The organism is Alicyclobacillus shizuokensis NBRC 103103 (assembly GCF_001552255.1).
Classification (GTDB): domain Bacteria; phylum Bacillota; class Bacilli; order Alicyclobacillales; family Alicyclobacillaceae; genus Alicyclobacillus_G; species Alicyclobacillus_G shizuokensis.
Window position 1 is genome coordinate 1 of the sequence record NZ_BCQV01000014.1, and the last position, 55,705, is coordinate 55,705.

At 57.1% G+C, this 55,705-nt stretch carries 68 protein-coding genes and 2 tRNA genes (1 of these 70 cut by a window edge); 8 read left to right on the forward strand and 62 right to left on the reverse strand.

Going from position 1 to position 55,705, the window contains the following annotated elements; translation table 11 throughout:
* Positions 1 to 1,103: 1,103 nt before the first annotated feature.
* The 4 genes from csaA to ASH01S_RS07165 form a co-directional block, all read right to left on the reverse strand.
* Positions 1,104 to 1,433 (reverse strand): chaperone CsaA, encoded by a 330-nt coding sequence (gene csaA / locus ASH01S_RS07150; RefSeq protein WP_067925771.1) that lies wholly within the window; start codon positions 1,431 to 1,433, stop codon positions 1,104 to 1,106.
* 109 nt (positions 1,434 to 1,542) lie between these two features.
* Positions 1,543 to 2,391 carry a sugar phosphate isomerase/epimerase family protein gene (locus tag ASH01S_RS07155; RefSeq protein WP_067925773.1) on the reverse strand — a complete coding sequence of 283 codons (849 nt, stop codon included), beginning with the start codon at positions 2,389 to 2,391 and terminating at the stop codon, positions 1,543 to 1,545.
* 70 nt (positions 2,392 to 2,461) lie between these two features.
* A complete protein-coding gene (locus tag ASH01S_RS07160; RefSeq protein WP_067925776.1) occupies positions 2,462 to 3,580 on the reverse strand; it encodes a Gfo/Idh/MocA family protein in 1,119 nt (372 codons plus the stop codon).
* On the reverse strand, positions 3,580 to 4,713 hold the full coding sequence (locus ASH01S_RS07165) for a Gfo/Idh/MocA family protein (protein WP_067926032.1): 1,134 nt from the start codon (positions 4,711 to 4,713) through the stop codon (positions 3,580 to 3,582). Before ASH01S_RS07165 ends, ASH01S_RS07160 begins: the two co-directional genes overlap by 1 nt.
* 278 nt (positions 4,714 to 4,991) lie before the next feature.
* On the opposite strand from ASH01S_RS07165, the gene ASH01S_RS07170 reads away from it, so the two are divergent.
* Positions 4,992 to 5,738 (forward strand): M48 family metallopeptidase, encoded by a 747-nt coding sequence (locus ASH01S_RS07170; protein ID WP_067925779.1) that lies wholly within the window; start codon positions 4,992 to 4,994, stop codon positions 5,736 to 5,738.
* 9 nt (positions 5,739 to 5,747) lie between these two features.
* Here the strand turns inward: ASH01S_RS07170 and ASH01S_RS07175 are convergent, their stop codons facing one another.
* The 4 genes from ASH01S_RS07175 to ASH01S_RS07185 form a co-directional block, all read right to left on the reverse strand.
* Positions 5,748 to 6,644: a DMT family transporter gene (locus ASH01S_RS07175; protein ID WP_067925782.1), complete on the reverse strand. Its 897-nt coding sequence runs from the start codon at positions 6,642 to 6,644 to the stop codon at positions 5,748 to 5,750.
* A 493-nt stretch (positions 6,645 to 7,137) separates the two neighbouring features.
* On the reverse strand, positions 7,138 to 7,494 hold the full coding sequence (locus tag ASH01S_RS07180) for a hypothetical protein (RefSeq protein WP_067925785.1): 357 nt from the start codon (positions 7,492 to 7,494) through the stop codon (positions 7,138 to 7,140).
* A gap of 87 nt (positions 7,495 to 7,581) precedes the next feature.
* A complete protein-coding gene (locus ASH01S_RS18480) occupies positions 7,582 to 7,809 on the reverse strand; it encodes a hypothetical protein (protein ID WP_157067042.1) in 228 nt (75 codons plus the stop codon).
* Between the two features lie 38 nt (positions 7,810 to 7,847).
* Entirely contained in the window at positions 7,848 to 8,618 is a 771-nt protein-coding gene (locus ASH01S_RS07185; protein WP_067925788.1) for a CheR family methyltransferase, read from the reverse strand.
* Positions 8,619 to 8,651: 33 nt separating this feature from the next.
* Between ASH01S_RS07185 and ASH01S_RS07190 the strand changes: the two genes are divergently transcribed.
* Positions 8,652 to 9,647, forward strand: a complete 996-nt coding sequence (locus ASH01S_RS07190; protein ID WP_067925791.1) for a patatin-like phospholipase family protein — start codon at positions 8,652 to 8,654, stop codon at positions 9,645 to 9,647.
* Positions 9,648 to 9,708: 61 nt separating this feature from the next.
* Here the strand turns inward: ASH01S_RS07190 and ndk are convergent, their stop codons facing one another.
* The 28 genes from ndk to ASH01S_RS07330 form a co-directional block, all read right to left on the reverse strand.
* Complete coding sequence (gene ndk, locus ASH01S_RS07195; RefSeq protein ID WP_067925794.1) at positions 9,709 to 10,158, reverse strand: nucleoside-diphosphate kinase; 450 nt, start codon at positions 10,156 to 10,158, stop codon at positions 9,709 to 9,711.
* A gap of 78 nt (positions 10,159 to 10,236) precedes the next feature.
* Entirely contained in the window at positions 10,237 to 11,205 is a 969-nt protein-coding gene (locus ASH01S_RS07200; RefSeq protein WP_067925797.1) for a polyprenyl synthetase family protein, read from the reverse strand.
* Between the two features lie 2 nt (positions 11,206 to 11,207).
* Positions 11,208 to 11,930 (reverse strand): demethylmenaquinone methyltransferase, encoded by a 723-nt coding sequence (locus tag ASH01S_RS07205; protein ID WP_067925800.1) that lies wholly within the window; start codon positions 11,928 to 11,930, stop codon positions 11,208 to 11,210.
* Positions 11,930 to 12,694 (reverse strand): heptaprenyl diphosphate synthase component 1, encoded by a 765-nt coding sequence (locus tag ASH01S_RS07210; RefSeq protein ID WP_067925802.1) that lies wholly within the window; start codon positions 12,692 to 12,694, stop codon positions 11,930 to 11,932. The genes ASH01S_RS07205 and ASH01S_RS07210 overlap by 1 nt, the downstream gene beginning before the upstream one ends.
* 150 nt (positions 12,695 to 12,844) lie before the next feature.
* Complete coding sequence (mtrB, locus tag ASH01S_RS07215) at positions 12,845 to 13,084, reverse strand: trp RNA-binding attenuation protein MtrB (RefSeq protein WP_067925805.1); 240 nt, start codon at positions 13,082 to 13,084, stop codon at positions 12,845 to 12,847.
* A 251-nt stretch (positions 13,085 to 13,335) separates the two neighbouring features.
* A tRNA-Pro gene (locus ASH01S_RS07220) sits at positions 13,336 to 13,412 on the reverse strand.
* 121 nt (positions 13,413 to 13,533) lie between these two features.
* Complete coding sequence (gene hbs / locus ASH01S_RS07225) at positions 13,534 to 13,806, reverse strand: non-specific DNA-binding protein Hbs (RefSeq protein ID WP_067925808.1); 273 nt, start codon at positions 13,804 to 13,806, stop codon at positions 13,534 to 13,536.
* Positions 13,807 to 13,915: 109 nt separating this feature from the next.
* A complete protein-coding gene (spoIVA, locus tag ASH01S_RS07230) occupies positions 13,916 to 15,394 on the reverse strand; it encodes a stage IV sporulation protein A (protein WP_067925811.1) in 1,479 nt (492 codons plus the stop codon).
* 313 nt (positions 15,395 to 15,707) lie between these two features.
* A complete protein-coding gene (gene gcvH, locus ASH01S_RS07235) occupies positions 15,708 to 16,094 on the reverse strand; it encodes a glycine cleavage system protein GcvH (protein WP_067925814.1) in 387 nt (128 codons plus the stop codon).
* Positions 16,095 to 16,199: 105 nt separating this feature from the next.
* Entirely contained in the window at positions 16,200 to 17,237 is a 1,038-nt protein-coding gene (locus tag ASH01S_RS07240) for an NAD(P)H-dependent glycerol-3-phosphate dehydrogenase (protein WP_067925816.1), read from the reverse strand.
* A gap of 54 nt (positions 17,238 to 17,291) precedes the next feature.
* Positions 17,292 to 17,885 carry a glycerol-3-phosphate 1-O-acyltransferase PlsY gene (gene plsY, locus ASH01S_RS07245; protein ID WP_067925819.1) on the reverse strand — a complete coding sequence of 198 codons (594 nt, stop codon included), beginning with the start codon at positions 17,883 to 17,885 and terminating at the stop codon, positions 17,292 to 17,294.
* A 116-nt stretch (positions 17,886 to 18,001) separates the two neighbouring features.
* Positions 18,002 to 19,315: a ribosome biogenesis GTPase Der gene (gene der, locus ASH01S_RS07250; RefSeq protein WP_067925822.1), complete on the reverse strand. Its 1,314-nt coding sequence runs from the start codon at positions 19,313 to 19,315 to the stop codon at positions 18,002 to 18,004.
* A gap of 37 nt (positions 19,316 to 19,352) precedes the next feature.
* Entirely contained in the window at positions 19,353 to 20,753 is a 1,401-nt protein-coding gene (locus ASH01S_RS07255; protein ID WP_067925825.1) for a DUF512 domain-containing protein, read from the reverse strand.
* Between the two features lie 61 nt (positions 20,754 to 20,814).
* Positions 20,815 to 21,453, reverse strand: a complete 639-nt coding sequence (locus ASH01S_RS07260) for a hypothetical protein (RefSeq protein ID WP_157067044.1) — start codon at positions 21,451 to 21,453, stop codon at positions 20,815 to 20,817.
* A 129-nt stretch (positions 21,454 to 21,582) separates the two neighbouring features.
* A complete protein-coding gene (gene rpsA, locus ASH01S_RS07265) occupies positions 21,583 to 22,743 on the reverse strand; it encodes a 30S ribosomal protein S1 (protein WP_067925831.1) in 1,161 nt (386 codons plus the stop codon).
* Positions 22,744 to 22,897: 154 nt separating this feature from the next.
* Positions 22,898 to 23,497 (reverse strand): lysophospholipid acyltransferase family protein, encoded by a 600-nt coding sequence (locus ASH01S_RS07270; RefSeq protein ID WP_067925834.1) that lies wholly within the window; start codon positions 23,495 to 23,497, stop codon positions 22,898 to 22,900.
* Positions 23,490 to 24,167, reverse strand: coding sequence for a (d)CMP kinase (cmk, locus tag ASH01S_RS07275; RefSeq protein ID WP_067925837.1), 678 nt, complete (start codon positions 24,165 to 24,167; stop codon positions 23,490 to 23,492). The genes ASH01S_RS07270 and cmk overlap by 8 nt, the downstream gene beginning before the upstream one ends.
* A gap of 232 nt (positions 24,168 to 24,399) precedes the next feature.
* Positions 24,400 to 24,894 (reverse strand): hypothetical protein, encoded by a 495-nt coding sequence (locus tag ASH01S_RS07280; protein ID WP_067925840.1) that lies wholly within the window; start codon positions 24,892 to 24,894, stop codon positions 24,400 to 24,402.
* Positions 24,895 to 24,964: 70 nt separating this feature from the next.
* Positions 24,965 to 25,603 (reverse strand): flagellar brake protein, encoded by a 639-nt coding sequence (locus tag ASH01S_RS07285; protein WP_067925843.1) that lies wholly within the window; start codon positions 25,601 to 25,603, stop codon positions 24,965 to 24,967.
* Between the two features lie 122 nt (positions 25,604 to 25,725).
* Positions 25,726 to 27,048, reverse strand: a complete 1,323-nt coding sequence (locus ASH01S_RS07290) for a PepSY1/2 domain-containing protein (RefSeq protein WP_067925846.1) — start codon at positions 27,046 to 27,048, stop codon at positions 25,726 to 25,728.
* A gap of 40 nt (positions 27,049 to 27,088) precedes the next feature.
* Complete coding sequence (gene sleB / locus ASH01S_RS07295) at positions 27,089 to 27,814, reverse strand: spore cortex-lytic enzyme (protein WP_067926035.1); 726 nt, start codon at positions 27,812 to 27,814, stop codon at positions 27,089 to 27,091.
* Between the two features lie 151 nt (positions 27,815 to 27,965).
* The gene (locus ASH01S_RS07300; protein ID WP_026961973.1) at positions 27,966 to 28,172 is read right to left on the reverse strand and encodes a hypothetical protein; all 207 of its coding nucleotides are present in this window, start codon (positions 28,170 to 28,172) and stop codon (positions 27,966 to 27,968) included.
* A gap of 126 nt (positions 28,173 to 28,298) precedes the next feature.
* Positions 28,299 to 29,540, reverse strand: coding sequence for a Glu/Leu/Phe/Val family dehydrogenase (locus ASH01S_RS07305; protein ID WP_281178205.1), 1,242 nt, complete (start codon positions 29,538 to 29,540; stop codon positions 28,299 to 28,301).
* Between the two features lie 226 nt (positions 29,541 to 29,766).
* Positions 29,767 to 30,360, reverse strand: coding sequence for an adaptor protein MecA (locus ASH01S_RS07310; protein ID WP_067925852.1), 594 nt, complete (start codon positions 30,358 to 30,360; stop codon positions 29,767 to 29,769).
* An 82-nt stretch (positions 30,361 to 30,442) separates the two neighbouring features.
* The gene (gene pepV, locus ASH01S_RS07315) at positions 30,443 to 31,822 is read right to left on the reverse strand and encodes a dipeptidase PepV (RefSeq protein ID WP_067925855.1); all 1,380 of its coding nucleotides are present in this window, start codon (positions 31,820 to 31,822) and stop codon (positions 30,443 to 30,445) included.
* 69 nt (positions 31,823 to 31,891) lie between these two features.
* Positions 31,892 to 32,872, reverse strand: coding sequence for a substrate-binding domain-containing protein (locus ASH01S_RS07320; protein ID WP_067925858.1), 981 nt, complete (start codon positions 32,870 to 32,872; stop codon positions 31,892 to 31,894).
* 121 nt (positions 32,873 to 32,993) lie between these two features.
* A tRNA-Leu gene (locus ASH01S_RS07325) sits at positions 32,994 to 33,076 on the reverse strand.
* 58 nt (positions 33,077 to 33,134) lie between these two features.
* Positions 33,135 to 34,475, reverse strand: coding sequence for a UvrD-helicase domain-containing protein (locus ASH01S_RS07330; protein ID WP_067925861.1), 1,341 nt, complete (start codon positions 34,473 to 34,475; stop codon positions 33,135 to 33,137).
* Between the two features lie 106 nt (positions 34,476 to 34,581).
* Here ASH01S_RS07330 and ASH01S_RS07335 point away from each other — a divergent pair, with 106 nt between their 5' ends.
* A complete protein-coding gene (locus ASH01S_RS07335; RefSeq protein WP_245628971.1) occupies positions 34,582 to 35,328 on the forward strand; it encodes a metallophosphoesterase in 747 nt (248 codons plus the stop codon).
* Positions 35,329 to 35,388: 60 nt separating this feature from the next.
* Here ASH01S_RS07335 and ASH01S_RS07340 read toward each other — a convergent pair whose 3' ends face one another.
* Together ASH01S_RS07340 and ASH01S_RS07345 are read right to left on the reverse strand one after the other, a co-directional pair.
* Positions 35,389 to 35,658, reverse strand: a complete 270-nt coding sequence (locus ASH01S_RS07340; RefSeq protein ID WP_067925865.1) for a hypothetical protein — start codon at positions 35,656 to 35,658, stop codon at positions 35,389 to 35,391.
* A gap of 105 nt (positions 35,659 to 35,763) precedes the next feature.
* Positions 35,764 to 36,519 carry a class I SAM-dependent methyltransferase gene (locus tag ASH01S_RS07345; RefSeq protein ID WP_067925869.1) on the reverse strand — a complete coding sequence of 252 codons (756 nt, stop codon included), beginning with the start codon at positions 36,517 to 36,519 and terminating at the stop codon, positions 35,764 to 35,766.
* Positions 36,520 to 36,665: 146 nt separating this feature from the next.
* Between ASH01S_RS07345 and ASH01S_RS07350 the strand changes: the two genes are divergently transcribed.
* Positions 36,666 to 37,031: a hypothetical protein gene (locus tag ASH01S_RS07350; protein WP_157067045.1), complete on the forward strand. Its 366-nt coding sequence runs from the start codon at positions 36,666 to 36,668 to the stop codon at positions 37,029 to 37,031.
* On the opposite strand, the gene ASH01S_RS07355 is transcribed toward ASH01S_RS07350, so the two are convergent.
* From ASH01S_RS07355 to ASH01S_RS18820, 5 genes are all read right to left on the reverse strand, one after another.
* Positions 37,009 to 37,341: a rhodanese-like domain-containing protein gene (locus ASH01S_RS07355; protein WP_067925875.1), complete on the reverse strand. Its 333-nt coding sequence runs from the start codon at positions 37,339 to 37,341 to the stop codon at positions 37,009 to 37,011. The two genes, ASH01S_RS07350 and ASH01S_RS07355, sit on opposite strands and share 23 nt — an antisense overlap.
* Positions 37,342 to 37,417: 76 nt before the next feature.
* Positions 37,418 to 38,269 (reverse strand): C40 family peptidase, encoded by an 852-nt coding sequence (locus tag ASH01S_RS07360; protein ID WP_067925879.1) that lies wholly within the window; start codon positions 38,267 to 38,269, stop codon positions 37,418 to 37,420.
* Positions 38,270 to 38,366: 97 nt separating this feature from the next.
* Positions 38,367 to 39,065: a S1C family serine protease gene (locus tag ASH01S_RS07365; protein WP_067925882.1), complete on the reverse strand. Its 699-nt coding sequence runs from the start codon at positions 39,063 to 39,065 to the stop codon at positions 38,367 to 38,369.
* Positions 39,066 to 39,164: 99 nt separating this feature from the next.
* Entirely contained in the window at positions 39,165 to 39,467 is a 303-nt protein-coding gene (locus tag ASH01S_RS07370) for a DUF1450 domain-containing protein (protein WP_067925885.1), read from the reverse strand.
* A 154-nt stretch (positions 39,468 to 39,621) separates the two neighbouring features.
* Positions 39,622 to 39,795, reverse strand: coding sequence for a hypothetical protein (locus tag ASH01S_RS18820; protein WP_169794197.1), 174 nt, complete (start codon positions 39,793 to 39,795; stop codon positions 39,622 to 39,624).
* A gap of 124 nt (positions 39,796 to 39,919) precedes the next feature.
* Here ASH01S_RS18820 and ASH01S_RS07375 point away from each other — a divergent pair, with 124 nt between their 5' ends.
* The gene (locus tag ASH01S_RS07375) at positions 39,920 to 40,174 is read left to right on the forward strand and encodes a YuzB family protein (RefSeq protein WP_067925888.1); all 255 of its coding nucleotides are present in this window, start codon (positions 39,920 to 39,922) and stop codon (positions 40,172 to 40,174) included.
* Here ASH01S_RS07375 and ASH01S_RS07380 read toward each other — a convergent pair.
* Positions 40,156 to 40,956 carry a DUF2797 domain-containing protein gene (locus ASH01S_RS07380; RefSeq protein WP_067925891.1) on the reverse strand — a complete coding sequence of 267 codons (801 nt, stop codon included), beginning with the start codon at positions 40,954 to 40,956 and terminating at the stop codon, positions 40,156 to 40,158. The genes ASH01S_RS07375 and ASH01S_RS07380 overlap by 19 nt on opposite strands.
* A 150-nt stretch (positions 40,957 to 41,106) precedes the next feature.
* Here ASH01S_RS07380 and ASH01S_RS07385 point away from each other — a divergent pair, with 150 nt between their 5' ends.
* Positions 41,107 to 41,769 (forward strand): PrsW family intramembrane metalloprotease, encoded by a 663-nt coding sequence (locus ASH01S_RS07385; protein WP_245628972.1) that lies wholly within the window; start codon positions 41,107 to 41,109, stop codon positions 41,767 to 41,769.
* On the opposite strand, the gene ASH01S_RS07390 is transcribed toward ASH01S_RS07385, so the two are convergent.
* Entirely contained in the window at positions 41,754 to 42,119 is a 366-nt protein-coding gene (locus ASH01S_RS07390) for a hypothetical protein (protein WP_067925893.1), read from the reverse strand. The two genes, ASH01S_RS07385 and ASH01S_RS07390, sit on opposite strands and share 16 nt — an antisense overlap.
* 182 nt (positions 42,120 to 42,301) lie before the next feature.
* Between ASH01S_RS07390 and ASH01S_RS18825 the strand changes: the two genes are divergently transcribed.
* Positions 42,302 to 42,466: a hypothetical protein gene (locus tag ASH01S_RS18825; RefSeq protein WP_169794198.1), complete on the forward strand. Its 165-nt coding sequence runs from the start codon at positions 42,302 to 42,304 to the stop codon at positions 42,464 to 42,466.
* A gap of 67 nt (positions 42,467 to 42,533) precedes the next feature.
* On the opposite strand, the gene ASH01S_RS07395 is transcribed toward ASH01S_RS18825, so the two are convergent.
* Positions 42,534 to 43,214, reverse strand: coding sequence for an SIR2 family NAD-dependent protein deacylase (locus ASH01S_RS07395; protein ID WP_083516913.1), 681 nt, complete (start codon positions 43,212 to 43,214; stop codon positions 42,534 to 42,536).
* A 193-nt stretch (positions 43,215 to 43,407) separates the two neighbouring features.
* On the opposite strand from ASH01S_RS07395, the gene ASH01S_RS07400 reads away from it, so the two are divergent.
* On the forward strand, positions 43,408 to 43,809 hold the full coding sequence (locus ASH01S_RS07400; RefSeq protein WP_067925895.1) for a helix-turn-helix domain-containing protein: 402 nt from the start codon (positions 43,408 to 43,410) through the stop codon (positions 43,807 to 43,809).
* Positions 43,810 to 44,343: 534 nt separating this feature from the next.
* Here ASH01S_RS07400 and ASH01S_RS18830 read toward each other — a convergent pair.
* The 16 genes from ASH01S_RS18830 to spoVAC all read right to left on the reverse strand — a co-directional run.
* A complete protein-coding gene (locus ASH01S_RS18830) occupies positions 44,344 to 44,505 on the reverse strand; it encodes a hypothetical protein (protein ID WP_169794199.1) in 162 nt (53 codons plus the stop codon).
* Between the two features lie 17 nt (positions 44,506 to 44,522).
* Entirely contained in the window at positions 44,523 to 46,274 is a 1,752-nt protein-coding gene (locus ASH01S_RS07405; RefSeq protein WP_067925896.1) for a HAMP domain-containing sensor histidine kinase, read from the reverse strand.
* Positions 46,271 to 46,984: a response regulator transcription factor gene (locus ASH01S_RS07410; protein ID WP_067925898.1), complete on the reverse strand. Its 714-nt coding sequence runs from the start codon at positions 46,982 to 46,984 to the stop codon at positions 46,271 to 46,273. Before ASH01S_RS07410 ends, ASH01S_RS07405 begins: the two co-directional genes overlap by 4 nt.
* Before the next feature lie 193 nt (positions 46,985 to 47,177).
* Positions 47,178 to 47,681, reverse strand: a complete 504-nt coding sequence (locus ASH01S_RS07415) for a YhcN/YlaJ family sporulation lipoprotein (RefSeq protein ID WP_067925901.1) — start codon at positions 47,679 to 47,681, stop codon at positions 47,178 to 47,180.
* Between the two features lie 68 nt (positions 47,682 to 47,749).
* Positions 47,750 to 48,553: a pseudouridine synthase gene (locus ASH01S_RS07420; RefSeq protein ID WP_083516914.1), complete on the reverse strand. Its 804-nt coding sequence runs from the start codon at positions 48,551 to 48,553 to the stop codon at positions 47,750 to 47,752.
* 83 nt (positions 48,554 to 48,636) lie between these two features.
* Complete coding sequence (locus ASH01S_RS07425; RefSeq protein WP_067925902.1) at positions 48,637 to 49,185, reverse strand: spore maturation protein; 549 nt, start codon at positions 49,183 to 49,185, stop codon at positions 48,637 to 48,639.
* Positions 49,185 to 49,778 (reverse strand): nucleoside recognition domain-containing protein, encoded by a 594-nt coding sequence (locus ASH01S_RS07430; RefSeq protein WP_067925903.1) that lies wholly within the window; start codon positions 49,776 to 49,778, stop codon positions 49,185 to 49,187. Before ASH01S_RS07430 ends, ASH01S_RS07425 begins: the two co-directional genes overlap by 1 nt.
* Positions 49,779 to 49,833: 55 nt before the next feature.
* Entirely contained in the window at positions 49,834 to 50,268 is a 435-nt protein-coding gene (gene ytfJ / locus ASH01S_RS07435) for a GerW family sporulation protein (RefSeq protein WP_067925907.1), read from the reverse strand.
* Positions 50,207 to 50,626: a DUF2953 domain-containing protein gene (locus tag ASH01S_RS18835; RefSeq protein WP_169794200.1), complete on the reverse strand. Its 420-nt coding sequence runs from the start codon at positions 50,624 to 50,626 to the stop codon at positions 50,207 to 50,209. The genes ytfJ and ASH01S_RS18835 overlap by 62 nt, the downstream gene beginning before the upstream one ends.
* A 380-nt stretch (positions 50,627 to 51,006) precedes the next feature.
* Complete coding sequence (gene scpB, locus ASH01S_RS07445; protein ID WP_245628973.1) at positions 51,007 to 51,576, reverse strand: SMC-Scp complex subunit ScpB; 570 nt, start codon at positions 51,574 to 51,576, stop codon at positions 51,007 to 51,009.
* Between the two features lie 20 nt (positions 51,577 to 51,596).
* Positions 51,597 to 52,334 (reverse strand): segregation and condensation protein A, encoded by a 738-nt coding sequence (locus ASH01S_RS07450; RefSeq protein ID WP_067925913.1) that lies wholly within the window; start codon positions 52,332 to 52,334, stop codon positions 51,597 to 51,599.
* Between the two features lies 1 nt (position 52,335).
* Complete coding sequence (locus tag ASH01S_RS07455; protein WP_067925918.1) at positions 52,336 to 52,986, reverse strand: site-2 protease family protein; 651 nt, start codon at positions 52,984 to 52,986, stop codon at positions 52,336 to 52,338.
* A gap of 57 nt (positions 52,987 to 53,043) precedes the next feature.
* Positions 53,044 to 53,817, reverse strand: a complete 774-nt coding sequence (locus ASH01S_RS07460) for a spermidine synthase (RefSeq protein ID WP_067925920.1) — start codon at positions 53,815 to 53,817, stop codon at positions 53,044 to 53,046.
* Between the two features lie 291 nt (positions 53,818 to 54,108).
* A complete protein-coding gene (gene spoVAE, locus ASH01S_RS07465; protein ID WP_067925922.1) occupies positions 54,109 to 54,474 on the reverse strand; it encodes a stage V sporulation protein AE in 366 nt (121 codons plus the stop codon).
* Positions 54,475 to 54,477: 3 nt separating this feature from the next.
* A complete protein-coding gene (gene spoVAD / locus ASH01S_RS07470) occupies positions 54,478 to 55,482 on the reverse strand; it encodes a stage V sporulation protein AD (protein WP_067926046.1) in 1,005 nt (334 codons plus the stop codon).
* A 41-nt stretch (positions 55,483 to 55,523) separates the two neighbouring features.
* Positions 55,524 to 55,705 carry the end of a stage V sporulation protein AC gene (gene spoVAC, locus ASH01S_RS07475; protein WP_067925924.1) on the reverse strand. It continues 277 nt past the right edge of the window, so 182 of the gene's 459 nt are visible here — the last part of the coding sequence; the start codon falls outside the window, past its right edge — the gene reads right to left on this strand; it ends in the stop codon at positions 55,524 to 55,526.

Sequence of the window (55,705 nt, forward strand, 5' to 3'; positions counted from 1 at the left end):
AAACATTCTATGGACATCGAGAGGTGAAGACCGATGAGAGGGGGGAGTCTGATGTACGGGGTCTTTGGTGGATATACCCGTTGGGCCGTGGTATTCCTGATCATCTTCGTTCTTTTCTTCTTGTTGGTTCCTGGATACGGATGCGGCGGAGCAGAGACAACAACTACGACTGTGTGTTAGCATGGGCGAGAAAAAGGTGTCCATTTAAGGACATCTTTTTCTCTTATGAGAAAATGATTCCTTATTGGACGCCGACATGATCCTTAAAATGGATGAAATGGCCCAATTGCAAAGGAGGAGGAAAAGAAAAGTGTATCATCCACTTTATCCTGTCGCGAGGCGTCTGGTCGGCCGACCAGTCAATGCCCACCATGTCAACGGCAGAATTTACAGTGGTTATCTCCATTCTGTGACAACGAGCGGGATTTATATGATTCCCTACAGTACGACTGGAATGAACATGACGGGTTCAAACTTAGGGATCAACCACGCCATTCAAACGTGTGATTCAAGCGAAAGGGATGAATTGGTTTACTCACCATTGGCGTATTTCGGATTCGGGGCTTTGACTGGGCTTACATTGGGAGCACTGGCAAGTCCGTTATATTGGTGACAGATTGGTTTCCCATGGGGGGCGACTCATGGCCGTGATGCCCGCCACGATGCTGCCGCGACTGCGAGGCGCGTGCACCGCACCGTTTCGACGTCCGGATCATAAACGGCAGGGGCGATGGTTCCCGCATTCAGGCATTCACGATAAACGGCTCCGTGAAAACGCGGGAGAAACGCGCGAAACACCTTGCCTGTCACAGTATGGAGCGGCATGTCTCGCGAGGTCCATGCCTTCACACGCTGCACCGCCGAGCGCAATCAACTCCCGTCCGAGCGACCAGCGCGGCACCCCGTCTTCATGGCGAATCAACACGCCGCCAGAAACGGCTCGTTGTCCGCGCTCCCGTTGTCGGGCGCGGACATGACCGCAGCCATCCGCGATGGGCGACAGCAGATGGAAACCCCGGAGCCGGAGCCGCTTCCGCCTCCACCTTCCGCCCCGATGCAGGACCGTTCCAAATAGGTCACAAGTGCAAACACCGCCGCCCTGGCTATGCAATGGGGGTGCCGTTTTCAACTGTCGCATCTGGTGCAAGCAGCACCACGTCTCCTTTTTCGGGTATGGCGCCCAGCACCAAGACCTCCGAGACAAAACCCGCGATGCGTTTGGGCGGGAAATTGACCACCGCGACCACCTGGCGCCCTTTCAGGTTGTCCGGCGCATACCGTTTCGTGATCTGAGCGCTGGAACGCTTGACGCCGAGCGGCCCGAAATCGATGATAAGTTTAATGGCAGGTACCCGCGCTTCCGGAAAGGCCTCTGCTTCGATAACAGTCCCTACCCGCAAATCCAACTTCGTAAAATCTTCTATCGTAGCCATGGTTAACAGCCTCCCGTACACGTGTTGCTCGTCAGGTGAAACACGCTCGTACAGGGGCTTCGCCCCTTTCCCGAGCGTATCTTTGTGGATAGCAGAGGAAAGTAACAGCCTAGAGACGCGCCGCACTCACTGGAATGCCCAAGCGTTGCTCGACAAAGTCGCGGCACACGGTCAAGCTTTGGCGCGGTGTGCTGGTGGACTGGTCGATCTCGACTGTGAGCCAACCATCGTAGTCGATATCCTGCAAGCACTGGATGATGGGCGTGAAGTTCAATGTGCCCAGACCGAGCTCGCAGAAGATGGGCAACGCTTCGTTTCCGGACAAGATGGGAAACGCCTCGACATCCACTGCATCGGGCGTCACATCTTTGAGATGGACGTACGCGATGCGGTCGCGATAGCGCCGCAGGATAACCTCCGGATTCATACCGGCCTTAGCCAAGTGCGCTGTGTCTGGGCAAAAATGCACATATTTTGGATCTGTGAGTTCCATGATGACATCCAGTTCCCGCTCATCCTGAATCTCCGTGCCCAAGTGGGGATGCACACACGCCTTGACACCCAGGTCCGCGCAGCGCTTCGCCGCTTCGTTGATGGTCTGCGCCGCTGTCTTCAGGTCTTCCAAGGGAGTACCGCCGGCTGCACGCGGGCCCTTGGGGCCAAACACAATGCGGTCGCTCCCGTTTTTCGCGAGGAACTCGGCGACACGAGTGTTGTATTCGATGACATCCGACTGCTGGGCTTTGTCACTGAATCGGCCGCCGCCATACAGGGCGGAGAGGACAAATCCGTACCGGTGCAGGAGTTCCTGAAACTCTTCCACTCGCTGCTCGTATTGAAGCGCCATGTGGGTAAACGTTTCACAGGCTCGAAACCCGAGCGAAGACGCCTCCTGTAAGCCGGTGATGAAGTCTTCCCCCCAGGTGATGAGATGACATGAAACCTTAGGGCTGGACATGGCCGTTCCCTCCTATGCCTTACGACGAGTCGGGCATTGCCCGACTCGTCTCCGGTTGAATGCCCCGGGCCTACAGGACTCCCAAAACATCCTGGGCAATGAATGGTGCAGGACGTTCGCAAGTGCTTTGCAACTCGTAGTGCTTCCCCTCATCGGATGCGATGTGAAACCCGTGCATGGCTTCGAGCACATGGTAGCCGAGATCGCCATGCGCGCGGTGCCGCTGTCCCATGTGCAAAGACGCAGCCATTTCCGCGACGCCCAGCCCGCGGCTGTTTTCGACGAAGTCAAACAGGACCGGGATGTCGCTCCACTGGTCAGCCCCGCGTCGGCGAATCCGCACCGGACCCGAGAAATGGTTCGGATCTGGCACGCTCATGGAGCCCTCGCTGCCATAAATCTCGATGCGCGGCACCTCACCGTACCACACATCGAAACTGGTCACCAAGGTGGCGATGGCACCACATTCAAAGTCGATGACCCCAGCAATGTGTGTGGGCGTAGAGACCGGTATCCTCTCCCCGCGCCGTGCGGGGCTGGTGACGATGCGCTCAGGAAAGGTGATTCTCGCGGACCCGGTGACCCGGCGCATGGGTCCCAGCAAGTGAACCAACGCGGTCAGATAGTAGGGGCCCATGTCGAACATCGGGCCGCCCCCCGTTTGATAGTAAAAGGCGGGATCCGGATGCCAATGCTCATGCCCGTGGCTCAACATGAACGCCGTCGCCGCCACCGGCTCACCAATCCATCCCTCGTCGAGCAACTTGCGGCAAGTCTGCAGGCCGCCCCCGAGGAACGTGTCCGGCGCACAACCTACGTGAAGGCCGCGCGTGTGAGCGGTTTCCAGCACTCGCCGAGCGGCCGCCAAATCCACCGCCAAGGGCTTCTCCACATACACGTGTTTCCCGTGCTCCAGGGCCGCCAGAGAGACCTCGGCGTGCGCTTTCGGCACCGTCAGATTGAGGACGCAATCAATTTCCTCCCGGGCCAACAGCTCCGGCACTGTGCAGGCGTGCGGAATGGAAAATTCTTGTGCTTTCTCTTGGGCGCGCGTCATGTCCAAGTCTGCAACCGCCACAACCTCAACCGTAGGCAGCGCCTGGAGGTTGGTTAGGTAGACGCGGCTGATGTTCCCACAACCCACCACGCCTACTTTCATCGGACGCAATCCCTGGGATACCTGTGGCATCAGTTGCCCACCTTTTCCCACTGGCCACTCGCAACGGATCGTTCCACAGCTTCCAACACCTGCTGATTGCGCAGCCCATCCATAAAATCAGGTTTTACGCCTGTGCCGCGCGCCACGCTTTGCAAGGCTTCGTAGAACAGATTGAGGAATGTGTGCTCATAGCCAATGATGTGCCCAGCCGGCCAATAGGCGCCAGCGTACGGATGGACATCCTCCGTGCAGTTGATGGTGCGAAAGCCCTGCATCCCGGGTTCATCGTCCGTCAGGTACACCTGCAGGTTGTTCATGTTCTCCAAGTCCCAACGAATGGAGCCCTTTTCCCCATTGATTTCAAACCGGTTTCCGTTGCGGTTGCCGGCGGCAAACCGTGTCGCTTCAAAAACGCCGATGGCCCCGCTTTCGAAACGAGCCAGAAAAGCGGACGCATCGTCGACATCGACCTCTCCCAAGGCTCCCTGAGTGGTTTGGGCGTGCAGACCGCCCGTCATCTCGCCCAAGGGACGCTGCTTGATGAATGTCTCCATCATGCCCACAACCTCGCGGAATTCTCCGACCAAAAAGCGAGCCAAGTCGATGATGTGGGCCGCGATGTCCCCGTGCGCGCCGGATCCGGTCACTTCCTTGCGCAAGCGCCAGACGAGGGGAAACTGCGGGTCCATAATCCAATCCTGCAAGTAGGTGGCGCGGATATGATATATCCGGCCGAGGCGCCCTTCGTCAATCAGCTTCTTCGCAAATTGAACGGCCGGGGCAAATCGATAGTTGTGGCAAATGACGTTGACCACGCCGGTTTCTTGGACCGCCTGCAGCATACGCTCTGCCTCGGCGACACTCATGCCGAGAGGCTTTTCACATATCACGTGTTTGCCGGCTCGGGCGGCCGCGATGGCCATTTCCGCGTGCGTGTTGTTGGGCGTGACAATGTCGATGACATCAATGTCGTCACGCTCTATCAGACGGCGCCAATCGGTTTCATAGGATTGCCAGCCCATCTGCTGTGCTGCTGCCTTGACCGCAACCTCGTCGCGACCCGCGATGGCCTGCATCACGGGTAAAGCCTCCATATTGAAGAAAAACGGAAGATCCCGATACGCGTGACTGTGGGCCTTGCCCATAAATTTATAACCAATCATGCCAATACGAATCTGTCGTTTTGCCGTGCTGTGCACAGAACACCCCGTCCTTTCAGGAAAGAAAATCGCCACCTTCTTTCTTATTGGCAATCGACCGCGCAAATTCCTGCAAGCGCATTCGAGTTTTGAGGCCAGGTAAAGCCGGTCGTCACTTCAGTCGACTGAAGCCCATCACGCACCTCCAGAACGGGGATGGGAACTGGGGAGTGTCGTGACAACTTGCCATGTTTCCTTGGGGGCGTGTAACCTGAAGACAGCCCTCAGGAAGGAGACACAGAATGCCAGAATTTCAGTTTAACGACCGCATCGTCCCGTATGTCATTGAGCACCGGGCACGCAAGACAAGAATAACTCTGCATGTGGATGGTGAGCGCGGGGTGTACGTCCGTGCTCCGTTGACCGTTCCGGACGCTCAAATTGAATCGATTGTGGCCGACAAGGCGGAGTGGATTGTCCGGAAAATGGACGAGATTGAAGACAAGCTCAAGTCCGTGGAGCCACACCGTTTCGAACCGGGAGAGACGTTCTGGTTTCTGGGCAAAAGCTATCCTTTACACATCCTTCACAATCGCGACGAGGAGCCACCGCAGCTTCACTGGAACGCCCAAGGCTTCTTCTTGCATACGCCTGTTCCCGGTCGCACAGGGATCCATGATCCAGACCCGGCGACGGATACTGCCGCGTTGCGGCGCCTGTTTCGCGACTGGTACATGCAAGCGGGCAGGCCTGTGATTGAAGAGCGTGTGCAAGCCTTCGCCCCTCTCTATGGATGGCCTAGACGAATCATCTTGAAGGAGCAAAAATCCCGTTGGGGCAGTTGTTCTGTGGATGGAACCATTCGCTTGAATTGGCATATCTTGATGGCGCCGATGGCCATCCTAGACTACCTTATCGTGCACGAACTGGCACACCTTCGACACCGCAATCACTCGCAGCCATTTTGGGACGCTGTCGCGCGCACCATCCCCGATTACCCGAGGCGGCGCAAATGGTTGAAAGACAACGGTCATAGATGCAGCCTGTAACCACTTGCATCAGCCTCCGCGGACGACCATCCAAACTCCCAGTACGGTCAGAGGGGTATACACAAACGTCAGCCACGTTCTGTCTTCCAAGCTGCCAAACCACAGCGACGACAAGATGGCGAGGACGACAGGCTGAATACCGACAATCGTGGCCACCACGCTCACCGGCGCAAAATCCACGGCTGTGTAAAAGGTGAGGACTGCGGCGGCCGAGGTGATGGACGACACCAAGGTGTAGGGACTGCGTACAGATACATAAAAGCGCGTATACGCCCGAAGCCTTCCTTTCGCCGCCAAGTAGGTCATATAGGCCACCGCCGCCACGGTCATGTCGACGGCGGCGGCCCACAGAGCATCTCCCGCATGCATACCGAGCTTGCGCCAGGTGTGACCCACCCCTTCAAATACAGCGGCAGCCAATCCGAGGACGACACCCTCCAGCACACGGGTCCGGAAGACCGCCCGGGTGTCCCGCTGGCTCCGCTCCACGAGCAGCAATCCGACGCCGGACAACATCATGAAGATGCCCAACCACTCGTCAATCTTGAGCGGCTCGCGCAAGAAGACCACCGCGGTCATGATGGTGACGATGGGAGAGAGCGATTTAACCACCACACTACGCGTGGCCCCTAAGCGCACCATCGACGCAAACAGAGCCGTCCGACCCAAAAATGTTCCGCACAACCCAGACAGAGCTATGAAACCGATTTGCGGCCAAAGCCATGCCCAAGCGGAAGGCTCCAGCGAGAGACGGACACCGGAGGCCACGAGCAACAGAGCAGAGGAAAGACAGAGAACGGGCAAGACTCCGTTATCACAGGTCTCGCCGCGGCGCTGAGCAACATGCAGCAACAGGTAAGACAGGGAATACAACACGCTCGACAGAAAAGCTGACCATTGGCCCACTACAGTGCCCCCTCCCCTCCTCGCAACCACCCAGTGTCCTGGGACAACTACGAACAACCGTATGGGAGGCAGCACAAAAATATGACTCATACGCCGCAGGCATCGGCTTGGAGCCGGTCTCGCTCCGTACCGAAGAGGAGCCCGGAGATGCCCTCATCGGCGGCCGACATTCATCCAAACTCCCCAGAGCACAAACACCACTAGCAGAACCACTGTGGGCAGCCAAACGTAGATCGGGGCCACGGTATGTATCCTCCTCAATCGGGATTGAACGCCGTGAAATAAAGGGCTCAAACAGAGACGGACAGAGCAGACACAATTCCTTGAAAGTTCTATCTTCAAGTCTATAGTAACGTGCTCTCCCTAGGAACTCAATCCCGTCGCGTGAAAAGCGCATAAAGCGCCCCCCTCGATGGAGGCGCTGTCCTTGTTCCCCAATGCCCGATTGGTGGCATGGCGATGGTTCGCATGGATGGAAGGAAGGGGACGTTCACTACCAGAGGAAGGCCAGCCACCATATCCAGGCAAACGCTAACCACCACAGCCACCAGCCGGCCCACCAACCAGCCCAACCAGGGTAACCCCAGCGAGCACCGTATGTGTAGGGGCGCCGGTAACCCCACTGGGCAAGTGCGATATCCAGCTTCTGCTCATCGGTTGCACGGGCATCTGCCTGTGCGGCCTTCTGAATTGACGCGGTGGCATAACTAGCCGGGGCATATTGCTTCGGCACACGCATGAGGACAGCATGAGGTGTAACCCGCTCCACAATGCCTCTGTGATAGCCCCAAGGCGTTCGGAACTCAACCCATCCGCCCACATACTTTTGAACCTGACACCGGGTGCACACAAGTATTCACCTCCTGGTATGGCGAGGTTGTCACCGATTGCCCGCGGCGTGATGTGGCTGTCGCGGCCGCTGCACGACAGCAACTCGTCAGCACACAGGAGTTGTCGTGCAGGTGCGGACGAAACCGCTGGGGATCAGCAAGAAGAACAGAACAAAGATGATCAGAAATACGACGGCCCAGCGAGTGTAGCCGCCAAACACCCCACCATCATACATGTCGCTTTTCCTCCCTTTGTTGGTCAAATGCGCGTTTATAACACCCGAAAGTCCCATCGGCGTACAATCGCATCCCCCCTCATGAATGGCATGCTTCACGGTATGTCTTCCCTGTCCCGCGGGACCGTGCGATTGACCTAGTGGGACGACTTCTGGTACAGAAATGGAGCGACGTTGACGAGTCCATATCGATGGCTCTGCAGAAACTGCTCGGTCGATCCGACAAACAGAATGCCTCCGGGCGACAGCGCGCCCGCAAGCTTTGCGATAACCCGGTCCTTTCCTTCCTCGGTAAAATAAATCAACACATTTCGACATACGATGAGGTGAAAAGGCGCCCCCGGCGGCAGTACATCGCTGAACAGGTCGTGCTGCAGAAACCTGATGTGCCTCTGCAAGTGCGGCTGGATTCGCCAGCCGCCTCCAGTTTGAGGTACAAAATATCGATCCCGTTCGAAGTCCGGCAATGACCGCAGTTGATGAAGGCGATAGACGCCGTCCTGGGCAGCGGAAAGAGCGGACTCATCAATGTCGGTGGCGAGGATGCGGTAGGAAACCCCGTGCTGCTCAAACAGGATAGCCAGCGTATACGGCTCTTCACCCGTCGCACATGCGGCGCTCCAAACGCGCACAGGCGCCACCTGCAGCCGCTCAATCCATGGCCACAAGGCCCGCCAGCGCTCCGGATTGCGAAAAAATTCGGATACATTGATCGTGATCTTGTCCAAAAATTCCTGACGCAGTCTTGGATTTTGTGCCACCGCCTCGGCCAACGCGTTCAGATTGGGATAGTGATGACGGGTTTGGAAGGAGCGAATTCGCCGCTCCAGTTGAGGCCGTTTATAGAAGGTTAAATCGAGGCCAAATCGTTGGCGAAACGCATACATGAATGTGTCGAAATCGTCCATAGACGTCCCCTTGCTTCTGGAGGTGAGATCCTCGTGATCCCCACATCGGAACGACCCTTCCGAATTGGTGTAGCCCTGAGCGGAGGAACTCTCAAAGCTGCCGCTCATGCTGGCGCCCTGGAGGCGCTGCGCGACTTGGGCGTGAATCCCGCTATGGCGGCCGGAACCAGCGCCGGGGCCGTTGTCGCCGCCTTGTTCGCCCACGGCTACGCCCGCACGGACTACCTCGACCTTATTCGACACTTTCCGGGAACTTCCCTGCTTGATTATGGACTGCCGTGGTCCCTGCGCGTCTCTCGGTTCTTGCGCCTGCCCATCCACCTATCGCATCGGCCGCAGCGGATACGATTTCCCGGGGGGCTGGTCCGCGGGCAAACCCTGCAGCGTTATTTCCGCAAGACTCTGGCTGGACGCAAGCCTATCGCCCCCTTTTTCGTCCTGGCCACCGATTTGGTCACTGGCGATCCGGTCGTGTTCTCCAACTATCCGCCCGCCGTGGCTTCGGGACGGGCCCTGCCCGCGTCGCCGATTGAACAGTGCCTGCTCGCCAGCTGCGCACTGCCTGGCATATTTCGCCCCGTATGCCGAGAGAATCAGGTGCTGGTCGACGGGGCGCTGCGCCACTATGTGCCTGTGTACGTGCTGCGAGAGATGGGGTGTCAAAAAATCATCGTGGTCAACCTGCATACATTGGACAGAGACTGGCGGCCCCGCCACCTGGTGGATGTCTTGATCCGCTCGTTCGATGTGCTTTTGCGGGAAACCATAGAGGATGATATGGGCGGAGATGATGTTTACGTCGTGGAGCCAAGTGTACAGGGCATGAATTGGACCTCTCTGCAACGATTGGAGGACAGTTTTTACGCCGGATATGAAGCCGTCATATCAATCAGGCAGCGTCTGCTCACGTGGATTCACGATGGTCCTCCCATCCACCGACGACCGCCGCTGCAGATGCGCCGGTCTGCGGAGATTCCGCCGAGAACCACCGGCAAGCGGCCGGACAATCGAAAGACCTCTGCCCCATGAGGGGACAGAGGTCATGTACCGAGGCCGCGATGGGCGATGGGCGGTCAAACTCAACCGCCGACTAGGCCAACCAAACGTCCACGGCCCGCTCGTACGCCACCATGCCCTCTGGGAACCACAGCCTGATCTCTCGGTCTGCACTTTCCGGTGAATCGGAGCCGTGAATCACGTTCATGCCGATGGTGAGTCCATAGTCGCCACGAATGGTTCCAGGTGCCGCGTCCGCAGGATTGGTCTGTCCCATGATGGCGCGAGCAATTCGGATGGCTCCTTCCCCTTCCCAGACCATCGCGAACACGGGGGAGGAGGTGATGAATGCCACCAAGTCCTGAAAGAACGGGCGCTCACGGTGCTCCGCGTAATGCTGTTCAGCCAATTCGCGGCTAACGGACATCAACTTTGCCGCCCGCAGTTTCAGCCCTTTGCGCTCCAAACGAGCGACAATCTCGCCCACCAAGCCCCGCTGCACGCCATCTGGTTTTACCATCACAAACGTCAATTCCGTTGCCATGACCGTCCGTAACTCCCTTCCATGTTGTACGCGCCCCATTTTACGGGAAGGCGGACGATGTCTGCAAGCTTCCGCCACCTAATAAACGCGCTGATTGACAAACTGGGCAATGCTGCGCAGCTGCGTCACCACCTGGTCTGCTGGCAGCAAATCCAATTCGGCCATCGCCTTGTCCAAATACCTCTCTGCCAGCGACCTGGCGTAGTCCAGTGAATTCGATGAACGAATCAGGCGAACAGCTTGCTCCACATCGCTCGCATCCATGTCGGTATGTACCAAGCTGCGTAATTCCCGGGCATGAGGGCCAGTGGCCAGTGCATGCAGAGTGGGCAGGGTCAAGTTTCCCTGCCGCAAATCGCCCCCTACCGGTTTGCCCACCACTTCGGCATCGCCAATAAAGTCCAACAAATCATCCGTTATTTGGAATGACATGCCCGTGTAATGACCAAACCTGCGTGCGATGCCGATGGTCGCTTCGTCGCACCCGCCCACGCGGGCTCCGACGGCGCAACTTACCGAGATCAACAGCGCCGTTTTCCGTTCCACGCGGCGCAAATACGATCGCAACGATTGATGCCAATTATAAAAATCTCGGATTTGGTCAATCTCTCCCTCGCACATACGAACCATGGCCAGAGACATCTCTTCATGAACCGCAGGAATGTCAATGGTGGTCAACAGCTGGATCGCACGGGCGAACAAAAAATCGCCCGTATACATGGCTGGACGATTGCCAAACCGAGCGCGCACGGTCGGTCTCCCTCTGCGCACGTCCGATTCATCGACCACATCGTCGTGCACCAGAGAAGCCATATGTACCAACTCGAGAGCGGCCGCTGCGCGGTATACCTGCTCGCCTGGCCGTCGACCGTCGAGTTGACTGCACATCAAGGCAAACAACGGCCTGATTCGCTTTCCGCCGGCCTCCAAGAGCTGCCTTGCCGATTGAGTCATTGCTGGATTGGCAGACGCCACGGCCTCCATAAGACAACGTTCCACACGTTGCAAATCGCTCTCGTACGCCCGATAGACCGAATGAAACTCCATGCTTAGCCTCCTGCCTTACGGCCTAGATGGAGGGCCGCGACGCCGCCTGTCAGCGGATAACTTTGCACTTGTTCAAGTCCGACTTCGCGAAATATGTGTTCCAACTGACGGCGGTCCGGAAAATCCACCAATGACTCCGGCAGCCACGCGTATGGCGCCCTCTTCCCCACTGCCAGCGCACCAATCCAAGGTAGAATCCGATGAAAATAAAAGTAATACAGCGATCGCCACACCGGCCACTCAGGCTTGGACAGTTCCAGGCTTACAACCCAGCCTCCCGGCCGCACCACCCGCGCCATTTCCGCCAAGACCTGGTGGATATCCGGCACATTACGCAAAGCGAAGCCAATTGTCGCCGCGTCAAACGTATCCTGTGCAAACGGCAGCGCCATGGCATCCCCTTGCACAAGCCGTACCCAGCGGGCCAAGTCAGGGTGGCGTTGCAGCTTGTCCTCAGCAACATCCAACATTTCCTGACAAAAGTCGATGCCGACCACTTCACCCTGTTCCCCGACCGCTCGCGCCAAGGACAGCGTCCAATCGCCGGTTCCGCATGCGACATCCAATGCGCGGCTGCCAGGCTCAAGCTTCAGGTGCTTCATGGCGAAGCGCCGCCATCCCTTGTGCTGCGAAAAGCTGAGCACCGTATTCATCATGTCGTATCGGTGCGCGATCTGGGAAAATACGTCGTGCACATATCGCGCTTTATCCGTCCGCACAGCCATCATCGGTTCCCCTCGGCCAACAATTGTTGTTCTAAGTTTCGTTGTACCGGCAACAGGCACTCCAGCAGAAAATTGGTGGTCTGCTGCAACCGGACATTGATGGGACCTCGTAGAATATTCTCAATCAAATCGGATAACCACTGATTCAGTTGCCGCACTGAGAATACGCTCGGCAGATCATCGACCGATCGACGGTCACTCAAAACGTACGCCTTGACCAAGGACCTGACCTGATTGAGCCAAGCGGGATCCCCAGGGAATAGCCACTGGCAGACCGCGTACAGCAATTCACCGTGTATCGTAGAGCAGAGCTCCAGTTTCTCCTGCAAACGTTGCAGGGAGGACTCCGCATCAGCATCTCGTTGCAGACTCCATAGTGCCATTTTGGCCTCGTTGACTTTCACGACCGCTTCACAGAGACCCGCCAACAGACGCAAATCGCCCAGACGAGCCAGTATCCAATAATACCGTCCGCTGCTGTAATCCCCTGTGAGAACCATTAACTGGCGAGCCTGTCCGGTGTGAGCATCCACTTTATCGTGAATGGACAGACCCAGCTGCAGCAACAGAACGGCTTCCAGAATGGGACGAGTTTTCACGGATGGCAGATTGGCGCCGCGCAGGATGGCTGACAGCACGTCGAAATGAAACCGGCTGGCTGCAGGCTCTATGCGGTGCTTTCGCAACAGTGGGTGATCAATGTAATAGCGGACTCGCTGGTCCAGCTCTTGAAACCGAATGTCGTTCACCTCAGCAAGTGCCACGCAAGTTTCATCCCCTTGCTGTCGTCCAGAATCCTCCGTGGGACGCCCGCCCAGTGCCATCTGCAGCCTTCGCCCATGCATAGTATATAGTATAACACAGCTGCAAAATCCTGCTTGCATCATCAGTCCCTGAACAGCGAGAGTCTCGCTTCACTTTCCATCGTCACCGCCCGCCGCTATCTTTCCGTGCTTAGTATATACCAACGCTTTCCCACGGATCTTCATGGCTGAGGTGTGTTCTGTAAATTGAACCACCATCACCTCCCCCCGGTCCAACTTCTCGGTATGATGAAACTTGGTTTCCGGGCCGCGGGTCAGACCCATAACCTGCACCCCGTTTTCCAACGCCTGAATCACAAAGTAATCGCCAAGAACAGGAGATTCCGACATCCCGCTCCCCCTTTCGATCACACCCGGATGGTGGTGTCCGAGGCGACACCGCCATCAAGTCCAGAGTAGTCCAGATCGACGAGGAGAGGGCGCCTAGCCCCCGTCCTCTCACACCACCGTACGTGCGGATCCGCATACGGCGATTCACGAAACGCCACGAAGTGTCAGCTATCTGACCTGAAGACTGCCTAGATATCGCCCATGCCGGGCGCACCATAACGAAAAACCAGCGTACAACGACGCTGGTTTTTTGGTCGGAATGCCGGGATTTGAACCCGGGACCTCTACCTCCCCAAGGTAGCGCGCTACCAGGCTGCGCCACATCCCGTGGATTCATTGCCGCGCAAAAATCATTATAGCCGATGTTCACCGACATTGCAATCATCCACGTGAAATCGCGCGCTCAGCCTGCCGCATACAGCACACCGCGGGGCGAGGGCAACGGCCTACTATTGGACCTCGGCCCGCAGCACCTTGCCGGCTTTGAACGACGGCACACGACTCGCCGCGATGTCTATGACCTCACCAGTCTGCGGGTTGCGCCCCTTGCGCGCCGCCCGTTCGCGGATGTCAAAGTGCCCAAACCCGACCAGTTGCACCTTTTCTCCTTGAGCCAACGCTTGGGTGATGACATCAAAGACAGTGTCCACCACCAACGCGCAGTCCTTTTTTGTGAAGTGAGTGCGCTCAGACACCAGTTGTACCAATTCGGCTTTGTTCATTCTTCAACACCTCGCACAACACCGTGATTTTACAGGTGTTGCCGGGTTTTTGGGAATTTATACCCTATATCTCCGCCACAGCTCCTGCCATCTTCCATCGACACCCCATTCAGAGGATGATGGCGATAAGCCCGCCGCTGCCCTCGTTGATGATGCGCTGAAGAGTCTCCCGCAATTTGTACTGCGCGTTTTCCGGCATCAGAGATAGTTTTCCAGATATCCCTTCTCGCACAATCGCAGCCAGGGACTTTCCAAAAATGTCACTGTCCCAGATTTTCAACGGATCTTGCTCAAAATCCTGCATGAGATAGCGGACCAGTTCTTCAGACTGCTTCTCCGTACCTACTATCGGGGCGAATTCGGATTCCACATCAACCCGAATCATGTGAATCGACGGCGCTGTGGCCTTGAGCCGAACGCCAAACCGCGATCCCTGCTTGATCAGTTCCGGTTCATCCAACGTCATTTCTTCCAGCGCTGGCGGCGCAATGCCGTAACCCGTCATCTTGACCATCTTCAGTGCGTCCGCCACCTTGTCGTATTCGCGCTTGGCGAAGACAAACTCTTTCATCATCCGCAGCAGTTGATCCCGCCCTGTGATCCGCTCGCCAACGACTTCCGTCAGCACTTGGTCATACAGTTCATCGGGCGCGGACAACTCTATCACGGCAATGCCCTTGCCCATGTCCATGTGCGACAATCCGGCATGAGACACGAACTCGTACGTCCCGAATTGGCTGACCACCCGGTCTATGTCGCGAATTCGTCGGATGTCGCGGATGGTCTCGTGCACACAGGTTTGAAAGCGCTGGCGCAACCAATGGTCCTCATCCAACACCATCACCCAGTTAGGCAGGTTCACGTTGACCTCTTTGACAGGGAACTCGTACAGCGCCTCGCGCAGAACAATGTTGATCTCATGCGTTGTGAGTGTGGCACAGGACAGGGCGATGATGGGGACATCATATTTTTCAGCCAATTCCTGACGCAGGTCCTGGGCCTGCTGAGAGGCCGGATTCGCTGAATTCACGATGACCACAAACGGCTTGCCCAGTTCCTTCAATTCCTCTACGACACGCTCTTCCGCCTCGACGTAGGCGTATCGCGGAATCTCGGCAACGGTGCCGTCTGTGGTGACGACGATGCCCAGCGTGGAGTGGTCGCTGATGACCTTTCGGGTACCAATTTCCGCCGCTTCCTGGAACGGAATCGGATCATCAAACCAGGGCGTTGAAACCATTCGCGGCCCATTGTCGTCTTCGTAGCCGCGGGCGCCGGCCACCGCGTAGCCCACGCAGTCCACTACCCGTACGTTTACATCCAGGCCTTCCGCCACCGAAACCTCCACCGATTGATTCGGGATAAACTTCGGCTCCGTGGTCATGATGGTGCGACCGGCAGCGCTCTGAGGCAGTTCGTCGGTCGCACGTGTCCTATCGGCTTCATCCTTGATATTTGGAAGCACGATAAGTTCCATGAATTTTTTGATGAAAGTAGACTTGCCTGTGCGTACGGGGCCAACCACGCCGAGGTAGATATCGCCCCCTGTCCGCTCGGCAATGTCCTTGAATACGTCGAATTTCTCCACGCTTTCCTCCTCCTCGCGCAGCGGGCCAAAGCCCCAAGACTGTCCAACTCTATGAGGACATTACATGTATATGCGGTTCGGCGCGGGCTATGCCCAGGAGGCTCGCCGTTCCTGACACTGGTCTATGTATACGTGTCAGATTCGTGTGTAGAACAAACTGGGCGCCTGGTCGGCGACGTAGAGGGATAAAGCAAGCAGCGGGCAAACCAACGCGACACAGCGCTGGTTTGCCCGCCGTAAGATAGGCGCAGCCGCGGCCCACCCGCAACCTCGTACAACCGCCTGATTCATAGTTGCATTTGCCGAAGTCGGATCACGATTCGGACACGAATGATTCGTATCCCGCCGCGTCCAGGAGGTCGTCCAATTCTCCGGGATTCTCCATCTCGATGACAATCATCCATCCCTCTCCGTATGGACTGCTGTTCACGAGTTCTGGACTGTCGGTCAATTTGTCGTTCACCGCGACCACCCGTCCTGAGACCGGCGCGTACAAATCGGACACGGTTTTCACCGATTCCACGGTGCCGAAGGTTTCGTTTGCGTGCACGGTGGCACCGACGTCCGGCAACTCGACGAACACGATGTCGCCGAGTTCGTCTTGGGCAAAGTGAGTGATCCCCACATAGGCCCGGTCGCCTTCCGTGCGCACCCATTCATGTTCCTTAGAATACTTGAGATCAAGGGGGATGTGGCTCATACAACGACCTCCCGGAGCTATGTTTTCATATTTTCGGAAAGCATCGACGCATCTCCAGTGTATCAAAATGATCCTGCGGAAACACGCAGCTTATTGAAAGCATTGTTAGTGGAGCCACTGCGGGACGGCCCCCTCAATGGCCACCTCCTCAATCTCATGGCTGCGAGCCCGGCCCATCAACTCTTCTACTGCATGTGAAGGGTTTTTACCTTCGAACAGGACGGCGTGCAACGCGGAGGTGATGGGCATCTCCACTTCGCACTCCGCAGCCAGGGCCACCGCTACGCGGGTTGTCGTGACACCCTCGACTACCATGCCCACATGACGCAGCGACTCATCAAGCGTCATGCCACGGCCAATCATGCGCCCGGCCCGGAAATTGCGACTGTGTTGGCTGGTGCAGGTCACAATCAGATCGCCGATCCCCGAAAGGCCAGCAAACGTCATGGCGGCCGCCCCCAGTCGCACCCCAAGTCGGATGATCTCCGCCATCCCTCGGGTCATCAAGGCGGCGCGGGCGTTGTCGCCAAACCCGAGCCCATCGGCCACTCCCACCGCCAGGGCGATGATGTTTTTGAGTGATCCGCCGATTTCCGCGCCCACAATGTCGGGATTTGTGTAGACACGCAGGCTGCTGTTCATCAGCGCGTCCTGCAACTGCTCCGCGGTGGATCGGCATGTGGACGCCGCGACGATGGTGGTGGGCAAGCAGGCAATCACTTCTTCCGCGTGGCTGGGTCCTGTGATGGCACATACCCGCTCCGGCGGCCAACCCGTGAGGTCTTGCATCAAGGTGCTCATGCGACGGTGACTGGCCGGATCGAACCCTTTGACAGCGTGCGCCAGCATGCATTCAGGCGGAAGCAAGGAACGCGTCGACACCAAAACCTCGGCCATCGCCGCCGACGGCACCACATACAATACGATCTCGGCGCCCGCCAAGACGGACTCCAGATCCACCGAAGCACGGAGTCCCACCGGCAGCTCAGCCTCCCCGAGGTAACGGCGGTTCCGATGATGCTGATTGATCTCGTCGACCATACGGGCACACCGTGCCCAAAGGTATGTCTCATGTCCGTTGCGCGCGAACACCGCTGCCAGCGCTGTACCCCAACTACCTGCGCCCAGCACCGCGATTTTCAACGGCCATACCCCCTATCGCCTGCACGCCAGTGGTCGTAACGTCGGCTATCCCGTTCAGCCGCGCCTGCCAAAAATTTGATTTTCCTCCCGGCGCCACAACCGTCCGATGTTGGCGCGGTGACGATAAATGGACAGAACCGCAGCGGCACACGTGAAGAGAAAGACGCCGATTTGCGGGTGGATAAGAACCACAAAGACGGGGGCCAACACCACAAATGTCAGCGCACCCAGGGAAACGAATCGAGTCAAGACGATGAGCGTCAGTGCGACGATACCGGCGCAGACTGTCGGCCATGGCAATAACAGAAGGTAGACGCCAATCGTCGTCGCTACCCCCTTGCCACCGCGCAGTCCAAAAAACACAGGCCAGTTATGCCCCACGATGACGGCGAGGCCGGACAGATACAAAAACCATGGATTTCCGTGTCCCCATGCCTGAGCGATGAGTACCGCCACGACTCCCTTCAGAACATCGAGAACAAGAACGGTAACGCCCCACTTCAAGCCGAGGACGCGCAGTGTGTTGGTCGCTCCCGCGTTGCCGCTTCCGTGCTGGCGGATATCAATTCGAGCCAACCAGCGGGCAATGAGCGTACTCGTTGAGATGGATCCAAGCAAGTACGCCACCAGAATGCTCAACACCAGCACGGTAAGATTCCTCCCCCATATCCCCTGCACTGAGCTATGCGCAGACGGCCCTATTCCCCGAGGCCACCTCTCTCAGCGGAGACATGCTGTTTCCCTACCTGTAGGATAGCATAGGTTCAACCACGTTCGCGCACACGCAGACGAATGGGCGTTCCCTCAAAACCAAACGCTTCCCGTAACCGGTTCTCAAGGTAGCGCTCGTATGAAAAATGCATAATCTCCGCATTATTGACAAAAATCACGAACGTCGGCGGTTTGACCGCCACCTGTGTGGCATACAGGATTTTCAGCTTGCGCCCTTTGTCGGTCGGAGGTGGTACGGCCGCCACCGCATCCTGAATCACGCTGTTGAGTGTGGAGGTTGCCACGCGCATCGCATGCATCTCCGCCATTTCTCGGGCCAGCGGCAAAATCCGATGCACCCGTTGCCCCGTAAGCGCAGACACATACAGCACCGGAGCCCACTTCATGAACGGGAACACCTCGCGGACTTGGGCCGTGAATCGCTGAGCCGTCTTATCATCCTTATCGACAATGTCCCATTTGTTCACGATGAAGCCGATGGCGCACCCCGCGTCGAGCGCGTAGCCGGCAATTCGTTTATCCTGTTCCGCCAGCCCTTGCTTGCCATCGAGGACCACAAACGCCACTTCCGCCCTCTCAATGGCCCGCAGCGCCCGCAAGACGCTATACTTTTCCACGTCCTCATAGACTTTGCCGCGCCGTCGTATACCGGCCGTGTCCACGAGGATAAAGGAATTCTCGCCAGTATCGACGCGTGTATCGACCGCATCGCGAGTCGTTCCCGCCATATCACTGACCATGACCCGCGTCTCGCCGACCAGAGCGTTGAGAAGCGACGACTTACCGACATTCGGCCGGCCAATGAAGGCCACACGAATGGCATCGTCCTCCTCCTCAGCCGGCGACGCGGTCGGCAGCTTAGTCAACACCTCATCCAACAGGTCTCCGGTACCACTGCCGTGTTCAGCAGAAATAGGAATAGGATGGCCGAAACCAAGTTCGTAGAAATCATAGGCGTGAACGTGGTGGTTGGGATGGTCCAGCTTGTTCACCGCCAGCACAACCGGCTTTCCGGACCTTCGCAGCAACTTGGCCACGTCCATGTCCGCGTAGGTGACGCCGTCGTGGCCGTCCACCACAAACACAATGACGTCCGCTTCGTCAATGGCCAGCTCTGCCTGCACGCGGATAAGGTTGACCATTTCATCCGCTTCGCCCAACTCGATCCCGCCCGTATCCATGAGGGCCAGCGAAATTCCATTCCATTCCATGCGCGCGTACAATCGGTCTCTTGTCACACCGGGCCTGTCTTCTACAATCGCGATGCGCTCGCCAAGCAGACGGTTGAACAAGGTCGACTTGCCCACGTTCGACCGTCCGACAATGGCGACAACCGGCACAGCCATAACCATACTCCTTTTCTTGAGACGTAGCGGATGATCATCAGGAAGACGCAGGCAGCGGCGACGGTATGCTCAGCCCGACATCCATGTTTCTGAGCGTGGCTTCATACCGTCGACGCGGCGGCAACGCCTGGGTGAAGCCGAGCGTGCCGAACAGCAGCCCCCTGCCTGTGGCCGGGACCACCGTTACCGGCTTCCCCAGTTTCCGCTCTAGCCGTTCGACCGTCCAATCGTCCAAAAAGACATCCTCTTCGTCCTTGAGCATAATGTCGGGCAACAGGACGGTATCGAACCCGTCAATCTGTCCGGCCAATTGCTGGGCAATGTCCTGACCGGTCAACAGCCCGGTGACGGTCACATGGGGACCGTAAAAGTCGTTGACAATCGGAAACACCTCGGCGGTCAAACCCTCGATACCATCTAACCGAGACAAGGATTGACGAATCGTCTTCGCAGCGGAAACGGCTGTGACAACGGCCACTTTTCGCGACTGGCCGTTCATTCGTTTGGGCACATGCGGCCAGGCCTCTTCCAATTCATCGAGGAACGTGCGGATGACGCCGACACCGTTCTCCGTCTGGCCGAAGTCGTCATAGTACTCCGACGGCGGAACGTCCATTTCGGCCAGCACGTAAAATTCGTCCGCGGCATACACGAACGATGCATGCAGGCTGGGCCGCAACTTCTCTTGCCACGCCTGTACCTGCCTGATCACCTGCCGGGCTTCTTCTGGGGTGCATGGACGAAGCTTATGCAATCCCCGACGGTGCTTGGTTAAGCCAACCGGGACCACCGACAGCGTGCGCACGGCCGGATAGAACGGATGCAGGTCGGCAATGGTACGATCCAACTCAGGGCCGTCGTTCCATTCGGGACACAGGACAATCTGCGTGTTCATCTCAATCCCGTGTTCGGCCAGGAAGGAGATCTGACGCAGAATCTCGCCCGACCGCTTGTTCGCTAGCATCCGTACACGGAGTTCAGGGTTGGTGGTGTGCACCGAAATGTTGAGCGGCGACATTTTCATGTCGACGATGCGCTGAAGTTCCTCATCCTTGACGTTGGTCAGCGTTACGAAGTTCCCGTGCAAAAACGACAGACGGTAGTCGTCATCGCGAACGTTGAGGGTCTCCCGCATGTTCTTCGGAATCTGGTCCACAAAGCAAAACACGCACTTATTGTGACACAACCGTACGCGGTCCACCGTGGGATATTCAAAGTCCACGCCCAGCCCCTCGTCATAGTCCTTTTCCACTTCTAAAATCCACACTTCACCATTTGCCCGCTTGACTTCCAACTCCATGTCTTCGGTAGCGAGCGCATAGGACAAGTCGATAATATCTTGAATGGGTTGCCCATTGATTTTCACAATTTCATCGCCGGGAGCCAATTCCAACTCCTCGGCCAACGAATTTGGCCGCACTCTCGCGATGCGAGGCATCGTACCACTCCTGACTCGGAAGTTGTCATTATATCATTATGCTTGATGTTGTCCAATCCGGTCAACTTAATGACACGGGCAAACCGGATCGGCCGCGGCGCCGTATGGCCAAGACGCAGTGGGTCAGCACGTGAATCAGGCTGCACACAGCGATCACGGTCCACCATTGTCCTATGAGAGTGACCCAGGGTGCGTACGATAGCCACGGCGGCCGGCTTGGAACCTGTAAGAGCATGGCCAGTCCAGCTCCCATGATCTGTTCCTGTATGTCTCGTGTCATCGCGCTCATCACCCAGGCGCACACCATTCCCAACCACACACACATGGGGACCCCATGCCAGGTGCTGAATGGGTAATGCTCCCACATCCAGCGGCTCGCCCAGGCGGATACCCATGCACCGCATGCCAACGCAGAGAGCTTTGGATGGGCACGGAACAAAACGAGACAGGTGCAGTACAGAAACAGGGCACTCGGCATGAGAAGCAGCCACGGACCTGGGGGGGTGAGCAACTGTACAAACACGGCAGCCAGGTTGACAAGGTACAGCATCCAGGCATGTTGGACACGATGCCGGCTGGAACTGAGCGCCGGGTACACAAGTTCCAATGTCAGAACCAACACACTCAGGATGATCACCACATGGACATCGTTCATGCTCTCGTCCTCCGAACCCGTCGTCACCGTCACACACCAGGTCAACCAGCCGGCCCCCAGGGCCTGCACAGCAACATGTCTGCTGCTACATGGTAGTCTTTCCCTGGCAGCAAAAAAAAGACGCACAGCCATTGGCCATGCGCCGGTATTAGGAATGCGAGACAAGCGACCTACTCAGCGTTTGAACAAGTCGCCAAACAGATCTCCAAGGGTCGCTCCTGTCCCCGAATGAGTATCGTTGTGCCGGTCAAACAGACGGTCCGATTGACGCGAGCCGCTGCCAAGCGGATCATTGCCTGCCTCCTTGATGGACAGCGAAATGCGCTGACGAGCTGGATCAAACGACAGGATTTTTACCTGAACTTCCTGTCCTGGGCTGAGTACATCCGCCGGATGGACCACATGCTGACGGGAGATCTGAGAGACATGAACCAATCCCTCCAAGCCCGGACGCAACTCCACAAAAGCTCCAAAATCCACGAGTCGTTTCACCGTGCCGGTCACCACGTCGCCCTCATGGAACTCATCGATGTAGCGCTCCCACGGGCTCGGCTCGGCTTCCTTCATGGACAATGAAATGCGTCCAGCCTCCGGATCCACCCGCAGAATCTTGACCCGGACCTTGTCTCCCTTCTTGACGACCTCCGCAGGGTCATCCACGTGATGCCATGCCAATTCGGAGATGTGCACCAAGCCGTCCACGCCTCCGACATCCACGAACACACCGAAGCTGGTCAACCGCTGAACGGTACCCTCAACCACCGCCCCTGTTTCGAGAGAGCGCATGATGTTTTGTACCTGCGCCTGATGCTCGTCGTCCAGGACAGCTTTGCGCGACAGCACCAACTTGTTGTTTTCGGGATCGATTTCGATGACGCGGACCCGGATGGTCTTATTCTTAAACTCACTCAGGTCTTCGACAAAGTGTCGGTCAACCAATGAGGCCGGAATGAATGCGCGCACGCCGACGTCGGCTACCAGACCGCCCTTCACCACGTCTTTGACCACCACATCGAACGCCTCGTTGCTCTCATACTTGTGGAGAAGTTCGTCCCAAGCATCGGCGGCATCCGCGTCCCGCTTGGACAGGACAACAACTTCCGAGTCCTCGTCAATTTTCAGCACCTTCGTCCGAACCGTGTCCCCCACAGCAACGACTTCACTGGGATGATCAATACGCAACGCGGACAATTCACGGATGGGGATGATGCCTTCAAATTTATATCCGATATCTACAGACACCTTTTTGTCGTCAACGGCGGTTACGGTCCCACTGACGACGTCCCCCGGCTGCAGAGCAGCAGTATTCAACATTTCCTGAAGATCCTCAGACATCCGAAGCCCTCCTCATGTGACCACAGAACTTTATATAGTACTCTCGATTCCCGACCGCAGCGGCGAAAACCGAGCCATACGCGACGAATGGATGATCCATAGTATGCGGCTTCCCTTTCTGGTCAATGCCCCATGCAAAACCCGTCGCGGAACCTCAAGCATGCCCCTCGTTCAGCAGCTCCTGGATGCTGGACATCAGCTTCTCCAACAAGGTCTCATTGCTATCATCGGCCTCTGGCAACAATGGACGACCAAAGCGAACGGTCAGCGGTTGTCGGAAGCGATAGGGGCCCACGATAGCCACCGGAACAATCGGGCAACCGGCCCGCCGTGCGATAAACGCCACCCCCGTCAATCCCTTGCCCAGACGCCCATCCTTGGACCGGTGCCCCTCCGGAAAGATGACCAGACATCCCCCCTTTTTGGGCACCGAAACAGCGTACTTGACGGCGGTGGTGTCACGAAGACCGCGACGAACGGGAAAACCTCCGAGCCATCGCAGAAAAGCGCCGATAGGACGGATTTTGAACAGTTCTGCCTTGGCCATGAACTGCACGTGGCGGTGCGTGCATATCCCAATCACGGGCGGATCCAAATTGCTGATGTGATTGGACGCCAAGATCAGCGGCCCTGTACTCGGTATGTTGTCCGCGCCCACGATGCGAAACCGGTACGTCACACGGAAGAAGCTCGTCACTATCACGCGTGCGACGCGAAACCAGAATGTGCGCGTGGGGTCGTCCGTTCTACTCATGCACGACTTGCTCCACAATCTCGAGAATCTCCGCCACGACCTCCTCTACCGAACGCCCTGTCGAATCCACATGTCGGGCATCCTGGGCCGGACAAAGCGGCGCAACTGCCCGTGATGCATCCAAACGGTCACGCTCCTCAATTGAGCGCGCCAAATCCTCGTGCGACACGGCGAAGCCCTGATCTTCCAGTTCTTTACGGCGCCTGCGCACCCTTTCGTCCAGGCTCGCCGTTAGAAAGATTTTGACGTCAGCGTCTGGGAGGACGACTGTCCCAATGTCCCGACCGTCCATGACGACGGCATGCTCTTTACTGAATTCTTGCTGCAACTGTGTGAGCAGTTGACGCACCCGCGGCTGGGCCGCCACCCGCGAGACCTTGGCCGACACCTCGGGAGACCGCAGATAAGGAGTGACGTCCTCTCCATCCACAAACACGGCCAGCGTCCCCGATGACGACTCCCCGATGGACAGTGAGTGGCTATGCAACAGCTGCATCAACCCCGCCTCATCGTCGACATTCACACCGTGTTGATCCGCCAGCCACGCCACAGCGCGATACATCGCCCCTGTATCCAGGTAGAGAATCCCAAGCTGCTGCGCGACGGCCTTGGCCACTGTGCTCTTTCCGGCGCCTGCCGGTCCATCAATGGCGATAGCCATACGACTCATACGCAAATAAACCCCTATGATTCCGTCTTGGCCTTGCTGCCAATACGTCTTTTTCCAGCGTCCGAGAACAAGAAAAGCAGGCCAACGCCCGCTTTTCGTAAGCCCTCACCGAGCCATTCTCTATGCCTCGTTTGACACTATAGGTTAAGACGCACGACAGCGCGAGCGGGTAACTGTAGCGCTATACCAGTAACCATATAGTAGCATAGGGAATCGACGGTACGCAATGGACCTACACCGTGAACTTTGCAATCGGCAGATGGACACGTGGTTGGTCTGGCCCCAACGTCGCGGTCCAGCCGGGAGCCGGCGTCAGCAGCCGGGGATTGTTCTGGTCCACCTTGACGGTCAAACTGTGATCCAATGTTGGTGCGTACAGCGTGATTTGGTCTCCCTCGTGTAGTTGGAGCGACCACGAGGCCCGCTCAAACACCCCTACCAACCGGCCGTTACAAAAGACCTGAATGGGCGCATCGAGGGAAGTCTCAGGCGACAAGTACAGCGTGATGGTGGCATGCTCCGTCGCTACACTGGCCGGGACCACCTCGCTCGGCATCTGGACGAATCGGTCGGCCGCCGCATCCAGATGCTCACGCAGGAAAGGCAGCCGGCCCGCTGCCTGGACCGCCAGCAGAAAGGTCAGGCAACCTGCACACACAGGCAGCAACACGCCATCCGTGCGCGCCACCAGGTCTTGCAATCGCCGGGTCCATGTCTCGCCAGCCATCGGCATCCCTCCACTCCTAGGATATGCCTCTCACCGGCGGGACATGCCGAACTCACAGGCACGCCAACCCCTACATCAATGCCCTTTGCCGTTGAAATGTGTATTGAATGATGCGTTGGCGAACCGCCTCTTTGATGCTGGTGAACGCCATGGAAGCCACCGCGTACCCCGCTTCGTTACGATCCGAAACCCGGACTACGTGGCATTGAGCATCTATCGCGAACTGATTGGTTGGCAAGGCAAAGAAGACTCGAACTATCATTCCAGGCTGGAGACGGACCTGCCTCGGGACCAGCAGCGCCAGTCCACCGCCGCTGATGTCGCGGGTAAATACATCGTCGATTCGCTTGTGCTCCCCATCCGTCCACTCCAACCGGACCGGGATATCGGCCGGCACACGAAGGAATTCTCGTCGTTGCTGACGAATGATTTCGTCTCGCCTTGGCGCCCGAATCTCCCAGGATGGCAACGCGCCTTCCTTCCTTCCTATGACCTCTCCGGCAAAGGTATACAACGCGCCATCCTTTCCCTGGTACTCCATCCATACTTTACGGTGCATAGCCAGTTGCAGCGGCGGTTGACCCTCCTCAGGTATCGGATTGTCCACCAGCCAATAAGTATCTGTCAGGTCGAGCAATTTGCACAGATAGTGTGGTTGATCAGGCTGTTCGCGAATCCGTAGCCACTGCCCCACCACAGGCGGCTTCATTCACTCCACCCCCCCCACTTCTATAATAAGACAAGTAGCACAGGCGTGGCCGCCGCAACCACAACAAAAACGGCGGCCTCGCTGGATCTGCGCGACCGCCTTGGGTTCGATAGTCCCCTCAGTCATTGGTGGTGGGTCAGTTGTTCGATAGCCATCTCGCGGCCGGTGTGCGCATTCATGTACACGCGGTAGGTTTCCCCGTTTTCTATGCCGTAGAACGCGACGGCGGGTTGGTAGTCCCCATTCTTGTCGCGCACGATACACTCGCGCTCCATGCGCACCTGAAACGCCGGATGGAGACGCTTCTGCAATTGGGCAGCGGTATAAACGCGGGATGGTACATGCGTCACCGGGTAATAAAAGTAATTGCTGCCGTCATATCCAATGATTCCCCCTTTGTCGAGCGCCACCTTGACAGATAAGGTCTGCGACATAACGGCAGCGCCTTTGTATATGGGAGCAAACATGAAATAGGCAACGTGATCGTATTGATACGAATTCAACGGTTCAACCGTGCCAAAACCATTCCGTTGCAACCAAACTTGTGCCGCCCGAGCCGCGCCGCCAAAGTCGTACGTTCCCCTACCCGGTCGATAATCCAGCTGATAAGACAACACATGGCCTCCTGGCTGGCTGACGAATGCACGCAGATGTCCCCATTTGGTGGAACCTGTTACGATGTACTCTGGTACGTGTGCTCCTTTATCCGTCAACGTCACTTGCCAATCGGAACCCACAGTGACCCCCAGCATTCGTGCGACCGTCGCTCGGGCCGTGCTGCCGCTGATTTTTGCCTGTCCCGACAGGGCCTTTGTGCTTGGCCGATGTGGTGTAGAAGGAGTATTCTGGGTTTCGACAAACGCCCCTGCTGCTCCGTCCATTTTTTGAAATCCATCGATAATTTGGTTGTCGGTCTTTTGCTGTCGCTGCTGCTGCAAGGCTTGCGTTACGGACATCCAATTTAGATTCTGACCTAAGACAGTCTCCTGCATTCGACTCAGGGAGTTCGAAATCTTATGTGCATTCGTGTACATCGTCTGCAACTTTTGATGTACATTGGCATTGGTCGGAGCCGCATCTTCGGTCAGCCAGTTGTCCATCGTCTTGCTCACGTTCGACAAGAACTGTTGGGTGTTATGCATCGGCATCAATTGCAGAGGCAGGTTGCCCACATCCTCCTGTGCGACGCTGGTCAGGCGCCAGATGTTACGCAGGTGTTCTTGAAACGATGCCACGTCCGCCGGGATCAGGGCCTTGCCCATTTCCTCCTCCAGGTGGTTCACATCACTCGTCAGGTTATGGAAGGTCCCCGCGTAGCGGCTCTGCACCTCAGCCGCAAGGGCTTGTTTCTGCTGGTACTGACTGTAACCCCACCAGCCTAGGCTCCCTCCTACCACCGCCAAGGCGGCCACAGGTATGGCGACCCATGTAGTGCGCTGCAACATAGAGACAACTCCTTTCACTGGGACAGGTTCCGCTGGTTCCTCAACGCGTGAATATGTGATCCCCGATGGTGACGATTTTCGGCCGTCGATTCATGAAGGTGTTTTGGGACTTCTTCGGATTGTAGTAGTACAACGCACCGTGTGAAGGGTCCCAACCGTGAGCGGCATCCAAGGCCGCTTGATAAGCCTGTTTGCTCGGCTGCAGGTTGAACTGCCCGTCCGTGACACACGTGAAGGCTCCCGGATGGTAGATCACCCCGGCTACTGTGTTGGGGAACTTGTCACTCTTGACCCGGTTCAACACCACGGCAGCCACCGCCACTTGACCAACAAACGGCTCGCCCCGCGCTTCTCCATACACCAGATGCGCTAATAAGTTAATGTCGGATTGCGATATCCCTCCGACAGCAGAGGGGAGTTGGTTACCAGCAGTCCCGGACGTCCTGGACTTGCTTGCCAACGGACCATGGTAGTGCCAATTCTTGGTCGCCTTGACCAACATCATCTTGGTATGCATGTCCACAAGCCCTGTGGGCTTCATACCGAAACGGTACTGAAAGTCACGGACTGCCCAATAAGTGTCCCAGCCAAAAATGCCATCGACCTTGCCGTGATAGTATCCGAGAAATTTAAGCCGGTTCTGCAGCTCATCGACGTCGTATCCTTGACTGCCGTACTGCAGGTTGCGGGCTGTGAACGCCTCAACCTGCACTACACTCATTGCCGGCTGCCAAAGGGTGAGCAGTGCAGCACCAAGCAGGCCCATCCATCTGACCTTGTTTAACACCGCCGGTTATCCCCCTGTCTTCTTTGTTCTGCTCGGGGATATTGTGTCAAAAGGACAAAATAAATATGCCTGCCGCTTGGCAGGCATATCGGCAAAACAAGCCGAAGGATAGGACAGATGGGCGAGTAGCTCAGTTCAAAGGTTCGATGTCAAAATCGTCCTCGTTGTCGCACAAACAGCGTTTAAAGCCGGTTTCGATACGCCCCTTAGCGTCACGAACGCCGCGCAAAATGAACGTCTCTCCACACTTTCGGCAACGAATGTGCACTTTGACCCGCTGATTCGTCAGCGCCACGTCATCCTGCACTCCCTCGGACACGAGTGTTTCCGACCGCATATTTTGTACCCCCTATCGGACGCGGGCGAATACATCCATTATGGTCGGCGCCGTCTTGTGATAAACTTTCCAGCGCTCGCTATTTCATTCGTCGCTCGAGTCAAATTTCCTTCTCCATTCCTGGGCTCACACCCAACCTCGCCAACGGGCGGCCTCTGCCAATCTCTTCACGCCTACAATATAAGCCGCCAAGCGCATGTCGATTTCATAACGCTGCGCAGTCTCATAAACGGTGTCAAAGCTTGTCCGCATAACCCTGTCCAGCTTCTTCTCCACCTCTTCTTCGGTCCAGTACATCCCCTGGTTGTTCTGCACCCATTCGAAGTAGGACACGATGACGCCACCGGAGTTCGCCAACACGTCGGGAACGACTAAGATCTCCCGATCCGTCAGCAGCTGCGTGGCACGCGGGGTCGTTGGACCGTTGGCCGCCTCCACGACGATGGCGGCTTGTACGCGGGGAGCATTCTCGGTGGTGATTTGATTTTCCACAGCGGCTGGGACTAAAATGTCACATTCTTTCTCCAATAATTCACGGTTCGTGATGGTATTGCGAAATGCCTTCGTGACCGTTCCAAACGAGTCCCGTCGTTCCAGCAGATCATCGATATCCAGACCATCGGGATCGTACAATGCGCCATAAGCGTCCGATATTCCAACTACTTTCGCACCCTGGTCGTTCATGAACTTGGCCAGGTAGCTGCCCGCGTTGCCGAACCCCTGCACAATGATGCGTGCGCCTGGCAACGAAATGCCTTTCACGCGTGCAGCTTCCTCAATGCATATGGCCACACCGCGGGCAGTGGCACGCTCCCGCCCCCTGCTGCCGCCCAACACCAAAGGCTTACCGGTAATGAACCCAGGTGAATCGAATTCTCGCATGCTGGCATACTCATCCAGCATCCAGGCCATATTTTGAGAATTACTGAACACATCCGGTGCCGGAATGTCTTTCGTAGGTCCCACGATCTGACTGATGGCTCGGACATACGCTCGGCTCAAGCGCTCGATTTCCGAGAAGGACATCTCCCGCGGATCACAAGCGATACCGCCTTTGCCTCCTCCGTAGGGAAGCCCCGCAATGCCACACTTCACAGACATCCAGATGGAGAGAGCCTTCACTTCGTCTTCGTTGACATCTGGATGCAGACGAATTCCGCCTTTGGTGGGCCCGATAGCATCGTTGTGCTGGGCTCGGTAACCGGTGAAAACACGCACACTGCCATCGTCCATGCGGACGGGAAAGCGTACGGTCAGAACCCGAATGGGCTCTTTCAGGAGGTCAAACATCTGTCGATCATAGCCCAGGTATTTCAAAGCTTGCTCAATCACGCCCTGCGTATTGGCATAGATATCGAGAATTTCCATGTCCGCTCCTGCTGAGGAGGTTGGATCCGTTTGCGCTTGCATTTTCATACTCCTTTAAAGGTCGAGTCATCACATCTACTCGGCTCGCATCGAAGAAAGCCGCCAACAGTATACAATGGAATGTGGTGTACGCAAAAGGCCTGCCGCTGGCATAGACTGAATGCAGCAGGCACCCCCTTTATACACGAAAGCGGGCCCTGTGGCCCGCTTTTCAGCAATAAAATCGTCAAGTATAGAGCGGAAACAGGCGCACCAGGTCCGCGATGGCGTTGTCACGGAGAATGCAGTTCCCGTATTCCTCCAACACAGCGTAGGTTGTATCCGAAAATTCACCAAACTCATGCAGCAACGCCCACAGTGGGTCATAATCCTCTTCTGCCAACCTGTCCTCGTCGAAGTACAAATGATATTTTCCCTTATATTCGTACAACGTGCCACCCACATCGTAATTCGGCCAGATGGCGTGAGCTGCACGAACCACATCTTCAAAATCCTCGAATCCGAAGGCGAAGGACGAGAACACATCGGGCGTCAGCTCGACATCCATCTCCTCCTCGTCCTCATCCGGCGCTGGAAGGCTCGGTACCCGGGTGACAATGACGACGACACCCTCCGTGGGCATGGTGAACGCCTCCACCGCGATGGGACCCGCAATTTCAAATCCAACTTCCGTGTAGGCGGTCTCCATAATATCCCAAAACAACTCTTGGACCTTGCGCCCGTTTTTCCAAATTTCATCGCGATCGATCCCGCGTTCCTCAAGGTCGTCGTAGCTGACAAAGATGCGCACTTTGTCTTTGGCAATCCGCTCCACTCGCATCGAGTTCTCCCTCCTTTGTCTACCCAGGCAGCCAGCGCCATGATCCGTGCAACCAAGCGCCTTGATCTGGCGACCGGAGTCGTTACAGCGTATTCGCCAATTCGTGAATGGCATGCGCATATATCTCGACGCAGCGCAGAAAATCGTGGATACCCCAGTATTCATCCCGGCGATGGGCAAGGTCAGGCTGCCCCGGAAACAAGGGACCGAAAGCAACCGCGTTGGGAATGGCCCTCGCGTAGGTGGCGCCTCCGATGGCCAGAGGTTCGGCTGGGACACCCGTATGCTGCTCATACACCCGTTGTAACACCTGTACCACAGGACTGTCTAATGGCACATAATGGGGAGGCATGTCGTTCTCCAAGCTCACGGACCATCTATCTGATACATATTCCTGGCACTTCTCGACCAATTCCCCGACCTGGGCGCCTATGGGATAGCGAATGTTGAACCAAAAGCGAAACCGTCCATCTATCAATTCGGCACAACCCAGATTACTGGTCAGGGGGCCTGTGATGTCGTCTTCGGTGTCCATCGCAAGCGCCTTGCCCAATGTGTCCTGGGCGGCAATCATGCGCCACATCGACGCATTCGCGACATTTCGATTGGTTAACAGAGTGGCCAACTGAACAATGGCGTTGACCCCTTTTTCTGGGGTGCTCCCGTGCGCGGACACCCCCCGCACAGACACCCGCAGCTGTGAACTCTCCCGCTTGATCACCACTTCTATGTGACGCTGTCGGGCCTCTTTATGCAACTGCTGCTCCCATTCTCGCGCGGCGGTTTCGGAGTGGCAATCAATTTCGATTTCCGCCGCATCCGGCACCATGTTCGGTCTGTCGCCACCGTGAAAATGAATCACACACGGTGCCATGGACTCCTTATCGGCCGGCATTTCGAGGCACAGCGTTGCGACGCCTTTCTCGGCAAAAATCAAGGGAAAATCCGCATCCGGCGTAAACCCGCCGAGCGGCACAGGCTGCTTCGAGAAATAGTGGCGCACGCATTGCCAGTCGCTCTCTTCGTCGAGGCCAAAGATCAATCGGACCTTGCGCTTCGTGGTCCAGCCCAATTTTTTCAGCGCAATCAATGCCCATAATGCGCTCCATGCTGGCCCCTTGTCGTCAATCGCCCCCCGGGCGTAGACCCGCTCATCATGAATCTCCGCCGAAAACGGAGGATAAGTCCACCCGGGCCCCGCAGGCACCACGTCCAAGTGAGACAAGACCGCGACATAGTCTTCGGCGTCCCCAAGCTCCACATGCCCAGCGTAGCCATCAATATCAGCAACCCGCAGACCATGTTTGGCAGCGTACTGGAGTGCATATGACAATGCCTCGGCCGGGCCGTCCCCAAATGGGCGACCCGGTTGGGCAGGCCCTTTGACGCTGGGGATGCGCAGCAACCCCTGCAACGACTCAATCATCTCTTGGCGGTGCCGTTCGATAAACTCACGGATCATCCTTAGTGCCTCCTCCAGACCCGTCGGGGCGACCAGAATCCGTGCCACACGCGCGCCATGCGAATCGAGTCAGGTGGATAGCCGTTCCACAATATCATGTTGCAAAATTACGGTGTAATTGTCCACCGGTTCATCACGCAAAAACTTCGTCAGCAAGCGCATGGAAACCGCCCCGAAGTCATACATCGGCTGAGCAATCACCGACATCTTGGGACGCACCATTTCCGCCAAGCGAGTGTTGTCAAATGCGATGACCTTGATATCCTCTGGAAGCGAACGGCCCAGGTCCTGGGCGGCGTGAATCGACGCCAGTCCAAGTTCGTCGGACGCGGCCACAATACCGTCGATCTCGTATTCTTTGAGTGCCTGTTGGATCCTCGGCAGGGCGCTTTCGTAGCGACCGTCACGCGTCTCAATGCGAATCAACGGCTGACCCTGGAGGCTGGCCTGCAACCCCCTCCCGCGTCGATCCGACAGGACGGAACGCCCTTCTTCCACGGTGACAAACGCAATGTGCTTACATCCGCGCTGTATCAGATACTGTCCGGCATCAGCGCCCGCCTGCCGGTTGTCTATGTTTACGGAAGGAATCCGACGTTCTGGGTCTTCAGTGGCGCACAGAACAACCGGGATTTGCGCCTGTTCAAAAGCGCTGATGTGTTCCTTTCGCAGCTTGTCTGTCATATAAATTATCCCATCGACCTGTTTTTCCCACATCGTGCCCACCAAATCGATTTCGCGTTCCAACTGCGAATCGGAATTGGTCAGGATAATCTGGTATGCATACATGGCCGCGATGTCTTCAATGCCGCGGACCACTTCCGCCACAAAAGCCGCAGACACATCGGGTACAATCACGCCGATAGTCTGCGTCTTCTTGCTGGCCAAACCACGCGCAACCGCGTTTGGCCGGTAGCCCAATGCGGCGATGGCGTCCAGCACACGCTTTTTCGTCTCTTCCTTGACAACGGCGGTGCCGTTGAGCACCCGTGACACCGTGGCCATGGAAACTTTCGCTTCGCGTGCGACATCGTATATCGTGACGGGCATGTTGATCACCCCCTGAGACAACTCTTGTCATTATGATACCATGAGGATGCGGCTTCCATATACGGCAGGAATGGCAACAATACGACAAAAGGACGGCAAGTTGGGCCGTCCTGTCCCAAATTGGTGCGGGTGAAGGGACTCGAACCCCCACGGTTTCCCGCCAGAACCTAAATCTGGTGCGTCTGCCAATTCCGCCACACCCGCTCGTCCACTGTCATTCATCCTCTGACCGATTCCGCTTTAACGTAGTATATCACAGGATTTACGAAAGGGATAGTCCACTTTCTTCGACATACTCAATCGGCAGGCAATGCCGTCCTCGACACTGACCAGGCACATGAATAAACAGCCGAAAGCGCGCGCGAGTCATGCCAACATAAAACAAACGCCGCTCCTCTTCGCTCCTCGCCGTGTCGTCCGGATGGTCTCTGTTCCAGGCCTGCCACGAAAGATACGGGTTGTTGCCCACCGCGCCAACAATATGCACGACGTCCCATTCCCGCCCCTTCGCCTCATGGAGGGTGTGAAAACCGACACCGCGCCTGATGCTGACAGGAAGGGCTTGATACACGGACATCAACTGACGCCGGGTACGGGCAAGAACGGCCACGGATGAGGTCTTCTCCGCACAGACAAGCCGCGCAACCCCCTCGGCTTCGGCCGTCTCGGTGGACCATGACAGCGCACGGCAAAGACCAGCCTGTTCGCGTACGGCGACTATCGGCTTGCCAACCCGCGCACGGTTGTGCTCAATCAATCGGCGGCTGTATGCAATGATGCGGGAACAGGAGCGAAAGTTGCGCGACAGTATCACCTCTTCGGTTTCAGGCATGGCTTTTGAAAATCCCAACAGCCAACGGGGGCTGGCGCCCCGAAACCCATAGATCGATTGGTCATCGTCACCCACCACACACAACTTGGCTCCGCTAAGCCGACAAAGTCGCTGGAGGATGTACCACTGCACCGCATTGGTATCCTGAAACTCATCGACGAGAATGTAACGGAGAGAATGCAGCCAGGACACGCGCTTCCACCGTGATTCATCCTCTACCATACCGCACATAGCCAACAGCAAATCGTCCAGGTCGCAGCGATTTCGCTGCCGCTTCATCCGTTCGTACGCCGCGAATGTGCGCCGCAGGGAACGCGGAACTTTGGACTGTGGCCAGACGGATTTTTGCTTAGTCAGCTCCGCCATCATCTTGCGCACGTTCACCGGTGATGGCTCCATCCCAGACATCTCCATCGCCGTCCGCATCACATCCATCTGCTCCGATGCGTGCAACGGAACTGGCACCCAAACCCGAGACTCCAACAAGGCACGAAACACTTGGGAGTGAAAGGTGCCCACGCGCAGTGCCTCAATCTCTTCCGCAGGAAGACCGTTGTCCGCCCGCAAACGATGTTTTAATTCGGAAGCCGCCTGACGGGTAAAGGTGAGCACAGCGATTTCCCGCCCCCGCATGTGACCCGTGGACAGAAGATGGTGGACGTGAGCGGTGAGCACAGCCGTCTTCCCGCTACCCGGTGCGGCGAAGATCACGCGATTCGCGCAGGCCCCCGTCACCACCTGCTCCTGTTCGTCTGTCCACATCATCCTCATCAGACACCCTCCCTGCCTCTGTCTTTACCATGCCATGTGTGGAGCCGATCTGGCCATACCATCCAGTGATTTTACAGATTGGTTTGTGCAGGTGGGATCATGAGGTTTGCGTCTGCAAATTGCAGATTGCTATGATGAGCGGAGAAGGGATTGGACTGGCATGAATTTTTTTGCTCTCGCGGATCTCCATTTGTCAAATGCTGTGAACAAGCCTATGGATGTATTCGGGGATCGGTGGAAAGATCACCAGCAACGCATCCGTGATGCCTGGATCGATGTGGTGTCGCAGGACGACGTGGTTCTCCTGCCGGGTGACATCTCCTGGGCGCTGACGCTTGCCGAAGCTATTCCGGATCTGCAGTGGATAGCCCGACTTCCCGGCAAGAAATTGATGATTCGAGGCAATCACGATTACTGGTGGAACGGCATCGGACGCGTGCGCAAGCACCTGGATGCAGGGATGTTTGCCATTCAAAACGATGCGCTCTCGGTCGGTGGTTATGCAGTATGTGGTACAAGGGGCTGGCTGCTACCATCTCACCCCCAGTTTAATGCCCATCGGGATGATCCGCTGTACCGCCGAGAACAAGAACGCCTGCGCTTGTCATTGCGCGCAGCCGCTAAGTTCAACCTGCCGATTGTCTGTATGCTGCACTATCCACCGCTTAGTCACCTGGGAGAGGATACGCTCTTCACGGCGCTGCTCTCTGAGTTTGAGGTACGCCTGTGCATATACGGTCATCTTCATCAGGCGGCTCACCGGTACCGTTTCGAGGGTAAAAAAGACGGGGTTGAGTACCTACTGGTCAGCTCCGATTATTTAGGATTTCGGCCACTCCAGCTGCCATTGTGAAGGCAGCATGGGTCGACTCCATAGTTGTACGGGCACCGGCCTGCGGACAGGAAGGGCCTGCTAGTGGGGGACACGCCCACTGTGCCGCTGATGAATTTGCGCCTGATAGGAACGAGCGTGCCGCGCCAGTTCGGACACTTGACGCAAGGCGTCAACAGCCTTTCCTGCCTGCTCCTGGATACGTTGGAGATCCGCCGCCTGACGAGCTGAATCATGGTCCACGGATTGAAGTCCCGTGTGCAAAACGTGATCCATGTTTGTCAGGGCTTCGCTGGCAGCCGACCACAGGTCCCGCATTTTCGAGAATCTCTCTTGTTGCTCCTGGTCCATGAGCACCCTCCTCTGCTAGCCTTATTTGCTACCATACCCCGGTTGGCGGCATGTTTATCCTGGTAAAGTACGCCAGAATTTACACGTCTCGTTTCGATGACCGAGTCAACCGCTGGTCTCCAGGTTCCGTTTGGGTTTCTCCCCCACTAACACAACGTAAGCCAGCCAGCGGTGGTTGGTTTCCATCCACTGAGCATTTTCCGTGAGGACGCGTATCACCTCAGGCTTTTGATAGGCACCCGGGTCGACAAGGGTCCCATTCTCGTCCATCGGTTCGGCCGCCAGCGCGTCCTCCGGTCGTACAGGCCGGGACCATAGTGCCCGTACATTGGAAAATCCGCTCTCTTGAAACATACGGCGCCAGCTGGCTAAGTCCGGGACTCTCAGGGCCCCGTAAACGCGCTTTGCGGACTCACGCCAGGCCGGCGCCACAGGCCCCATGATCATCATCTCGACATCCAACAAGCGACCACCCGGGATGAGCACGCGGTGGTACTCTGCCAACGCTTGCTCAATTTGATCGACAAATACATTCACAGACTCCATGTAGACCAAATCAAAGCTCGCGTCTGGAAACGGCAGGCGCTCGGCTGACGCTTGCACGAACTTCACCTTCGCCCCAACCTGCTTGGCGCGGCGCCGGGCCTTTGCCACCATTTCCCGACGAACATCAACCCCGATCACGGGACAGTCGTATTTCTGTTGCACATATACCGAGGTTCGTCCGGTCCCGCAACCGACCTCCAAGATCCGAGTCGAAGACTGTATGGGAACATGCTCCAACCATTCCAGGGTGGTCCGAAAACCTCCGGGATGTGCGCTGCCAGCCCCCAGCGCCGCCAACACGTCCTGATAATCCACGTTTTGCCTACCTCCCATCGCCCCGCTTTATGAATATGGAGAGCCCGTCGTTCCTGACTGGGCGCAGAAGGTAGACCCCAACGCCGTTACGGCTTGCCCGTACGGACTCGGACTGGTAAGGTGAAGTGGACAGGGGGATGGCGTTCATGGAAACCCGGATTGACAAGGTGTACGTGCTCTCGATAGAGGAACCTGGGGATTTTGTGTTTCAGCCCGCGGGTGTCGTCATCGTACTCGAGAACCAACATTTTCAAGTCTATTCGACCAGCGCCGACCACAACCGTTTTCGTGCAACACTGCATCGCTACGCGTGGGGCGATTTGGAGCTTGGCGTCTCCCACCAGGGAACCGATTACCGGCTGGAGGATGTAACAGAGGATATGGCGCGCCACGGCTGGGTGCACGCCGGCAGCACGCCACAAATCTTACACTGCTTGTATGAAAACAACCCACGGCAACTGTTCTTTCTGGCTCGCATCGTCCAATCGATCACAGGTCTGAACCGGAAGTGACCTCTCCGTCCCATTGGAGCATTCCACCGGCCAGGTTTCCCACTTGCGAGAAGCCGTTCGCTTTCAAAAACTCGGCCACGCGCTGCGAACGGTTGCCGCTGCGACAAACAAAGATATATTCGTCCGCCGGGTTTAGTTGCCCCATCCAATCAGTGACCTCCTGCATGGGATGCAGAGGTACACCCGGGATGTGGCCCGATTCATACTCTTCCGGGGTACGCACGTCGATTATCTGCACGGTCCGCTGCGCCAGGATGGTTCTCACTTCTTGCGGTGAATATTGAGGTATACCGTTGTGTTCGAACGCCATTCCCGTTTCTACCTCCCCATCAAACAAAACCTACTGGGTATGTTGACACGCCCCCAGCGTGAAGTCAAATCTCGCTCTAGACATGCCACGGACGACGCGCTCCGAGATAGCGTTGGGTGTAGTAGGGCGCGTTGATATGGCTGACGATAACACCGGTGCGAGGATTGAGCGCCTGAACAATCAGTCCGTTGCCCACATAGATGGCGACGTGTGTGGGCCCACTCCCGGTGGTGGCGAAGAACACAAGGTCGCCAGGTTGCAGTTGAGACCGTGCGACCGTCTCCCCACACGCGTATTGCTGAAAAGAAGTGCGGGGGATGGCGATGCCGCATTTCGCATACACGTATTCGGCCAGGCCCGAGCAGTCAAAGCCGCTGGGGTCCTCTCCTCCGTACACGTACGGACTGCCGACCATGGAGAGCGCCAAACGGGCGATGGTCGTCCCAGTGGAACTGCTGACGAGAGATGGAACGGGAGGCGCCGCGGGTTTATGTTCGTCACGTGGTTGAGCAATCTGGGGTCGCTGCCGGATAGGCGTGGTGCCTCCTCGACTGGCCAGCACGAGAGCGGTATGATGTGAGGCGGGCACACGGGACGCGGCGGCATTGCGAGCTTTCGCCAGGCTCCGCATGCAGTCGGGATGGCCCGCACCCAGCACCTGTAAGTTGACGGTTGTCTGCGCTTGCCAGGAGGAAGCGAATCGTTGCTTGGAGGTCGAAAAATGAATCTCGCGCAAGCGCATCCGTTCACGCAGGTATTCCACGGGGATTTTCATCTTGCTGGTGAGGGTTGAGCTGCGAAAGTTGGTCTTGCATGGAGCGGCAGGCACCTCCCGTGGCAGACCCGAACGTGTGTCCATCGCAGCCGTAAAAGACGTGGCCGCCACAGCCAACGAAGACCCGGCGGCCAGCGCAGCACGTATCGACACAAGAATCCCTCCTCCGGAGTCACCTCATTTCTCATGATGCTTACGCGTAGGATAGAGGGATTATGTACCATGCGACCTCTGTCCATGAGGCGGTTGTTCACAAAATCTTGTCAATGGATTCCCGCAGGACCTCTGCGGAAATGGCAAAGCCAATCCCTTGGGAACTCTGACTGACCGCTGTATTCATGCCAATGACCTGACCCCGCATGTTGATCAGCGGCCCACCGCTGTTTCCCCGATTGATTGCCGCGTCCGTCTGAATGAGTTTCGGATATTCTCTGTCGCCAATCTTGAGCGGACGGTCTTTCGAACTGATGATTCCAGCCGTCACGGAGTGATCAAGACCGAGCGGCGAACCTATCGCCACGACCCACTCGCCGACACAAATGTCCTCGGGCTTGGCGATGCGAAGAATCAGTTTCGGTGCAGCCAGATGGGTTTTCAAGATGGCAATATCGTGAACGTAATCCGTACCGACAATCGTGGCATGGACAGGGCGCTTGCGTCCGTAAAAGCGCAGCAATACCTGGCTGGCGCTGTGAATCACGTGTTCGTTCGTGAGAATATGCCCCTTGGGATCAAAAATGAATCCAGTTCCAATATTGACGCTGCGGTAGCTCGGTGACCCGTCGTGCCACAGAGGACCTATGGGAAACAAACGGGTTTGGGCTGGTTCATGCACGACTTCTATGCCTACAACCGCCTGTTTGTAGCGCTCGACAATCGGAACAAAATTCGGAAGGCCAACGGTCGACCCCCTTCTCTTCTTCACCGTGCGCTTGCTTCGTTCAGACATCGGACTCACCTCTGATGCCGAGGGTTGGGACCAAAGTTGATTGATCTTATTCCCCTCGTCTGCAATCAGTGAGGTGACATGAAGGTAATCCACGCACGCCTATGCCTGGTCTTCAGGATGGGATGCTGCCATGACCGCCCGGTACGTTCCCGGCAGCGGTGGTGCGGTCAAGACCGTGGTGCCGCGTTTGAGCTTATGGTAAAGTCCACGTGCATCGCGAGCAGCCACCACTCCCGTATTGCGAATCGCAAACGGCACATCAATGCACAAACCACAGGCATTCAAACAATCATCACAGGACATGTTTAATTCGGGGTGTTCTTCTCGGAGCACGTCAAATACCGGCTGACTGAACCGTTCCAGATTCTTTCTGCACCATTTGAGGTTGACCGTGGGCTTCATGCCTGTTCCCCTTCCCAAGCTGCGTGTTTTGCCGATTCAGAAATCACGCGAATCCCATTGCCCTGGGGATAAACCTCGTTCTATCAACATTGTATCGCAATTTGTGGCGGATCGTTAAGAAAAAACATCATCGTCTGACAAGCGCACAAGGGGCCTATGGACAGGCCTGTGGACGATAGCGAATCCCGTAATTCCCTTTTCGGGTGCGAAACACCTGCACTTTGGCTGGTTCCAGACCCTCCAGCAAACGGTGATCACGGACGCACATGGCTACGTATGAAGCGACGGCTTTCGAATCGTAAAGACGGGCTTCGTAAATCCAGGACATGTGACTTGCCTCCTTTTCCGACCCTAGATTTCCCGCCGACGCCCCAAGCAATGCCCTGACTGGCAGTGGGGATCATGGTGCCATCCGTGTTACACTAAACGCGTGTGTTGGAGGTGAACTGTGAATGGGAGGATTCGTCCTCATTGAAGTTTGCGATGCCAACCCGGCATGCGTTTCGGACCTGTTTGAACTGGAGACCGAGTATCCGGCTGTGTCGGTGCTGGAAACCCCGTGTCTGAGCGAGTGTGAGTTGTGCGCCTTGCAACCGTACGTATTCGTCAATGGAGATATCGTCGCCGGTGACGATGTCCCAAGCCTCTTAACGCAAGTGCGAGCGTCCACGGAAGAAGCCATTCGTCTCTACAATACGGAAATCTGAACCCTGTATCCGACATGTTTCTTAACTTGAAAGACGCCGTTGGAAAGCAATAGATACTGTCCTTTGACCCCTATCAACCGTCCTTCGACAGTCTGCGTCCGGTCGAGAGAAAGAGACTGCAGCGCAACCTGTGCATCTTCGGCACGTGGATAGGAAAAACGGCGGACTGTGACGGAATCAAGAACGTAAGACCGCCAGTGGCTTGGCAACTTGTCTATCAATTGTTTCCGCAGCGTCAGCAGATCCGTTTCTTCTACGTCGTCGGCCAGCATTTTCCGCCAATTGGTCTTGTCCGCAATGTGCTGGGCCAGCTCCATTTCCAGTTCGCCTGCCTGCCGCCGGGTAGGCACTTCGGCAAAAAGCACAGCCGCCACGGCCCCTTGGTCCACCCACCGAGTCAATTCGCGGCCCTTGCGCGTCAGACCCACCTTAGGGGCGCTGCTGACAGCCAGATAGACGTAGTGAGGAATCATGCAATGCGCATCACCCCACGCCGCATCCCGGCACGTGCCTTGATGATAATGGCACTCATGCGGCTTGACGACACAAAGATCGCATTCTGCAAGGGTGCGGACGCACGGGAAACAATACCCGTTTTGATATAACTTTGTCACCTTACGGCCGCAATGGACGCAAGCCTTATCGCCCAGAAAGCGAATCCGAATCGACCGCCCGAGCGCCGCGTTCAGTCCCAGCGAGTCGTGGTCAGTATGTAAACGGTAATCGACCGGCTCTGTCGCCTCATGCGTCAACTCGCGCAAGTACCCGCCTATCTCGAACACGGAACCACCTCGTGATTGTAGTCTTGTTTCACTCTACCACGGATGAATAGCCAGAACCACAGAAACCGACGCTCCCCCGGTTTCATCCGTCATCTCCGTTGAGTGATGGTGGCGTCATCAGGGCAGACTATAAAACAGGAGGAATCATCCATGCTGTACGCTGCCCTGGCCATGATACCCGTCACTTTGTTCATCATCTGGTTGTACACCCGGGATCGGCTGCATCCAGAGCCCAAGCGCGCCGTGTACCGCCTGTTTCTCCGCGGCGCCGCGATTGTCCTGCCGGCAGGACTAATTGAGCGACTGCTGCTGTCCTCCTGGAGCGAGGAACGTCTTGGGGGATGGCCAGCTCTGTTGATCACGGCCTTCTTCATCGCCGGCATGGTGGAAGAGTTTTTGAAGGCCAGCATCGTGGAGCGTGGAGCGATTGAAAAGGGCTTGGTGCGAAGCCCGATCGATTGCGTGGTATATAGTGGAGCTGCAGCCCTGGGATTCGCGGCTGTGGAGACGATACTCTACGTGACCAGCTCCGGCTTCTTCACCGTCATTCTCCGTTCAGTCACGGCCGTACCAGCACACATGATGTTCGGGATCTTGATGGGCGCTGCTTTTGCTGAATCGATTTGGGGCACGCGCAGCCGAGGCTGGGCCTACATTGTCCCCGCTTTCGCCCACGGCGTGTATGACACCTTTGCCCTGGCTGGAGGGGTGTTGCCGGACCTGTTCCTCGCCGTATACCTTGTGGTGCTCCTAGAATGGGCCTTGCGCCGCATCCGCCAGATGAACCGGTGGTCGATTCAACGGGTGTCGTGACCGTCCTTGCCGAAAGGTTTAGGACCGGCGGGAATTCCGTCAAATAGGTACAGCCACCCTTTGCGGGCGCGAAACAACTGAATGGAAACCGAGTCGTCCAGCATCAACATTTGAAAAAGATTCATATCCGTCTTAAAATACGGACTCAGGTGTTCATCGTGCAGCCGCACATTCAGAACGCGAAAACGGTCCTTCTGAGGAACTGGAATCCCATCCGTTCCCTCGATATTCTCCCATTGCACGGAAGCAATCCAGTGCTCCGGCGCCACCTTCCGCTTCAAATATTCGTACACGTGCCGAGTCGCCTTCGCCTTGCGGCTGGCGTCGCTGACAAACCCGTGTTTCAGCATACATGGCGCCCCCTTGCCCGCCGAGATACATTGCAACTGTATCATAACGCACTTGTAGGCGGGAGCCAAACCCAGAGTGGTAGAGCGCGCTCATCCGTACGACAACCCGATCGTTGCCGAGACAAGGTGCCGAATGCTATGATAACTTTAATCATTCCCATGCAGGCAAGGGGGAGACACGGGTGTTTAAGTATTATTTGGGCATCGCCATCATGTGCGCCTTCTTCGCCATTCTGGCACTGTTCTTTTCACAACACGCAGCCACTCTGGCCACCGTGTTTCTGGCCATGGGAGGAGCCTTTGTCGCCATCGCCTTTGTCACGTCCGGACCGGAACACAGATGGTAGCCTGGCCAGGGAATCCATACTTGTGGTGTGGCCACCTCCGATGGCTCCCAGTCGGATGGGGGCTTCCCTAGCCTCTCTTCAGAATAAACGGCACCAACTCTTCCGCGTCGCGATTCACTTCGATTACGTCCAGTCCCCGGTGCAACGCCATCTGTGGCAGCCGCCGCACAGGCTCCATTTCCAACTGGGTGCCAATCACCAGCACGAAGTCCGCCCTCCCCATCCAGTCGACCGCTCTACTGAAGTGGCGAATCGGCTCCCCCTCCAGGCTGAACCCTGGCCGCAGCACGGCACCGCAGGTCGGGCAATGGGGGACTCGGGCCCGCCATACCAACTGGCTCTGATACACCTGAGTGCAGCCTGGGCAACGTAACTCCCGCAAATTCCCGTGCAGTTCAAGCACATGGGCAGTACCGGCGTCCCGATGCAACCCATCGATGTTTTGCGTCACGACATGAAACCTCGCTGCCGCCAAGGCGCGATGCGCGGAATTCGGTTGAGCCGTGCGCCAATGCTGCAGGATCCGCCGATAGGCATCGTAAAACCGCCCCGGGTCGCAGTTGAACAAGTGTGGGCGGAAAAATTCGGCCAACGTCACTCCCGCAACGCAATCGGCCAGCAGAGGTACGCCACTGGCCACACTGATGCCAGCGCCGGTGATGGCCAGCGGAAAGGCGGCTTGCCTTACGGCCGCTTGAATGCGAGCGAGTCGGGATGGCGAATCCGCAAGCGTCACCTCGTATTGCATTCAGGAACCCCCTGTAAGAAGGGTGCCCGCATGAGAGCGGGTTATGAACGGAAGCAATCATCCTCTCATCAACATTTTTTCCTCTTGTGTCTACAAAAAGATAACAATATTCGACGTTAACTATTTACAATTCAAAAGTTCAGCGATAGTGTAATAGGCGTAAGTAAAATATTGCATCAGGAGGAAAACCAGATTGAACGAGTCGTTCGGTAGTCGAGTTCGTCGGTTGCGCCAGGCGCGTCGGTGGTCACAGCAAGAGCTCTCCCTGCGATCCGGTATCTCTACGCCGCATATTTCATCCATCGAACGGGGGAAGCGGTTTCCGTCGTTGGATTACGCCATACGACTGGCAAACGCGCTCGGTGTGTCTTTGCCCGCTTTGTGTGATCAACGAAAGGAATTGCGGCCGCCCAAGATGAAGAACTCACCGGATGAACTGCCATCCTACCTGCAAAACTTCGTGCTCAATGAAGAGTCCACCCCCTACTTGGAGATGGCTCATCGCCTGAGCACACTGCCCAAACAGGATACGGAGTTCTTGTCGCTCGTTGTGGACTTATTGGTGGAACGTCGGCGGACCGACCCAGATCGGTGACCCGACCGCGAACTATGACCCGCATACTCGTGACATGCCTGACGATCGAGTAGGAGGGGGCGCCTAGCCCCCATCCTCTCACACCACCGTACGTGCGGGTCCGCATACGGCGGTTCATGAAACTCCACGAAGTGTAAGGTATCTCACCTGAAGACTGCGCAGCCCCGGTTGCTCAATGTACGCTTTATCCATGGCTTGGTTCAGCATCCTCGCCATGAACCACGGCCCTTTGTGTGAGGTGATAAGAACGGCCCCTTTCCGCTCATGCACCCGCCGCATCTATTGCCACAGCCCTTGGCGACTTCGGACTTCGTTGTGTTTGGGCAACTCGTCCGACTGTGACAGCCTCGAATGCGATTCGTGTGCCTCGGGTCGAGAGTTTGCCTTCAGCTTTCTTCAGATTCCACCTCACGATGGACACCCTTGCTCTTGGCTAGTGGTAGATATGTCTCCAATCCCCGTTCGGGACTTTCACCCTATAGGGACCGCCCATGCCGGGCGCACAAAGCGTGCAGGCGCCAACGGCGCCTGCACCTACCACAGGATCTTGATTCCATATTTTCCGCTGGGAGTGCGAAACACGGCTACATACTTCGGCGCCTTTTGCAGGACGCCTTCGGCATCGCGAATGCGTGCCGCGAGACAATCCGCCTGGAACCGGGTATCAAATATTTTCATGTAGTACACCCAGGCCAATGAACTCCCTCCATGTCTTACGCCCGCGATGTGCTGTGCGCCAGCGGGATCGACACCGTAAACGTGGTGCCCTGCCCTAGCTTGCTGTTGACAATGATATCGCCATCGTGTGCATCGACGATGTGGCGGGTGATGGCCAAACCCAGGCCCGTACCCGATCGATCACGCGTGCGCGCCTTATCTGCCTTGTAAAACCGTTCCCATATGTATGGAATGTCTTCCTCGGGGATACCGCTGCCCGTGTCCCGAATGTCAATTTGCGCATGGCCCCCGCTCTCCCGCACCACCAGGCCGACTTGTCCCCCCGCTTGAGTATGGCGCAGTGCATTGTCCACCAGGTTGGTGAACACCTGCTCCAATCGGTCTTCGTCTCCACGCACGCAGACCTCGCTGTCCGGAAGCTGCGCATCAAGGCGAATGTCCCGCTCGGCGGCCAACGTCTGAAACTTCCGGACCACGCGAAAGACGACCTCGCTGATATTCACCGTCGCAAACGTCATCTGAAATTGGCCCGACTCCAACTGCGCCAGGTCCAACAAGTCGTTGACCAAGCGCTTCATGCGCAGGGCTTCATCATGGATGATGCCGGTCAGCTCCCGGCGCTGCTCCGGGTCGTCCCCGAATTCATCCAACAAAGCTTCCGCGTACCCCTGCATCATGCTCAGCGGAGTTCGCAGCTCATGGGACACGTTTGCGATAAAATCCTTTCTCAGACGATCGAGTCTCCGTTCCTCACTGACATCCCGCAGGACGGCGACCACCCCACGCAGGGTTTTCCCATCCGACTGGTACAGCGGAGTCATGGTGGCCAGAATGTCCCGGGCCTGCCAAGACCATTCGCGGGTTATCGGCTGACGCGCCTCCACGACTGCCTGCATTTGTCCATACAGGTCCGACGGTAGCCGTGTGGAATCCGGCACCCCGGTAGCGGCCAGGGAGGTGGACTGCAGCCGGCGCCGCGCCGGTGGATTGGCTAAGGTGATGTTGCCATCCAAATCGGCCGCCACCACCCCATCATGCAGCGACGCAAGGATGTTGCTCAACTGCTCCTTTTCAAACGATAGGGCGGCAATTGTCTGTTCCAATTCGTCCGCCATAACATTGAACGTTCGCCCCAGTCTGCCCACCTCATCGTTCGTTGCCACGTCGATTTTCCCGTGAAACTGGCCTCGCACCATCTGTTCGGCCGCCTCGTTCATCTGCACCAACGGCCGCGACAAATTCTTCGATACGACGAATGCCAATCCCGTGGTCAGCAAGATACCCAGCACCATGGCGAAGATGATCAGATTGCGCATCAAGGCAATCGGTTCGTCAAGCGCGTTGATATTCTGCCAGACGGCGAGCATCCCCGGGTTCGAGGCGGAGTTTAAGCGTAGGTAGACGGACACGACGTCGGTGCCGTCGGACTCACCGGTAATGACCACGGGTTGCCCGCCCAGAAACGCCTTCCGTTGGTCTGAAGTGAAATGGTCATAGGCAGATGCGAGGTCGGGGTTGGAAGTTAAGTCAAAGCTGAGCGATGCATGAATGTCGGCCTGCTGGACGTAGACCATCTGCCGAGCTATCTGCAGCGCAGCGGTCGGATTTTTCGTGTTGTTGATGGAGACTTGGACACTTTGCGCGAGACGGGACAGCTGACGTGCCTGTTGTCGATAGACGTAATTATCGAAGAACTGCTGCAGCAGAATCGACAACAGCGCCAACACCACGATGACCATGCCCACGATGGTCAACCACAATTTGACGACGATGCTGTTGCGAATCAACGGGCACCAACCTCAAATTTGTACCCAACACCCCAGACCGTGACGATGTAGGCGCTGACCTTCGGTGAGGCATGTCCCAATTTTTCCCGCAATCGCTTAACATGCGTGTCCACCGTGCGTTGATCGCCATAGAACTGGTAGTTCCAGACATCGCGCAGCAATTCCTCACGGCTGAAAACTTTTTCCGGTCGTTGCGCCATGTACACAAGCAGGTCGAACTCCTTCGGTGTCAAGGCGACTTCCTTTCCCGCCACCTCCACCCGACGGGCTTCGATGTGAATGTTGAGGTCGGGAAACGTCAAAACCTGCTGCAGTTCTGTGCGAGTGGTGTCGTTTTCTCCCACCCGCTTCAGCAGCGCCTTGACCCGCATCACCAGCTCCCGGGGACTGAACGGCTTGACGACATAATCGTCCGCTCCCAATTCGAAACCGTGAATGCGACTAACCTCATCGCCGGCCGCCGTCAGCATGATAATGGGAGTCTGCAAGTGTTGGCGAATCTGGATGCACACATCGCGGCCATCCATCTCGGGCAGCATGAGATCGAGGATGATGAGCGCATAGGTCTGACTCAAGGCCGCTGCCAGCGCCGTCTTCCCGTCGGCAGCCTCATCCACCGCGAAACCGCTGCGCTCCAGATACATTCGGACAAGGCGGCGGATCCGCTCTTCATCGTCCACCACCAGTATCCGTACAGGCTCCTGATCCATCCCCGGACCCCTCCTCGTCATTACTGCCTTCCATTATGACGATCCGCTTGTCGCCGGGCAACATCCGCACAGACGGAAAAAGCGACAAGGCTGCGGAAGCCTCGTCGCTGTAGCCTCTTACGGTCTCATGCCGACGGATTCTCACACGGCGTGCAGCGTTCGAGATGCGGACAGGTCGCGCGACAGATTCCCGCTAGCGGGCGTTTGGCCACACGCGCTGCACCATGGCCGAGAACTGATTCCAGATGGCGCTGACCGGCTGCCCCTGCTGCAGATCACGGGCGAACTTCTGAAACTGTTGATAGACATCCGGATTGGCCGACACGTAGACCGTGCGAATCTCTGGGTGACGGTCTTTGACCGCTGCAATAATCCGGTCCTTCGTGCGTTCGGCCAATCCCGTGCGCACGCCCGGGCGGATTTTCACCGCCACGTAAGCTGTGTGGCCAGCCACCATGACGTTGGCGTTCTGCACGTGCGCCACCTTGACCACATGATTCGCGATGTCCTGCTCCACAGCCAGGTTGGCGTGAGTTCCCGGGGTGGCCGGACGGCGCATTGGGGCCATTGTGTCGTTACGCGGGCTGACCGCTGGGTTACCCGCTGTATTGGCGTTATTCGCGGGTGGATTGCCGCAGGCCGTGACGGAAAACAGACACAGAGCCGCGGCGAGCATAGCGTACATGGCTTTCTTCATGGCGGATCACACTCCTTGCACCTACTTTCTGCAATGAGTGCAAGGACTATACAATCGCCTGGACAAACTCACCGCCGTGCGGAGCGTCTCTGGGGTTGACCGGACCAGTGCGTGCGTCGGGGCTGCTGTGGCGGATTTTTGTCCAACCGCGGCGGTTGCAGATCGACGCTTGCATACAGCAGGGCCAGCTCGTCCGCGGTCAGCGGCCGAGCGCGGCCCGGCCCCAAACCGGTGAGCCGCAACGGTCCGTAACGTACCCGTTTCAGCCGTTTCACTGGAAATCCGATGGCATCCAGCATCCGCCGGATCTGCCGATTCCGCCCCTCATGGAGTGTCAACTCCAACACCGACTCGCGCGGGTGGTGGCGCAACACTTCCACTTTGGCGGGGGCTGTACGGCCATCCTCCAAATCGATGCCTTGTGACAATGCGCGAAGGTCAGATGCCTCCGGCATGCCCGTCACCGTCACCCGATACACTTTGTCCAACTCGTATCGCGGATGCATCAGGCGATGGGCGAGTTCACCGTCATTCGTGAAAACCAGCAAACCGCTGGTGTCGTAATCCAAACGCCCCACTGGATAAACCCGCACCGGCAGATCGGGCAGGAATTCCATCACCGTACGCCGACCTTCTGGATCCGACAGTGTGGTCACACAGGAAGTCGGCTTATGCAACATCCAGCAAACTTTCGGCTGCGGCTCGACCACCTGCCCGTCCACCGCCACCGTTTGCCGCTCCGGATCTGCGCGTTCTCCCAACACCGCGGGCCGCCCGTCAACGGATACCCGTCCTTCCTGTATGAGTCGTTCACACTTGCGGCGTGATCCAAAACCAGCCTCTGCCAGGATTTTTTGAATTCGTTCCGCCATCTCTGTTCCCTTCGTGGATGAGGTTTTTATCCATACATTGACCGCTATTATGGCATGAAATTCCGGGCAGGGAAAGCCCCGACCTACGGCATCGGGCCCAGTAGCAAGGTGACGGCCAAGACACTGGCAAACACACTCGCCACATCGGCCAGCAATCCGACCTTGAGCGCATAACGGAAATTGCGAATGCCGACACTGCCAAAGTACACGGTGATAATGTACAGGGTGGTGTCGGAACTGGCCTGCAGGGTGGACGCCAACTGTCCCAACCAGGAATCGGGCCCAGCCTTCGGGTCTTGAAAGATGTGGGTCATGAACGCCAACGATGCCGAACTGCTGATGGGGCGCAACAGCCCGATGGGCAACACTTCGGGCGGAATGTGCAAAACACTCGTCACCGGTGTCAGACTCTGCACAAGCAAATCCATCGCTCCCGAGGCGCGGAACACCTCAACCGCCACCATCATAGCTACCAGGTGCGGCAAGAGCCGAATCGCGATCCCAAAGCCGCCCTTGGCCCCGTCGACAAAAGAATGGTAGAGAGGAACCCGCTTGATGTAGCCGGCGACCAGAATGCCGGCCACCAACAACGGCAAGAGCCAATTGGATACCGTGGCGATGGCAGTTTGCATCAACTGCGCCTCCGCCGTCTATCCCAGGCCCGAAATCCCCGATCCAACGCAATCGCCGTGACGGTGCCGAGGGCTGTGGCGATGATTGTGGTCCCAACCACGGACGTGGGATGGGTCGATCCGTACTGCATGCGGACGGCAATCACCGTAGTGGGGATCAGCGTAATACTGGCGGTATTGACGGCCAATAATGTGCACATTGCGTCGCTGGCCGTTTCTTTGTCGGCGTTGAGGGTTTGCAGCTCGCGCATGGCGCGCAGCCCGAGTGGGGTTGCCGCATTGCCGATGCCGAGGATGTTGGCGCTCATATTGGCTAGAATAGCGCCCATAGCCGGGTGATCCTCAGGGACGGACGGATACAGCCAGCGTGTAACCGGCCGCAAGACGCGGGCCAATGTGTCAATCAAACCGGCCTTTTCGGCGATGCTCATGAGACCGTTCCAGAGTGCTATCACTCCAATAAGTGCCAAACTCAGTTCTACGCCGTGCTCGGCCCCACCCAGGATGGAGGCAGTCACTCGTTGCATGTGACCTGTGAACATGGCCGTCGTGACACCTGCCAGAAACAGACCGAGCCAGATGAGGTCAATCATAGCTGGCACACCCCCAGACCTTCACTGGTTTATGGGTATGCCAGCCGCTCTCGGTTTAGGACAACCCAGACGACTCGACTCGGCTGTCCTGCTGCACCTCACTTTTCGTCTTACCGCCCTGGAACAGGTGCTGGATCTTTTCCATCACTTGGGGTGCCATGTCAATCAACCGGTCGTACAGTTGATTCTCGTGATCGGCCGACAACAGCCGCACGTGCTCACCGTGGACAATGAGAAACCCGATAGGGGTGATGGACACGCCGCCTCCCGAGCCCCCACCAAACGGGTGCTCCTGGGTTGTAGAGGCGTCTCGTCCGCTGCTGCCAAATTCGCTGCCACCGGCGGCGAAACCAAACCCCACCCGCGACACCGGCAAAATCACGGTACCGTCCGGGGCTTCAATCGGATCGCCGATAATCGTGTTGACGTCAACCATTTCGCGAATGCTGCTCATGGCCGTCTGCATGAGCCCTTGAATTGGGTGTTCCATGGTGTCCCCTCCTTCGCCAGACGCGGAATAGCCCCATCATCGCGAGGATAGCGTAACCGAGGCGGAGCTTCATTATGCAGGAACCCTTCAACGTGAAGCCAGGGCTGTGAAACTCCGGCTGCACGACAATCGCGGGCTCAACGCGAAAGGAAAAGGTACGAACCAGCATCACCATGACCAATCCCAGCCCCGACCAAATCAGACCATGCAACAGACCTGTTACCGCCGCGTCCTTAACTCCGTAACGGATGGTGAGGACAAACTCGGTAATCCAAATCTTGGATAGCACCTCTTTCAGGATGCCCTTGATCTCCCGCAAGCGGGCGACCCATTGCGGCCAATGACGTATCAGATCCAAGACCTCATGGGTGGTAAGATCCATTGTGTGGCCAGGTTCCCGGCCCGACCAGCCGAAGGTCTCATGTTGAGCCGCCACGGATGGGCCGCCAGGCCCGAGAAGAACCTCTATGTCATGGATTTTTTTATGGATGCGGACGAGACCCAGTACACTACGCAGCCGCACATCCATGCTGAACCGGGAATTGTGTGAAGGTTCCAGGGATATATAGAGGGTAACGGGGAGCACCAGGATGAGCGCGAGGACCAAGACCAAGACTGCTACCAAGCATAGGATCCACAAACCCTCCACCCCGATACCCAGCGAATTGAAAGCCGAGCTTCTTTCCGTGACTGTCGCCGGACGTCCATTATCCTATCCAGAATCGTCCAGCTCATGCATCAATCCCTGGGAACGCTGGTACGCTGCTCGAACAAGGAAAGGTCTAAGGACACGTCGCTCATTTCCGGCAACGGAGGGAGGTCCTCCAAACTGCGCAGACCAAAGGTTTGCAAAAAGGTGTCCGTGGTGCCGTACAAAATGGGCCGGCCCGGCGCATTCTGCCTTCCCACTTCAGTAATCAGACGACGATGAACGAGGGTTGCGATGGCACGGTCCGACTTCACCCCGCGGACATCTTCAATCTCGGCACGGGAGATCGGCTGACGATACGCTACAATGGACAACACCTCAAGGGCGGCCGTGCTCAACTGAGTGGCCACCGGGGTATGGGCCAATCGGCGCAAATAGATGGCGTGCTCGGGCCTTGTGACTAACTGCCAACTCCCGGCAAATTCGACCAATGCCAACCCAGCGCTGCGCTCGTCGTACTGTTTTTGCAGTTCCAGGCAAAGCTGGCGCGTCTCCTCTACTCCCAGCTGCAGGACATCGGCAAGCTCTTCGGTCGTCAAGCCCTCACTGCCCGCGGCAAACAGCAAAGCCTCCAGCGGGCCGGTCACATTGAGCAGCACCCTTACACCTCCCATCATGCTTACGCGGTCGCACGACCATCCAACAATACGACTTCGATGTCAGCAAAGGGCGACGCTTGCGTGCAAACCACCCGCCGTTCCTTGACCAACTCCAACACGGCGAGAAAGGTGGACACCAGTTCCTCGCGGGCGCTATCCACAGGGAGCAGATCATAGAAATTGCATCGTTGCCAGCGCTGGAGCCGCTGCAGGACCCACTCCATCATCTCCTCCACGCTGATGACGGTGCCTGTAATTTGCGCCGATTGGTGTTGGGGCGGTACGCGGCGCATGAGCGCTCGATAAGCGTCCACCAACACCCACATGCTCATCTCCGGCAAGGGGGGAGCCTCCGGCGTATAGGGCCTCAGGTCCATGGGTTCGCGGGAAAAGACGAGACTCTGGCGGCGCTCCAACTCCTGCAGCCGCGCAGCCGCCCACTTGCAGCGTTGATACTCCAGCAGTTGCTGTACAAGTTGCTCGCGCGGGTCTTCGTCGGAGTCGGGGAGTTCCTCCTGTTGTTGCGATTGGCGCGGCAGCAGCATGCGACTTTTGATGGCCAGCAATGTGGCCGCCATCACGATGAATTCACTCGCTATCTCCAAGGACAGTTCTTCCATGGCGCGCAGGTACTGCATATATTGTTCCGTCACCAACGCGATGGGGATGTCGTGGATGTCGATTTCATGCTTCTGAATGAGATGCAAGAGCAGATCGAGCGGACCGCTGAATGTATCCAGCACGATCTCGTATGCCATCTCAAAAACCTCCTGTATAAAAGCCAAACCAAGAGGCGACAAATTGCCAGGACGCATTCAGCATGGGCGATAGAATCGTATTGCGCAGGGGCGGGATGACCACCACCAGCAGGAGCAAAAACGGGCCATAGGTTTCATATCGATGGTGCCAGGACATGTGACGATAAGGAACCCAGGCTGAAACGACACGGGACCCGTCCAGCGGGGGTACCGGGATCAAGTTGAAGACGCACAGTGTCACATTGACCACGGCACCCCACGTCAACAGCTGCAACGCAAAAGCTGGCAAGCCATTAGAGGAAAATCCAGACACGGGTACAACACGAAGCACAAGGAAGCACACCACAGCCAGCAGCAAATTCGATGCGGGACCGGCTAAAGCCACGAACATGAGGTCACGGCGTCCATGCCTCAAGCGCGACACATCCACGGGTACCGGCTTAGCCCAGCCAATCGGACCAAAAAGGATCAAGATCAGCCCGAGTGGATCGAGATGGACCAACGGATTCAAGGACAGGCGGCCCGCCAGACGGGCCGTATTGTCGCCGAGACGGTCTGCCATCCACGCGTGAGCAAACTCATGAAACACAAGGCTAATGGGAATGGTGATGACATAGAAGATGAAGTTGGGACTGAACAGGTTCTGAAGCAAGGAACGAACCCCTTTTGCGCCCGTTTGCGCAGCTCTGGAGCCACTCTGGTGGAGCTATTATAACACAGACGGACTGCCCATGGTCCGGATTCGCCAGGGCCAGGCGATCCGTTCGTACCACCCCATGAGTGGCAGGCGCCGGATTTCGGCCTGCCACACCGCACGCATCCCAGCACAACGAGCAGCGACCACCAGGCAATTTTGCTCCATGGCCGGAAAGCCTACAGGCAGCACCAGCACCTCCACAAAGGAATCGGTTAGGGCGCGCAGAAATCGAGCAGCCTCTCGGACCGGCGGCACACTCATGATCATGTTGAATGCCGCCACCCCAACCTCAGATAGATGATCATGAACAAGATTGGCAAAGGAAGGTTGTAAACATGGGCTGTAGATGCGGTCCCGCAGGTAAGCATCGACAAAGATAAGGTCATAGACCTCCGAGCTGGTCTCCAGAAAATGAACTCCGTCGCCGACGTAGTAACGGGTTTCGTCGGTCGGTGGACTGTCAAAATACTCGAGCGCTACATCGACGACCGTCTCGTCCAACTCAACGCCCACCTGTCGGCAGTCCGGCCACAAACGGCGGACGGATCGTAAAGCCGTGCCGGTGCCCACGCCGACAGCGAGGAAGCGCTGTGGCGCCTTCACGGCGGCGGCCAAGGCGTAAAACGCCCGTTGGTAGGGAAACACGGGCCGCCACGGACGGGTGATGTCCAAGGCGCCCTGCCAACCGCCGCCGCGGCCGAAACGGAGATAGCGGATACGCCCGCGGCGAATGACTTGAATGTCATGTACTTGACCGCGACGTTCCAATTCCACGATTCCGTTCACTGGCCCACCCCTTTGTCGTTGTTGGGTTGAGTCCAGTATAGACCACAACCGGACAGGTTGTCGCTACGCGGTTCGCGGTTGTGGGTGTTGCCACAGGCGGGCGATGCGTGGCCACCATGGGCGAACAACGGATATAAACATTTGAAACATGCCGAAATAGCGGAACAGCCGCGGGAGAAACAAAAGCATGCTGAGCAATCTCCTCATCTCCAATACGGATTTCGAAAGGGCATCGCAGGCGTCTCGCTGTTAGGTTATGCACACTCTCCAGTTCGTGCACAGGCTTCTCGACTAGCCTTTGGGCTTGGCTACAAGAGCGGCCAAGAAGGCGAAGATGATGGCGGCCGAGATGCCGGCGCTGGTCACTTCAAAAATCCCGGTGATCACGCCCATCAGGCCGTGCAACTTCATTTCCGCCAACGCGCCATGCACCAGCGAATTGCCAAAACTGGTAATCGGTACAGTGGCTCCCGCGCCGGCAAAGCGAATCAACGGATCATAAAGACCGATGCCGTCCAGCACCGCGCCGGCCACCACGAGAATCACCATGACCTGGCCGGGATTGAGTTTCAGGGAGTCCATAAGAATTTGTCCGATGGCGCAGATGGCGCCACCGACCAGAAACGCGTATAAAAATCCCTCCCACCCCGCTTGCATAGGTCAATCCTCCATCCTTTCAAAAACAACGGCATGCGACACGGAAGGTACGCTTTCCCCCTGTTGGACGGTGACGGCAGACATCAAGGCACCGGTGGCAGAGACCAAAATCCGTCGGAATGTCCCGGATGCCAGTTGTCGCAGCAAATGAGCAAATGTAACCAGTGTGCAGCAGGCCCCGCCGCTCCCCCCGGAGAGCACCTCAGGCTGGTCCTTGCGGTAGATGAGCAGACCACAGTCAACCAACCGCTCTCCCAGATGATGACCGTCGCGTGCGAGCAGGTCCCGCAGGATGTTGTGGCCGATTTGCCCCAGATCGCCGGTGGCGATGCAATCGAAGTCATCCCACTTGCGCCCGGTATCCTGCAGATGGGCGGTTATGGTGCTGTACGCCGCTGGGGCCATCGCGGCTCCCATCTCCCATGGACTTTTCATCTGCATATCCACGACCTGGCCTATGGTCGCTTCGGTGACGGCCACCGTGCCGCCAGTTCCAGCGAGAATGGCGGCTCCTGCACCGGTCACCGTGCGTTGGGCGGTAGGTGGTTTTTGCGCTCCGTACTCCGTAGGGTTACGAAACTGTCGTTCGGCGGTTGCAAAATGGCTCGACGTGCCCACGAGAACCTTGTCCGCGACACCGCTGTCTATGGTCAACGCGCCGATGGCCAGTGCCTCGCAGATCGAGGCGCAGGCGCTGTAGACCCCGAGCACCGGCACCGGATAGGCACGCAATCCAAAATAGAAACCGGCCAGTTGCGCGTTGAGGTCTGCGCCAATCAACAAATCGATGTCTGGTGGCTTGAGCTTCGCCTTGTTCAGGGCCACCTCCACGGCTTCGTCGAACAGGTGCTGCTCTACCTGTTCCCAGGTGTTCAAACCAAGCCGGTCGTCGTTGTGCCGGACGTCAAACTCGTCGCCGAGCGGCCCCTCCCCCTCGTTCTTTCCAGCCACCGTCGCCGTCACCAAAACGCGCGGCGGACGGGCAAACCGCCACGTTTGAGCCCCCATAAGCGGCACCGGTACGTCCCCCCTGTCAGGCCAAGAGTTGTCTAAAGGTGCTGGATGGCGTATCGCGCCAAGGCCACGAAGAAGGCGCTGACCACGCCGTAGACGATTACGGGACCCGCCAGTTTAAACATGTTGCCGCCGACGCCGAGCACCAGGCCCTCGCTGCGGTATTCCATGGCCGCCGACGCCATGGTATTGGCAAAGCCGGTTATCGGCACGGCCG

Bases quoted from the DNA above. Each gene is read 5' to 3' on its own strand.
- ASH01S_RS07355 (WP_067925875.1), bottom strand. From the start codon at position 37,341: ATGGCGTTCGAACACAACGGTATACCTCAATATTCACCGCAAGAAGTG.
- ASH01S_RS07390 (WP_067925893.1), bottom strand. From the start codon at position 42,119: ATGCTGAAACACGGGTTTGTCAGCGACGCCAGCCGCAAGGCGAAGGCG.
- rpsA (WP_067925831.1), bottom strand. From the start codon at position 22,743: ATGTCTGAGGATCTTCAGGAAATGTTGAATACTGCTGCTCTGCAGCCG.
- pepV (WP_067925855.1), bottom strand. From the start codon at position 31,822: ATGATCCGTGAGTTTATCGAACGGCACCGCCAAGAGATGATTGAGTCG.
- ASH01S_RS07290 (WP_067925846.1), bottom strand. From the start codon at position 27,048: ATGTTGCAGCGCACTACATGGGTCGCCATACCTGTGGCCGCCTTGGCG.
- ytfJ (WP_067925907.1), bottom strand. From the start codon at position 50,268: ATGGAACACCCAATTCAAGGGCTCATGCAGACGGCCATGAGCAGCATT.
- ASH01S_RS07450 (WP_067925913.1), bottom strand. From the start codon at position 52,334: ATGGCATACGAGATCGTGCTGGATACATTCAGCGGTCCGCTCGATCTG.
- ASH01S_RS07165 (WP_067926032.1), bottom strand. From the start codon at position 4,713: ATGATTGGTTATAAATTTATGGGCAAGGCCCACAGTCACGCGTATCGG.
- ASH01S_RS07385 (WP_245628972.1), top strand. From the start codon at position 41,107: ATGCTGTACGCTGCCCTGGCCATGATACCCGTCACTTTGTTCATCATC.
- ASH01S_RS07185 (WP_067925788.1), bottom strand. From the start codon at position 8,618: ATGGACGATTTCGACACATTCATGTATGCGTTTCGCCAACGATTTGGC.
- ASH01S_RS07280 (WP_067925840.1), bottom strand. From the start codon at position 24,894: ATGGCTGGCGAGACATGGACCCGGCGATTGCAAGACCTGGTGGCGCGC.
- ASH01S_RS07170 (WP_067925779.1), top strand. From the start codon at position 4,992: ATGCCAGAATTTCAGTTTAACGACCGCATCGTCCCGTATGTCATTGAG.
- ASH01S_RS07205 (WP_067925800.1), bottom strand. From the start codon at position 11,930: ATGGCTGTGCGGACGGATAAAGCGCGATATGTGCACGACGTATTTTCC.
- hbs (WP_067925808.1), bottom strand. From the start codon at position 13,806: ATGAACAAAGCCGAATTGGTACAACTGGTGTCTGAGCGCACTCACTTC.
- spoVAD (WP_067926046.1), bottom strand. From the start codon at position 55,482: ATGGGGGCTCAAACGTGGCGGTTTGCCCGTCCGCCGCGCGTTTTGGTG.
- ASH01S_RS07160 (WP_067925776.1), bottom strand. From the start codon at position 3,580: ATGCCACAGGTATCCCAGGGATTGCGTCCGATGAAAGTAGGCGTGGTG.
- ndk (WP_067925794.1), bottom strand. From the start codon at position 10,158: ATGGCAACGGAATTGACGTTTGTGATGGTAAAACCAGATGGCGTGCAG.
- ASH01S_RS07350 (WP_157067045.1), top strand. From the start codon at position 36,666: ATGGAAACCCGGATTGACAAGGTGTACGTGCTCTCGATAGAGGAACCT.
- ASH01S_RS07395 (WP_083516913.1), bottom strand. From the start codon at position 43,214: ATGCAATACGAGGTGACGCTTGCGGATTCGCCATCCCGACTCGCTCGC.
- cmk (WP_067925837.1), bottom strand. From the start codon at position 24,167: ATGAGTCGTATGGCTATCGCCATTGATGGACCGGCAGGCGCCGGAAAG.
- csaA (WP_067925771.1), bottom strand. From the start codon at position 1,433: ATGGCTACGATAGAAGATTTTACGAAGTTGGATTTGCGGGTAGGGACT.
- ASH01S_RS07365 (WP_067925882.1), bottom strand. From the start codon at position 39,065: ATGTCTGAACGAAGCAAGCGCACGGTGAAGAAGAGAAGGGGGTCGACC.
- mtrB (WP_067925805.1), bottom strand. From the start codon at position 13,084: ATGTCGGAATCTCCTGTTCTTGGCGATTACTTTGTGATTCAGGCGTTG.
- ASH01S_RS07425 (WP_067925902.1), bottom strand. From the start codon at position 49,185: ATGCAAACTGCCATCGCCACGGTATCCAATTGGCTCTTGCCGTTGTTG.
- gcvH (WP_067925814.1), bottom strand. From the start codon at position 16,094: ATGAGCCACATCCCCCTTGATCTCAAGTATTCTAAGGAACATGAATGG.
- ASH01S_RS07375 (WP_067925888.1), top strand. From the start codon at position 39,920: ATGGGAGGATTCGTCCTCATTGAAGTTTGCGATGCCAACCCGGCATGC.
- ASH01S_RS07320 (WP_067925858.1), bottom strand. From the start codon at position 32,872: ATGCCCGTCACGATATACGATGTCGCACGCGAAGCGAAAGTTTCCATG.
- ASH01S_RS07285 (WP_067925843.1), bottom strand. From the start codon at position 25,603: ATGAAGCCGCCTGTGGTGGGGCAGTGGCTACGGATTCGCGAACAGCCT.
- ASH01S_RS18820 (WP_169794197.1), bottom strand. From the start codon at position 39,795: ATGTCCTGGATTTACGAAGCCCGTCTTTACGATTCGAAAGCCGTCGCT.
- ASH01S_RS07155 (WP_067925773.1), bottom strand. From the start codon at position 2,391: ATGTCCAGCCCTAAGGTTTCATGTCATCTCATCACCTGGGGGGAAGAC.
- ASH01S_RS07200 (WP_067925797.1), bottom strand. From the start codon at position 11,205: ATGGAGTTTCATTCGGTCTATCGGGCGTACGAGAGCGATTTGCAACGT.
- ASH01S_RS07255 (WP_067925825.1), bottom strand. From the start codon at position 20,753: ATGCCTCGCATCGCGAGAGTGCGGCCAAATTCGTTGGCCGAGGAGTTG.
- spoVAE (WP_067925922.1), bottom strand. From the start codon at position 54,474: ATGCAAGCGGGGTGGGAGGGATTTTTATACGCGTTTCTGGTCGGTGGC.
- ASH01S_RS07410 (WP_067925898.1), bottom strand. From the start codon at position 46,984: ATGGATCAGGAGCCTGTACGGATACTGGTGGTGGACGATGAAGAGCGG.
- ASH01S_RS07310 (WP_067925852.1), bottom strand. From the start codon at position 30,360: ATGCGAGTGGAGCGGATTGCCAAAGACAAAGTGCGCATCTTTGTCAGC.
- der (WP_067925822.1), bottom strand. From the start codon at position 19,315: ATGGCTGTGCCGGTTGTCGCCATTGTCGGACGGTCGAACGTGGGCAAG.
- ASH01S_RS07300 (WP_026961973.1), bottom strand. From the start codon at position 28,172: ATGCGGTCGGAAACACTCGTGTCCGAGGGAGTGCAGGATGACGTGGCG.
- ASH01S_RS07430 (WP_067925903.1), bottom strand. From the start codon at position 49,778: ATGATTGACCTCATCTGGCTCGGTCTGTTTCTGGCAGGTGTCACGACG.
- ASH01S_RS07270 (WP_067925834.1), bottom strand. From the start codon at position 23,497: ATGAGTAGAACGGACGACCCCACGCGCACATTCTGGTTTCGCGTCGCA.
- ASH01S_RS07340 (WP_067925865.1), bottom strand. From the start codon at position 35,658: ATGGACCAGGAGCAACAAGAGAGATTCTCGAAAATGCGGGACCTGTGG.
- ASH01S_RS07305 (WP_281178205.1), bottom strand. From the start codon at position 29,540: ATGGAAATTCTCGATATCTATGCCAATACGCAGGGCGTGATTGAGCAA.
- sleB (WP_067926035.1), bottom strand. From the start codon at position 27,814: ATGGGCCTGCTTGGTGCTGCACTGCTCACCCTTTGGCAGCCGGCAATG.
- ASH01S_RS07420 (WP_083516914.1), bottom strand. From the start codon at position 48,553: ATGGCGGAACGAATTCAAAAAATCCTGGCAGAGGCTGGTTTTGGATCA.
- ASH01S_RS07370 (WP_067925885.1), bottom strand. From the start codon at position 39,467: ATGAAGCCCACGGTCAACCTCAAATGGTGCAGAAAGAATCTGGAACGG.
- ASH01S_RS07415 (WP_067925901.1), bottom strand. From the start codon at position 47,681: ATGAAGAAAGCCATGTACGCTATGCTCGCCGCGGCTCTGTGTCTGTTT.
- ASH01S_RS07330 (WP_067925861.1), bottom strand. From the start codon at position 34,475: ATGAGGATGATGTGGACAGACGAACAGGAGCAGGTGGTGACGGGGGCC.